Here is a 55,983-nt window from a genome sequence, read left to right as displayed (position 1 = left end):
TTACTTCAAGGTGTGTACAAAATGGGCACCCGGCCGCCGTTCGGCGCTTTACAGCCCAGCTGGAAGGTGCCTACGGTGCGCTCGCACCCATCCGCCCGGTCGACGCCGACCACGGCTGAAGGAGGTCAGGTGTTCCGCAACCACAGACGCAGTACCCGCGCCACCGTCACGGTGCTCGCGGCGGCGGCCTTGCTCGCGGTTCCCGCGTTCGCCGCCAGTAGCAGCGCCGCCATCGATCTGGGCGTCGCGCCCTGGGTGGACACCCATCGCCCGGTGCCGGCGCGGGTGGAGGCGCTGCTTCATGCGATGACGCTGCCCGAGAAGGTCGGCCAGATGGACCAGCAGCTGGTCAGCACGCTGACCGACGCGAATGGCACGACGTGCGGGAACAACGGTTTCAACCTGCCCAATCCCGAGTGCATGCGGAAAATCCTGGTCGACGCCCACGTCGGCTCGATTCTCGCGGGCGGTACCGAGAATCCGGTCGACACCACGGGCAAGGGCGGCGTGGGCAACACCGGCTACGACTGGGCCACCGAGTACAACATCATCCAGCAGTTCGCGATCAAGAACTCGCGCCTGCACCTCCCGGTGGTGTTCGGCGTCGACGCGGTGCACGGCTTCGGCCACCCGTGGCAGGCGCCACTGTTCCCGCAGTCCATCGGCATGGGCGCCACCTGGGACCCCGCGCTCGCCCAGGCCGGTGGCAAGGCGACCGCGGACGCCCTGCGCGCCACCGGCTGGAACTGGAACTTCGCACCGGTCCAGGACATCGCGCGCGACAACCGCTGGGGCCGCACCTACGAGACGTGGGCCGAGCAACCGGTCCTGTCGGCCGCGATGGGCGCCGCGAACATCAAGGGTATGCAGGCGCCCGGCAAGCGCGGTGAGCTGAACGTCAGCGCGACGGTCAAGCACTTCGCCGGCTACTCGCAGTCGATCAACGGCCACGACCGGGCCGAGGCGCTGCTCCCCATGAACTACCTCCAGACGACGATCCTGCCGCCGTACGCGGCCGGGATCGACGCGGGCGCCGGGACGGTGATGGTCAACTCCGGTTCGATCAACGGCGTTCCCGCCACCTCGTCGCACTACCTGCTGACCGATGTCCTGCGCGACCAGATGCACTTCCAGGGTGTCGTGATCAGCGACTACCAGGACGTCACCGCGTTGCAGACCGCCTATCACATCGCGGCGGATCTCCCGGGTGCCATCGCCGCCGCCGTGAACGCGGGCGTCGACATGAGCATGCAGGTCTCCGACCCGGCCGGGTGGCAGGCCGCGATCCTGCAGGCCGTCGACACCGGCAAGATCTCGCGCGCGCGGATCGACCAGGCCGTGCGCCGCATCCTCACGCTGAAGTTCCAGCTCGGCCTGTTCGACCAGCCGTGCGTGGCCGACCCGGCGAAACCGTGCGTCGACGCGAACGCCGCCAACGCCGCCGTCACCGCGGGCCGCGATCAGACGGCGAAGGCGGCACGGGAGTCGATCACCTTGCTGCGCAACGAGAACAACGCGCTGCCGTTGCCGGCGGGCGCGAAGGTCGTGGTGACCGGCCCGAGTGCGGACTCGATGACCAACCAGCTCGGCGGCTGGAGCGTGAGCTGGCAGGGCGTGGCGGGTGCCGGGCACGTGTGCTGCATGGGCCCCGAGAACCAGATTCCGCCGGGCACCACCGTGCTGGGCGGCATCCGGGCCGCGAACCCGGCCGCGGTCTACGCGCCGGACCAGGCCAGCGCCGTCGCGGCCGCGGCGGACACCAGTGCCTATGTGGCGGTGGTGGGGGAGAAGGCCTACGCGGAAGGGCTGGGCGACAACCCGGCTCCAGCACTGGCGCCCGACCAGCAGGCTCTCATCTCGGCACTGGAGGCGACCGGCAAACCGGTGATCGTCGTGGTCGTCGCGGGCCGGCCGGTCGGGCTGGGCCCGGCCGAGCAGGCGAACGCGGTGCTGATGGCCTACCAGGGCAGCACGGAAACCGGCACGGCGGTGGCGGATGTGTTGTTCGGCAAGACGAACCCGGCGGGCAAGCTGCCGATCAGCTGGCCGTCCGACGCGCCGGCCGTCGGCGGTGACTTCGCCGGCACGGCCCCGTCCCCGCTGGGGGACCAGCCGAAGTTCTTCGACCAGCTGCCCAGCACCGCGTCCGGTCAGGGCAACGCCTACAACCCGCAATTCCCGTTTGGTTACGGCCTGTCGTACACGACGTTCACCCACACGAACCTGGCGGTGACACCGAAGGTCGCGCGGGGCGGCACGGCCACCGCGACGTTCACCGTCACCAACACGGGAACCCGCGCCGGCACCGACATCGTGCCGGTGTACGTGGCACAGCCGGTGAGCCCGGTGGTCGTCCCGCCGCAACGGCTGGTCGGCTTCGCACGGGTGACGCTCGACCCGGGCCGGTCACAGGTCGTGCGCGTGTCCTTCCCGGCGGCCACGCTGGCCGAAAGCGCGCCGGACATCAACGCGTCCGGTCCGCCCGCCGTGGTACCGGGCAGTTATGTGCTGCAGCTGGACAAGAACGGCACGACGCCGTACGCGGTGGACGTGTCGGCGCCGTTCCTGATCCAGTAGCACGGGATCGGTTGCGGGGCGACGCCGGCGCGTCGCCCCGCAATGCCGGCCCAGGCTCTGTTCGGTGGCCGGTCAGGACCGGATGAACTCCAGCAGGTCGGCGTTGATCGTGTCGGCTTGGGTCGTGGGCATGCCGTGGGGGAAGCCCGCGTACGTTTTCAGCGTGCTGTCGCGCAGCAGCTCGGCCGACAAGGGCGCCGAGTCGGCGTAGGGAACGATCTGGTCGTCGTCGCCGTGCATGACCAGCGCCGGGACGGTGATCTTCTTGAGGTCTTCGGTGAAGTCGGTCCGGGAAAACGCGACGACGCCGTCGTAGTGGGCCTTGGCGCCGCCCATCATGCCCTGGCGCCACCAGTTCTGGATGATGGCTTCGGAGGGCTCGGCGCCGGGCCGGTTGAAGCCGTAGAACGGGCCGGACGGCAGCGCCCGGTAGAACTCGGAGCGGTTCTTCGCGAGCTGGGCCTGGAGGTCGTCGAAGACGCTCTGGGGCAGGCCGCCGGGGTTGGCGTCGGTCTGCAGCATCAGCGGCGGGACGGCGCTGATGAGCACCGCCTTGGCGGCTCGCGATTCGCCGTGCCGGGCTAGGTAGTGCACGACCTCCCCACCGCCGGTCGAGTGTCCGATGTGGACGGCGTCGTGCAGGTCGAGGTGCGCGGTCAGCGCGGCCAGGTCGTCGGCGTAGTGGTCCATGTCGTGGCCGTCGCCGACCTGGGCGGAGCGGCCGTGGCCCCGGCGGTCGTGGGCGATGACGCGGTAGCCGTGCCGCAGGAAGAACAGCAGCTGGGTGTCCCAGTCGTCCGACGACAGCGGCCAGCCGTGGCTGAAGACGATCGGCTGCCCGGTGCCCCAGTCCTTGTAGAAGATCTCGGTACCGTCATCGGTGGTGATCGTCGGCATGCGTGGCCTCCGTCGTTCGGATGAGATCAGCGGGTTCGCCCTGATCGAACCGGCACCGGACGAGCCTATCGGCGTGGACGACGGCGAACCACGGCTGCGCGTCCCCGGGATGCCTGGGGCGGACGGTTCCGGCGATCGGATGACACTCGGCGAGAAACTCGACGAGCGCCGCGCCGAGCTGCGCGACGCGCTCCCGATCGGCCGGGTGGTCGGTCCCGCCGACGTCGCCGCGCCGGCCGTCCACCTGATGACCAACACGGCGCTGACCGGCGCGACCTACGACATCGACGGCGGCCAGCAGTTCGTCTGGTGAGAGGCGACCGGGGCCGCGGACCGGTTACTCGCGTGTGTCGAGGACGACGCGGAAACGCGCGTTGCCGGACATCATCCGTTCGTAGGCCTTCGGTGCTTCGGACAGCGGCATGATCTCGTTGCGGCTGCGGATTCCGCGGTCATGCGCCCACCGCAGGCTGTCCTCGTTCTCGATGGCCGAACCGGTGAGGGCGCCGACGACCGAGTGGGTGCCGAAGATCAGGTCCGGCGTGCGGATCTCGATCGGGTCGGATGCGGCCCCGACGACGAGCAGCTGCCCGCGGGTGCCGAGCCCGGCCACGAGCGGGGACATCGACGCGCCGCTGGACGCCGTCGCGATGATCGCCGCCGCGCCGCCGAGCCGCGCGAGCTCCCGGCCGGGATCGACGGCGTTGCTGTCGATGTACTCGTCGGCCCCGAGCTCGGCGGCCAGCTCGGCCTTTCCGGTGCCGCGGGCGATCGCCGCGACGCGGTAGCCGAGCGTCTTCGCGTACTGGACGCCGAGGTGGCCGAGGCCACCGATGCCCTGGACGGCGACCAGCGAACCGGGCCGCGCGTCGGCGGTGAGCAGTGCGCGGTACACGGTGAGCCCGGCGCACAGCAGGGGAGCGACGTCGAGGGGCTGCGCGCCGTCGGGGATGCGGACGAGCCCGGTGGCGCGGGCGTAGGCCACTTCGGCGTAGCCGCCGTCGGTCGTGGTGCCGGTCCAGGGCTGGTCGGTGCAGTTGACGAAGTCGCCGCGACGGCAGTTGTCGCACTGGCCGCAGTGGCCGTTGAGGTAGCCGACGCCGACGTGGTCGCCGACCGTCCAGGCCGTCACGCCTGGGCCGACGGCGTCGACCACACCGACGATCTCGTGGCCGGGCACGACCGGCAGCGACGGGTCGGCGCGCAGCCCTTCGACGGCGAGGGTGTCGCTGTGGCAGACCCCGCAGGCCTCGACGCGCAGCCGGACTTCACCCGGCAGCGGGTCGCGGAGCTCGCGTTCGACCAGGGCGAATCGGCGGGTCCCGGTCACTTCGAATGCACGGTAGGACATCACTGGGCTCCCAAGGGGTTCATCTGGCGATCGAGATCGCGCAGGACGTGCAGGAAGGCTTCGGAGAAGGTGGGGAACGGCTGGACGACGTCCAGCAGCACGGCCAGCGGGACGCGGGCGCGGATGGCGAGCGTGGCCTGTTGGAGCCACTCGCCGGCCTCGGGGCCGACGGCGTAGGCGCCGGTGAGCCGTTCGCCGTCGGAGACGACCGTGAGGAAGCCGGGGCGGGTGTCGTAGGCGCGGGTGTAGGTCGCCGTGCGGGGCACGCCGGAGAGCTGCACCGTCGCGGTGAACGCGCCTTCGGCGGCGCCGACGGCCGCGGCCTGCGGGTCGGTGAAGACCACCCGCGGAATGGCGTCGTAGTTCACCTTCGCGGGCCGCCCGAGGATGTTCGCGGCCACCACCCGGCCCTGGTACTCGCCGACGTGGGTCAGGTTCCACTGCCCGGTGACGTCGCCGACCGCCCACAGCGCGTCGCCGGCGGCCATGCGGTCGTCGACGGGGATGCCGTGCGGGTTCGGCTCGACGCCGACGCTCTCGAGACCGATGCCGTCGACGCGCGGACGCCGTCCGGTGGCGACGAGGAGCCGCTCGGCGCGCAGCTGCGTGCCGTCGGGGAAGTCGAGGACGTACTCGTCGCCGTCGAGCCGCGCCGCGCTCGCGTGCTGCCCGAGGTGCAGCGCGACGCCGTCGGCGCGCAGGGCGTCTCCGAGCGCTTCACCGAGCGCGCGGGGCTCGCGGGGAAGCACCCGGTCGGCGCCGTCGACGAGCGCGACCTCGGCGCAGAGCCGGCTGAACGCCTGGGACAGCTCCACCCCGGTGGGCCCGGCCCCGAGGACGAGGAGCCGGCGCGGGATCTCGGTGGCGCCGGTCGCTTCGCGGTTCGTCCATAGCCCGGGCAGCTCGCGCAGGCCGGGCACCGGCGGGATCACCGGGGCGGAACCGGTCGCGACGACGACGTGGCCGGCGGTGTACTCCGTGCCGCCGACGGCGACGGTGTGCGGACCGGCCAGCCGGCCTTCGCCGCGCAGGACCGTGATGCCCGCGCTGTCGGCCCACGCCTGCTGGCCCTTGTCGTCGTAGGACGAGACCATGAAGTCGCGCCACGCGAGCGCGGCGGAGGCGTCCGGCCGGCCGGTGACCGCCTCGCGGGCACCCGGGACGTCACGGGCGGCGGCCAGCGCTTCGCCGGGCCGCAGCAGGGTCTTCGACGGGATGCACGCCCAGTAGGAGCATTCGCCGCCGAGCAGCTCCCGCTCGACGACGGCGACCCGCAGGCCGCCCGCGGCGATCGCGGCCGCGGTGTGTTCACCCGGGGCGCCACCGCCGAGGACGATGGCGTCGAAATCGCGTCGATCCATGATTCCTTCTTTCGGGGGATCCGGTGCGCGGGTCGCCCCGCGCACCGACGGATGGGCTCACGCGTCCTGGTGGTCGGTCATGTACTGGGCGTACCAGACCGGCCATTCCCCGTCGTACTGCCCGGTCTCCTTCTCGTGCTCTCCGTGCGCGGCCGCGGCCTCGCGCAGCGCCTTCTCGAGCTGCTGCGCCGAGCCGTACGCCACGCCGGTCACGCGTCCGGGGAAGCGCGCGGTGATCTCCTGCAGCAGCCAGGTGTTGCCGTCCGGGTCGCTGAACGACGCGAACGAGGAGTACGTGCCGCGGTCCGGGTGCACACCCGGCGCGAAGGCACCGGTGTCGTCACGGTGGAAGACGTCGCTGACGTCGACGCCGAGCCCGGCGAGCTCCTTGCGGGCCGCTTCGATGTCGTCGACGACGAGGTAGGTGCCGTGGACCGACCCGGGGATGGCGTCGGTGATGCCGGTGCCGAAGTGGACCGACGCCGGCGACCCCGGCGGGGTCAGCTGCACGACCCGCGAGGCGCCGAACACGAGGTCGGCGTCTTCGCGCCAGCCGAGGGTCTTGTAGAAGTGCTTGGTCCGGTCGACGTCGGTGACGGGCAGAACCACGACTTCGAGCTTCATGTCCATGATGGGACTCCTTCCGAGAGTGGCGGCGGGTTTTGCCGCTGCCACCACACTCGTCTTCCGGCGGTCCGTTCGCCCCCGTGAGACACCCTGGTCCGGCACGGGCCAGGACCCCGGCGACCGCGCTAGGGTTCCGGATGATGTCTGTGCGGGAGCCGGACCTGGTCGGCCGCGGCGACGAGCTCGCCGCGCTCGACGGCGTGCTCGCCGCGGCGCGGGCGGGACACAGCCGGGTACTGGTGCTGCGCGGCGAGGCGGGGATCGGCAAGACCGTGCTCCTGGACCACGCCGCGGCACGGGCGGGCGGCTGCCGGATCGCGCGGACGGCAGGCGTCGAGTCGGAACGGGAGCTGCCCTACGCCGGACTGCAGCAGCTCTGCGCCCCCTTCCTCGACCGGATCGAGCACCTGCCCGCCCCGCAGCGGACCGCGCTCGGCACGGCGTTCGGGTTGACCGCGGGCGACCCGCCGGACCGGTTCCTGGTCGGCCTGGCCGTGCTGACCCTGCTCGGCGGAGTCGCCGAGGACCGGCCCCTGCTGTGCCTGGTCGACGACGCGCAGTGGCTCGACCGGGTGTCCGCGCAGACCCTCGCGTTCGTCGCGCGGCGGCTGCTGGCCGAGCCGATCGCCCTGGTCGCCGCCGTGCGTGAACCCGCGGAGCAGTTCGACCTGGACGGGCTGCCGGAGCTGACTGTCCGCGGCCTCGGCGAAACGGCGGCCAACGCCCTGCTGGACTCGGCGCTCAAGGGCCCGCTGGACGCCCGGGTGCGCGACCGGATCGTCGCCGAAACGCACGGCAACCCCCTGGCCCTGGTCGAACTGCCCCGGTTCTGGACCACCGCCGAGCAGACCGACGGGCTCCTCCGGCCCGACGGCAATGCGCTGGCCGACCGGCTCGAGCGCTGCTTCCTCCAGCAGGTGGCCCCGCTGCCGGCCCACACCCGGAAGCTGTTGCTGGTCGCGGCCGCGGAACCGCTGGGGGACGCGACCCTGCTCTGGCGCGCGGCCGGCGAGCTCGGACTGGGCGCCGACCCGGCCGCTGCCGCCGAGGCGACCGGGCTGATCGAGTTCGGGCCGCGGATCCGCTTCCGGCACCCGCTGGTGCGCTCGGCCGTCTACCGTTCCGCCGAGGCCCGTGAGCGGCGGGAGGTGCACCGGGTGCTGGCCGAGGTGACCGACGCCCGCGTCGACCCGGACCGGCGCGCTTGGCACCGCGCGCAGGCGACCGTCGCCCCGGACGAGGACGTCGCGGCCGAGCTGGAGCGCTCCGCCGGCCGGGCCCAGGCCCGTGGGGGTCTCGTCGCCGCCGCGGCGTTGCTGGAACAGGCCGCCACGCTCACCCCCGATCCGGCCCTGCGGGCCCGCCGCGAGCTCGCGGCGGCCCGGGCCAAACGCGGCGCGGGCGCACTCGAAGCGGCGCTGAGCCTGCTGAGCGCGGCCGCGGCCGGGCCGCCGGACCCCGCGCGGGATGCCGAGGTCGAACGGCTGCGCGGACAGATCGCGTTCGACCAGCGGCGGGGTGGTGCCGCGGCGGAGCTGCTCCTGCGCGCGGCGGGTCGCCTCGACGGTGACCAGGCCCGTGAGACGTACTTGGAGGCCCTGGGGGCCGCGGTGTGGGCGGGATCCGGTGTCGTCGAAGCCGCGAAGCGGGCGCGGGCGGCGCCCGTGGCCCAGGTACCACCGACCGCCGTCGACCTCGTGCTCGACGCGCTCACCACCCGGCTCACCGACGGCTACGCGACCGCGGCCCCGCTGATGACCGAGGCGGTGGCCGCCGTCCGGGCCCTGGACACCGGCGGCGAGCACACCGGGCGCGTGCTGTGGCTGCTGGGCAACCGCGCCGGCGGCACCCTGGCGACCGAGGTGCTGGACTACGCCGCCGGCCGCGCGCTCGCCGAGCGTCAGGTCCGGCTGGCGCGCGACACCGGCGCGCTCGTCCAGCTGCAATTCGCCCTCAACTTCCTGGCCAACCACGAGCTGGCGGCCGGCGAGCTGACCGCGGCACAGGCGCTCGTCGACGAGGACCGCCTGCTCGCCGAGGTCACCGGGGGTCGTCCGGTGGGGTACAGCGCGATCCTGCTGGCCGCCCTGCGTGGCCGGGACGCCACAGCCACTTCGGAGATCGCGACCGCGGCGGCGGAAGCGGCCGAGCGGGGCCAGGGCCGGGTCGTGCGGTTCGCCGACTACGCGAACGCCGTGCTCGGCAACGGCCTCGGCCGCCACGACGTCGCCCGCGACGCGGCGCGCCGGGTGTTCGAGCACGACACCGTCGGCCACCAGGCCCTGGCGACCGCCGAACTGGCGGAGGCCGCATCGCGCACCGGGGACGACGACCTCGTCGCCGCCGCGCTGGACCGGATGTCCGAACGGGCCCGGGCCACCCCGATCCCGTGGACCCGGGCGCTCGAAGCCCGGCTGCGGGCGCTGGCCGGCGATACCCCGGACGAGTGCTACGCCGCATCGATCGCGCTGCTCGCCGGGACGCCGCTGCGGGTCGAGCTGGCCCGGGGCCACTTGCTGTTCGGTGAATGGCTCCGGCGCGAGGGTCGTCGTGTCGACGCCCGTGAGCACCTGCGCACCGCCCACGCCATGACGTCCGCGATGGGCCTCGAAGCCTTCGCGGACCGTGCCCGCCGGGAGCTGCTGGCGACGGGCGAGACGGCGCGCAAACGCACCGCCGGGAACACCGGGACCACCGAGGAGCTGACCCCTCAGGAGTTCCAGATCGCCCGCCTCGCGCGCGAAGGCCTGTCCAACCCCGAAATCGGTACCCGGCTTTTCCTCAGCCCGCGCACCGTGGAATGGCACCTGCGCAAGGTCTTCGGCAAGCTCGGGATCAGCTCACGGCGCCAGCTGCGCGAGGCCGGCGATCAGATAGGCGCTCGATAGCGGGAACCGCGTTCGCGCCCGGTACCTGGACGCCCGCACGCCACGCTCCCTACCGTTCACCGGAACCACAGAGCCGCGGAACCATGCCGGAGGTTGTCACGATGCGAGGGTTCGACGGCCGGATCGCGGTGGTCACGGGTGCCGGCTCGGGAATCGGCCGGGCGAGCGCGCTCCGGCTCGCGGGCGACGGGGCACACGTCGTCGTCAACGACATCTCGGCGGAGGCCGCGGAAGAGACCTTGGCCGAACTGGCCGCCGCCGGTGGCTCGGCGGAGGTCGCGGTGGGTGACGTGCTGGCCGAGGGCTTCATCGACGAGTTGTTCGACAAGGTCGTCGCCCAGCACGGTCGGGTCGACATCGTGCACAACAACGTGGGTTTCGGGCGCCGGGCCGCCATTGTGGACGTCGCCGACGAGACCTGGGCGCGCGGCATCGACGGCAACCTCGGCGCCACCTTCCGGGGCGTGCGGGCGGCGCTGCGGGTGATGGCTCCCCGCCGCCGGGGCTCGGTGATCAACACCTCGTCCCTCGCCGGGCTGGCGAAGGTGCCGGGTGTGACGCCTTACTACGGCGTCGCGAAAGCCGGCGTCATCCAGCTCACCCGCGAGGCCGCGGTCGAAGCCGGGGAGTTCGGCGTCCGGGTCAACGCCGTCGTGCCGGGATCGGTCCGCACCCCGTCGCTGGAGGCCTTCTTCGGTTCGGATTTCGACGCCTACGTCCAGCAACTGCCGCTTCGGCGGATGGTCGAGCCCGGCGACATCGCCAATCTGGTGGCCTTCCTCGCTTCCGACGACGCCGCCGCCATCACCGGCGTCGCCATCCCGGTCGACTGTGGCCAGAGCGCGGTCATGTACCAGCCGACGGTCGGCTGAACGGCCATGCGAACCGGCCTGTACTTCGACATGCGCAATCCCGTGGCCTGGCGCCGGGACCCGGTTCGGCTCTACGGCGAATTCCTCGAGCTGTGCGAGGAAGCCGAGCGGCTGGGGCTCGACTCGGTGTGGGTGACCGAACACCACGGCTTCGACGACGACTACCTGCCGACCCCGCTGACACTGCTCGCCGCGGCCGCCGCGCGGACCACCCGGATCCGGCTGGGGACCGGCGTCGTGGTCGCGCCCCTGCACCGGGCGGCCGAGATCGCCGAGCAGGCCGCGGTCGTCGACCTCCTCAGCGGCGGCCGGCTGGACCTCGGGCTCGGGGCCGGGTATCGCCCGGCCGAATTCGAGCTGTACGGCGCTTCCCTGCGCGCCCGGTACGCCGAGAACGACGCGCGGGCCAGGGAAGTGCGTGAGCTGTGGCGGTCGGGTGCGGTGACGCCGAAGCCGGCGCAGCCGCGGCTGCCGATCTGGATGGGGTACCTCGGCCCGAAGGGTGCGCGGCGGGCCGGGCTGCTGGGGGAGTGCCTGCTCTCGGCGGACGCCCGGCTCTGGGAGCCCTACCGTGCGGCGCTGGTGGAGGGCGGTCACGATCCGGCCGGCGGCCGGATGGCCGGTGGCGTCCAGGCTTGGGTGACCGACGATCCCGATGGGGACTGGCCGGTCGTCTCCCGGCACCTGGCCGCCCAGGTCGACTCCTACGCCCGGCACGCCCGCCAGGGCACTGAGCTGCCACCCCCGCGTCCGGTCGATCCCGACCGGCTCCGGGCCGGGGAACCGCGGACGTCGCTGAACTACTTCTTCTACGGCACCGCGGAAGACGTGGCGGCCCGGATCCTGGACTACACCGCGGGTGCGCCGGTCGACGGGGTGTACCTCTGGGCGGGCCTGGCGGGCATGAGCCGGGACCTGGTCGCCCGGCACATCAACACCATTGCGACCCGGCTCGCGCCACTGCTGCGCGAGGCCGGCTGACAAGAACTCGGTTCCCGTCGCGATGACCCCGTCGGGCCCGGCCGGCGGGCTACCGTCGGGACATGGCGGAGTACGAGACGGGCGGGGAATCCTTGGCCGGACGCGTCGCGCTCGTCACCGGCGCGGGCCGGGGGCTCGGCCGGGCGCACGCCATGGCGCTCGCCGCGGCGGGTGCGGCGGTGGTCGTCAACGACATCTCCGTTTCGGTCGACGGGACCACCGCCGAGGAATACGACCTGGCCACGCGGACGGTCGCGGAAATCGTTGCCGCGGGCGGCAAAGCCTTCGCCGATCGCTCCGACGTCTCCTGCTTCCGCGGAGCCGCGACGGCGGTGCGGTGCGCACTCGAGAACTTCGGTGGACTGGACATCGTGGTCAACAACGCGGGAATCTTCACCGGCACCGGGGTGGGAGAACTGTCGCAAGAGGAATTGGAGCGCTGCCTCGCGGTCAACGTGATCGGGAGCGCCGGGACGGTCCGCGCGGCCTTCGAGCACATGCGCGGCCGGCGCTACGGCCGGGTGGTCAACACCATCTCCGAGGCGGGCCTGCGGACAGGCTGCCACGCGGGTGCGGCGTACGCGGCGGCGAAGGCGGCGCTGTGGGGTCTGACGATGGCCCTGTCCGACGAGGCGGCGCCGTACGGCATCACGGTGAACGCGGTGTCTCCCGGCGCCCGGACCCGGATGTCGGGGGCGCACCTCGACCGCGACGGCAGCGATCTCGACCTGGCGCCCGAACACGTGTCCCGCGTCGTGCTGGCCCTCGTCGCCGAGGCGGCGGCCGACGTGACCGGGCGTGTCGTGCACGCGGCGGGCGGCGAGGTCCGCGAGTACCGGCTTCGCCGTGAAGCCGACAGCCCGCTCGTGCGACGGGTGAACGGACAGGAGGACCACGGATGCCGGAGCTGACGCGGGCAAGGTTGGCAGGCAAGGTCGTGCTGGTGACCGGGGCCGGGCAGGGCGTCGGGCGAGGCACCGCGCTGGCGCTGGCCCGCGAGGGCGCCTGCGTCGCGCTGGCCGGGCGCACGGTCGCGAAGTGCGAGGCGGTGGCGGCCGAGATCGACGCCTTCGGCGGCTCCTCGATCGCGCTCGCCTGCGACGTCACCGATCGCGCTCAGCTCGAGGCCGTGATCGCCGAGACGGCCGCCCGCTTCGGCGGTCTCGACGCGCTCGTCAACAACGCCCAGACGTCGGTCCAGCGATTGCTCGCCGAGACGACGCCCGAGGACGTGGACGTGTGCTGGCGCAGCGGGCCACTGGCCACGTTGCACGCGATGCAGGCGGCACTCCCGCTGTTGCGGGTCCGGGGCGGCTCGATCGTGAACTTCGGGTCCAGCACCGCCATCGACGGCAACGTGACCTTCGGTGCGTACGCGATGGCCAAGGAGGCGATCCGCGGGTTGTCCCGGGTCGCCGCCCGCGAGTGGGGCCGCTACGGCATCCGGGTGAACGTGGTCGTGCCCAACGCGCTCTCGCCCGCCGCCGAGCAGTTCAGCAAGGACGAGCCCGAGCGGTTCCGGAAGCTGACCAGGACCATGCCGCTGGGCCGCATGGGCGACCCGGAGACCGACATCGGGCGGGCGGTCGTCGCCCTGGTGAGCGACGACCTCGCGTACCTGACCGGTGACACGCTGATGCTGACCGGAGGCGCCTGATGGCCGGGACGTCCGAGCAGCGGCTGGCCCGCATCGAGGCGCAGCTCGACATCGGCCAGCTGCCGATCCGCTACGCCCTGGCCGTGGACCAGCGGGACCTCGACGCCTGGGTGGCGCTGTTCGTGCCCGACGTCGACATGGGCCGCCGGGGTGCCGGGCGGCAGGCGCTGCGTGACTACATCGAGCCGCAGCTGCGCTGGTTCTACCGCTCGGTGCACCTGCTGGCCGGTCACCGGATCGAACTCGGCCCGGGGGAGGAGCCGGTCACGGCGACCGGCCAGGTGTACTGCCGGGCCGAGCACGAGGTCGGCGACCGGTGGATCGTGATGGCGATCCGCTACGACGACACCTACCGGCTGGTGGACGGCGACTGGCTGTTCGAACGACGTCGTGAGCGCCACTGGTACGCCGCGGACCTGGCCGAGCACCCGCAGGCCGTGGGGTTCGACAGCTGGGGCACCGGTGGTCCGCCCGCGCTGCCGGCCGCCGACCCGGCCTGGAACCGGTTCTGGGCGCCGGACGGCCATCCTTTGTCACGGTGAGTCAGGGGAGGGCACGCAGGGTGCGTTCTTCCCGGGTGTCGGAGGAGGCCGGGCGCAGGGCCCGGAGCACGAAGTCCGACGCGGTGTCCAGGGCCTGGTCCTCGGTCATGGCGAGCTGGCCGTCCAGACCGTCGGCGAGCAGTCCGCGCATCAGGTGACCCACCATCGCGGCGTCGGCGACCGGGTCGCCGGCCCGGAACACCCGATCCGCCATGCCGCCGCGGATCACCTCCGCGAGCCGCCTGCCCGGCACGCCGTAGAGCCGGTGCACCTCTTCGGGGAGTTCTTCGAGCAGTCCCGTGTCGAGGAAGAGCCGGGCGCGCTCCGCGAGCTCCCGCCGGTAGATCGTCCGGATGTTGAACTTCAACCAGGCCCGCAACCGGCCCTCGGCCGAGTCCGCTTCGGCGATCCGCGCCGCGAGCAGGCGGTCCCCCCGGGCGGTCTCGTCGGCCAGCAGGGCGAGCAGGAGGTGGGCCTTGCTGGGAAACGACCGGTAGAAGGTGCTCGCGGACGTGTTGGACGCGGTCAGCACCTGGCGTATCTTCAGCGAACGGAAGTGCGACCGCTCGAGCACGGCCCACGCCGCGCGCAGGATGCGCGCGGTTTCGGCGTCCCCGGGCGAGTCCGCATCGGACGGTACCGAGGTCATCACCGGCACGTGGGGACCTTCGACGACGGCAAGCTGCGACATCGCACCTCCGCTCAGGACGTCTCTAATAGTTAAATAAATTACACTATGGCGGCGCGACTTCCAAGCGTCGCGGACGGCACTTGATCTCCACGAAGAGACCGATGTCGTCGACCGTCAACGGGTCGAATGGCGGGAACGCCGTTCCCTGGGCCTCCCGGATCGTGGAGGTTACGGTCGTGACCTAAATCTCTTAATCTTCTAACTCTTTGGTCAAGGGCGATCGATGGAGGTACTCACCGTGGCCGACACGCAGCCCACAGTGCTGGAACCGGCGGTGGCAGCCGGCGACGCGCGCCGCTACCTGGAGCCCGAGCTCGAAACGGCGTCCCGCGCGGAACTGGAGGCGTTCCAGCAGCGACGCGTTCTCGAACTGGTGCCCGAGGCCTACGCGCAATCAGCCTTCTACCGCGAGCTGTGGTCCGCCGCCGGGGTCGACCCCGGCGAGATCCGCTCGCTGGCCGACTTCCGCCGGCTGGTGCCGACGTTCACCAAGAAGGACGTCCAGGCCTATCGGGAACGCACCGGCGACCCGTTCGGCGGGATGCTGTTCGGGCCACCGTCCGGGCTGTCGTCGATCATGTCCACCTCCGGGACGACCAGCGATCCCGAGCTGATCCCGGAGATCTGGGACGCCTACCCGCCGCTGCAGCTGTGTTCGGCGCGCGACCTGTGGGAGATCGGGCTGCGACCGGGCGACAAGGTCCTCGTGTCGGCCGGCTCGTTCCGGGGCTTCTACGACACCTTCTACCACGGCATGGGCCTGGTGCCGATCTTCGTGGACACCTGGATCGGCAAGGGCGAGGAGATCGTCCAGGCCCTGCTGCGGTTCCGGCCCGCCTACCTGCAGCTGATGATGCCGACCGTGCTCGAGCTCGAACGGCTGGAGCACACCTACGACATCCGGGACGCGCTGTCGTCCCTCAAGGGCGCCTCGTTCGCCGGGCAGCCGCTCGGCCGGGCGCTCGCCGAAAAGGTGCGCGACGACTGGGGCGTCGAGATGTTCACCTACAGCAGCGCGGGTGACACCGGGACGTGCTGGGAGTGCCGCGAACACGACGGCTACCACCTCTGGGAGGACCTCGTCCTGGCCGAAAGTCTCGACCCGGCCTCCGGCGAAGCGACCGGCGAGGGCACGGTCGGCGAGCTGGTGGCCACCGACCTGGACAACCGCGCGGCACCGCTGATCCGGTACCGCAGCGGCGATCTCGTCCGGATCGACCGGCAGCCGTGCGGCTGCGGGCGGACCCACGCCCGGCAGTGGGTGGTGGGCCGGTGCGGCGAGGAGACGACGGTCGCCGGCGTCCCGGTCGTGCTCGGTGAGGTCTGGGCCGCCGTCGAATCCCAGCCCGAGACGAAGGACGGCATGTTCCAGATCATCCGTGAATCGGCCATTGTGGACAGGTTGCGGCTGAGGGTCGGCTACGAACCGGCCCGCACCGCCGACGTCACCGAACTGCGGGCCCGGTTGCGGCACGCCGTGCTGGACCGGGTCGGCGTCGAGCCCGACCTCGACCTCGTCACCGTCGACGACCTCCTGTCCCGCAGTTCCAGCGTGGCCAAGTTCCCCCGGGTGGTGAAGGCATGAGCAGGGTCAGCATGGCCGCGGCGTTGCGGGGCCCGGTGTCCCCGCTGTTCGGCATCGGGCTGTACCTCGACGGTGACCGGCAGGTCCCGTTCGACATCGGCTGGGCCGAATTCGACCGTGACGTGCGGTGGGCGGCCCAGGTCCTGGACGTCTGGGACATCGGCGAAGCCGACCACGTGCTCATCAGCACGCCCAACTTCGAGGGGCCGTGGGCGAGTCCGGTGGTGCGTGCCCTGCGTGACCGCCGGGTCGTCCACAGCAACGCCGAACCGTACGGCTGGGACGTGCGGCGGTCCGCGACCTTCCTCCGGTTGCTCCCGTTCCGGGCGTACCTCGGCATGTCCGGGGAGACCGCCGTGGGGCTGCTGAAAGAGCCGGACTGCGCCGGGTCACTGGCCGCGCTGGCCCCGATCTGGGCCCGGCCGGAGGCGATCCACCCGTTGCGCGACGCGGGCCTGGACCCGGCCGTCTTCGCGATGCTGGGCCCCGCGCTCGGCCTCGAGTGCCCGCACCGATCGGGTGCCCACGTCGATCCGGCCGAGTGGCGGCTGGCGGAGGGCCCCGACGGGGTCACCCTGAGCACCGCGGGCGACCGCGCCCACGTCGTGCGGGACCTCGTGGTCGGCCGGACCGCCGCGCTCGACCACACGCCGTGCCCCTGCGGACTTCCCGGACCCCGCATCCGGGTCGTCGACCCCCCGCCGTTGCGGCCGGCCGGGTAATCCCCGGCCCTACCCGAACACGAACACACCGCGCGCTTGCGTGCCGGTGCCGCCGCCGTACCCAGAATCCGAGGAAAACCATGAACCCGAAGAGAATTCGCGCCCTGAAACGGTTCCGCTGGGCGGCCGGCCTGGCGGCCGTCGCGCTCGCGAGCACCGCGTGCGGGGCCAGCGGGTCGGCGTCGACCGACACCCACGGCCTGACCGGGACGCCGATCAAGATCGGCGTGCTGGCCAACGTCAGCGGCCCCACCGGGGCGTCCGAAGCGTCGGCCACGAAGGTGTTCCAGGCCTGGGCCACGCACACCAACAAGGCCGGCGGCCTCGCCGGGCACCCGGTGCAGGTGGTCGTCAAGGACACCAAGGAGGACGCACCGACCGCGGCGGCCGCCGCCCGGTCGCTGATCTCCGACAAGTCCGTCGTCGCCGTGGTGGCGGCGAGCACCAGTACCGACCCCGCGGTGGGGGCCATCCTCGCCGACTCCGGGCTGCCGGTCACCGGCGGCATCGGCTACAACCCGACGGTGTGGGGCAAGCTGAAGAACTGGTTCGGCATCACCACCACCTTCCCGCAGGTGGTCAACATGCAGATCGCCTCGGCGAAGCCGGTCGGCGGCAACGCCATCTCGGTGGTCGCGTGCGCGGAGGAGCCCGCCTGCGTGGCGGCCGTGCCGCTGTTCGAGGCGGCGGCCAAGGCCGCGGGCAACACCTACTCGGGCACGATGCAGGTCGCGGCCGCCGCCCCGAACTACACCGCGCAGTGCCTGGACCTGGTCAACCGCAAGGTCGACTTCGTCCAGCTGTCGATCTCGCCCGCGGTGGGCGTGCGGGTCGTCAAGGACTGCCAGGCGCAGGGCTACACGGGCTACTTCGGGTCGTCGGCGTCGGCGATTTCCCCGACGCTGTACCACGCGCCGAACATCAAGCTGGCCGGCGCGCTCAACGCGTTCCCGTGGTGGGCCGACACGGCACCGGTCAAGGCCTACCGGGCGGCGATGTCCGAGGAGGGCGTGGCGGACAGCGATTCCGGGCAGCCCGCGTCGACCGCGCTGTGGGCCAGCGGCGAGCTGTTCAAGAAGGCGCTGACCCCGGCGGCGGGCCAGGCGACGGACACCGTCACCCGGCAGGCCGTGCTGGCCGCCTACGGCAAGGTCAAGGGCGAGACGCTGGACGGCCTGCTGCCGCAGCCGATCACCTTCACGGCCGACCAGCCCGCCCCGCCGGTGAACTGCTACTGGCTGTACCAGTACCAGAACGGCGCGTTCGCCGGCTCCGCCCAGCCCACCTGCCCCAGCTAGGAAGGCGCCACCGTGCTGCAGCTGCTGCCCTTCGTCGTCGCCGGGATCGCCGCCGGGGCGATCTACGGCCTGGCCGGGACGGGCCTGGTGCTGACCTACAAGTCATCGGGCATCTTCAACTTCGGCCACGGCGCGATCGCCACTGTCGCGGCCTACGTGTTCTACGCGCTGCACACCGAGTTCGGTCTGCATTGGACGGTCGCCCTGATCGTCAGCGTGGGGCTCGTGGGCCCGGTGATCGGGTTGCTGATGGAGCGCATCGCGGCCCGGCTGGCGCCGCAGCGGATCGCCCTGCAGATCGTCGGCACGGTCGGCATCATCCTGGCGGTGCAGGGCCTGGCCACCCTGCGGTACGGAGCGAACACCATCCAGGTCGAGCCGTGGCTGCCGGCCGGGCAGGCGAGCTTCCGCCTGTTCGGCGCGGTGGTCGCGTGGGGCCAGGTCACCATCGTGGCCATCGCGGTGGTCGCGGTCGCGGCGCTGTACGCGATGTTCCGGTTCGCCCGGATCGGCCTGGCCATGCGAGCCGTCGTCGACGACCCGGACCTGCTGGCGATGCAGGCCACCGACCCCCGGCGCGTCCGGCGGATCGCGTGGATCATCGGATCGACATTCACGGCTTTGTCCGGGGTGCTGGTCATGCCACTGATCGGCTTGGACGCCGTCGGCCTGACCTTCCTCGTGGTGCAGGCGTTCGGCGCGGCCGCGGTCGGCGCGTTCGGCAACATCCCGCTGACGTTCGCCGGTGGCCTGGTGATCGGCGTCGCCTCGGCCGTTTCCCAGCACTACGTCCTCGACGTGCCGTGGCTGAGCGGGCTGCCGTCCGCGTTGCCGTTCCTCGTGCTCTTCGTGACGTTGCTGGTGCTGCCCAAGCGCAAGCTGGTCCGGCCGTCCACAGTGGAGAGACGGCCACCGCCGTCCTACCGCGCGCCCGGCCGGGTGCGGCTGGCCACCGGCGTGCTCGTCGTGGTGGTGCTGCTCTTGCTGCCGCAGCTCGTCGGCCCGGACAATCTCCCGTTCTGGATCGCCGCGCTGGTCAGCGCGATCATGCTGCTCTCGCTCGGCCTGCTGGTGCGCACCTCGGGCCAGGTTTCGCTGTGCCACGCGGCGTTCGCGGCGATCGGTGCGGTGGCGTTCTCCCAGTTCGCCGTCGACCTCGGCCTGCCGTGGGTGGTCGCCCTCGTGCTGGGCGGGCTGGTCGTGGTGCCGGTGGGCGCGCTGGTCGCGTTGCCCGCGATCCGGCTCTCGGGCCTGTTCCTGGCCCTGGCGACGTTCGGGTTCGGCATTCTCGTGCAGCAACTGCTCTACCACGAGCAGTACATGTTCACGTCGCTGTCCCAGGGCCGCACGATGCCGCGGCCGGACTTCGCGCCGGACGACGGCGGCTACTACTACGTCGTGCTGGCCGTGCTGGTGGTGGTCGCGGTGCTGCTGGTGCTGATCCAGCGGGGCCGGCTCGGCCGGCTGCTGCAGGGGATGGCGGACTCGCCGACGGCCGTCACGTCGATGGGCCTGAGCACCACCGTGTCCAAGGTGATCGTCTTCTGCGTGTCGGCGTTCCTGGCCGGGATCGCCGGGGCACTGCTCGGCGTCGCCCGGATGTTCGCGGTCGGGTCGGACGCGTTCTTCCAGCCCTTCGCTTCCCTGCAACTGCTCGCCCAGCTGAGCCTGGCGACCCTGGCCGAGCCGTGGTACGCGTTGATCGCGCTGACGAACGTGATCCCCGGCTATGTCCCGGGTGACGGGGTCACGGAGGTCCTCGGGATCGTCTTCGGCGTGTCCGCGGTTCTCGTCGCCGTGCGGGGCGGCGGTCCACCGATGCCGCACCGGTTGCGCGTCCTGCTCGACCGCCTCGGCGGCCGGCGGCGGGCGCCCGTCGTGGCCGAAGTGCCGCCGCGCCGGGTCGCCGCCGGAAGCGGCGTTTCCGTGCGCGGCCTGTCGGTGTCCTTCGGCGGCCTGACCGCTGTGGAGAACCTCAGCTTCGACGCGCCGCTCGGCCGGATCACCGGGCTGATCGGCCCCAACGGCGCGGGAAAGACCACCACGTTCAACGTCTGCAGCGGCCTGAACCGGCGGTTCGGCGGTCAGGTGCTGCTGCACGACCGCGACATCACCCGGATGCCGCCCGCGCAGCGCGGCCGCAGCGGCATCGGCCGGACGTTCCAGCGCATGGAACTCTGCGAAACGCTCACCGTGGCGCAGAACGTGCTGCTGGGACGGGAATGCGCGCAAGCGGGTTCCGGTGTCCTCGCGCAGCTCGCGGCGCGCCCGGCGGAGTGGAAGGCGGCCGAAGCCGCGGCGTGGTCGGCGATGGAGCTGTGCGGGATCACGCACCTGGCCGACGAACAGGCCGGCGCGCTGTCGACCGGGCAGCGCCGTCTCGTCGAGCTGGCCCGCTGCCTGGCCGGGCCGTTCGACGTGCTGCTGCTCGACGAGCCGTCGTCCGGCCTGGATCACGAAGAGACCGGCCGCTTCGGGGAAATCCTCCAGCGGGTGGTCGAGGAGCGCGGCGTCGGCGTGCTGCTCGTCGAGCACGACATCGCCCTGGTGATGGGGATCTGCACCGACATCTACGTCCTCGACTTCGGCCGCCTGCTCTTCCACGGAACCCCGGCCGAGGTCGCGGCCAGCCCGGTCGTGCAGGCCGCCTATCTCGGGTCGGACGAATCCCTGGCCGAATCGGAGGTCCGATGACCAGCACCCTCGACGCCCCGTCGATCGCGCCGCCGGCCCTCGAGGTCGACGGCGTGTCGGCGGGCTACGGGCAGACCACCGTCCTGCGCGAGGTCTCCTTGGTGGTGCCTGCCGGCTCGGTCGTCGCCCTGCTCGGCTCGAACGGCGCGGGCAAGACCACGGTGCTGCGCGCGGTGTCCGGCCTGCTTCCGGTGCGCTCGGGCACGATCCGGATCGCGGGCCGCGACGTCACGGGTGAGCGTGCCCCGCGGCGGTTCGCGCGCGGGCTCTGTCACGTCCCGGAGGGCCGGGGCGTCTTCCGCGGGCTGACCGTCCGGGAGAACCTCGTCCTCCAGGGCGCCGCCGGGCGGGAGGACGACGCCGTCGAGCGGGCGGTGGCCGCTTTCCCGATCCTCGGAGAACGGCTGAGCCAGCAGGCGGGCACCCTCAGCGGCGGGCAGCAGCAGATGCTGGCGATGGCGGCCGCGTACGTCCGGAGCCCGGATCTGGTGCTGGTCGACGAGGCGTCGCTGGGGCTCGCGCCGATCATCGTCGACGAGATCTTCGGGTTCCTTCAGCAGCGTGCTGCCGAGGGCACGGCCTTGCTGATCGTCGACCAGTTCGCCCGGCGAGCGCTCGCGATGGCCGGGCACGCGTACATCCTGCGCCGCGGCCGGATCGTGCACGGCGGACCGGCCGCGGACCTGCTGAACGCCGAACTGTTCGACTCCTACCTCGGCGGGCAGGCGGGCTGACCTGGCTCAGGCGCCCGGCAGGGGATCGGCTGGGAGGCCGTAGCGCGACGTTCCGGCGCCGGCGGCTGCACACCTGGCTTGTGAGCAGGGCCGCAAGCTGCTATTCGGACTCCTGCGCCTTTGTGGACGATCGCCGAGGCCCCCGTGATGCCGATTTCGCAGGTCGCGGCACGACGCGCAAAGGTTGCCGTTTTCGGGGACCCTTCGGGCAGGGGTAAAACGTTTCGGGGCGCTTGACGTCGTCCGGTCCCGGCTGGCACGGTCGGCCTGGCGAGAGTGTCTCACCGGCCGGGTCGGCAGTGGTGATGATTTCGGCACTCTCGGTAACTGGGGTTGATTTACGGGGGAAGGCGGAAGACTGGATGGCGGAGGGAAGCCGCGTGTGTCCCGCCGAGACGGGGGCGCCGTGACGACGGCATGCGCGCTCGTCCGACCGGGGGCCGGCCGAGCTGCGTAGGTCGAGCGGCACGGAAACGGCTTTCTTCGGCGGAGAAGAAATGATCCGCGTAATCCTTCCAGGTGCTGAACCCACCCTGTCCGAGCCGCGTCACATCCACTGACTTCGCGGGCGCACGCATTCCGGCTGTCCCCCTCGGGGGAGCGTCTTCAGCGAGGAAGTGTTCATGCGGTGGCGCCCGAACCGCAGTGGGGTCCTCTGCGGCAGCAGAAAATCGAAAGAAAGCGACTTTCGCAGTGAATATGAGAACCAGAGTTCTTGCCATTGTCACGTTCGCGCTGTCGGCGGTCGTGGCTGTGGCCGCGCCGGCGCCGGCCGCCACGGCCCAGACCGTGGAGGTCGCCGCTCCGGCTGGTAGCGGGCTTGCGCCCTATGTCGCCGTCATCAAGCCCGTCAGCGCGGAGCGGCTCGGGAACAGCTGGCACGAGGGGTGCCCGGTCGGTCCCGATCAGCTGCGGCTGATCAACCTGAGCTTCCTCGGCTTCGACGGCGCGGTGCACCGCGGCGAGCTGGTCGTCAGCGCCGATCGCGCCACCGAGGTCGCCCGCGTCTTCGCCGACCTGTACTTCGGGCGGTTCCCCATCGAGCGGATGGAGACCGTCGAGAAGTACAACTCCGACGACGACGCCTCGATGGCGGCGAACAACACCTCGGCGTTCAACTGCCGGGCGATCACCGGCGGCACGGCGTGGTCCAACCACTCCTACGGCCGCGCCATCGACATCAACACCGTGCAGAACCCCTACATCTCCGGCAGCGGCACGGTCTACCCGCCCAACGGGGCGCCTTACGTCGACCGCACGCAGAACGTGCCGGGCATGATCCACGCGGGCGACGTCACCGAGCGGGCCTTCACCACCCGCGGCTGGACCTGGGGCGGCTCCTGGGACACCCCGATCGACTACCAGCACTTCGAGAAGCCCTGACGCCGGCCGGAAAAGCCTGAATCAAATACAGCTCGCCCGAATTTCCCTGTGCGAGTATGAGAATGGGAGTCATACGATGCGTAACAAGATCGCGGCTTTGGTCGCAACGACTGCTTTCGTCGCCGGCGGGACACTCATGACCGCGACGTCGGCATCGGCGACCGTGGACCCGCCCGGCGGCAGCTGGGACCACACGTGGAAAACCACGGACGCCGACAAGGGTGGCACTGTCTACGTTGAAGAGAACGGCGACGTCGTGTCCGTCTGCGACTCGGCGGCCGACGGACTCGCTGCCCGGGCCAGTATCGCCGTCCAGGACAGTTCGGGCGCCTACCCCGAACGTTACTTGCTCGTCGCCTCCGGTGGATTGGGATCTTGCGCCACGGCCAGGGCTTCTGATGGCGGCAAGCACGACCTCCCGGAACACGTGAACATCGGCGTCACGGTCTACCTGGGTACGAACTTCCAGCACGCGAGCACCCACTACTACCTCAACGATCACTAGGGTTCTTGCGTCCTGGCCACTCGTTGCGGTGGCCCTGTTCGGACGGCCCGGTCGATGGATCCCGACCGGGCCGTCCGGGCTGGTTCCCCGGCAGGGGGTCGGGCTCGGCGGGCATCGCCGGGTCCCACGGCTCGAACAGCGACGGCCGCTTCTCGAGGAAGCTTTCGACGCCTTCCTTGAAGTCGGGGTGGCCGCGCAGGTGCCCCATCCAGAACCGGATCGCCGTCACCCGGGACTCCTCCATCGAGGTCTCCCAGCTCGCGTAGACCTGCCGCTTGATGGTCCCCATCGCCACCGGCGAACTGTTCGCCGCCAACGACTTGGCGTAGTCCAGGGTCTTCGGCATCAGCTCGGCAGGGGCGAAGACCCGATCCGCCAGCCCCAACGCGACGGCCTCTTCGCCGAGCACGACCCGGCCCGAGAGCAGCAGGTCCAGCGCGCGCGAAGTGCCGATCAGCCGGGGGAGCGTCCAGGCCAGCCCGTGCTCGGCCATGATCCCGCGCTGGACGAACGCCGTCGTCAGCTTCGCCGTGGCGGAGACGAACCGGAGGTCGCAGTTGAGCGCGGCGATCAGGCCGATCCCGGCGCAGGCCCCGTTGACAGCGGCGATCACGGGCTTGGCGATCCTCGTCGGCGTGGTCATCGGCTGCCGCAGGTGGGGGTTGGTCGAGATGCCGGTGGCCACCTGGTCGGCCAGCGCGGCCGTGTCCATGCCCGGGCAGAAACTGCGGCCCGCGCCGGTGACCACGACGACCCGGACGTCCGGGTCGCGCTCGGCCTCGCGCAGCAAGTCGTAGTACCGGTTCTCCAGCTCGACCGACCACGCGTTGTGCCGTTCCGGCCGGTTCAAGGTCAGGACGGCGACGCCGTCGGCCACGGTCCGGGTGACGATTTCGCTCATCGGGGGCTCCTGTCCGGTCGGGGTTCACGCGGCATGCCCAGTGCCGACTCGGCCAGGATGTTGCGCTGCACTTCCGACGTGCCGGCGTAGATCGTGCCGGACACCGCGTGCAGCCACACCGTGGCCCAGGACGCCGTCGAGTTGGGGGCGCCGGGGTCGTCGGTGCGGTAGTGGCGCAGCGGGCCGCGGCCGGTCGGCACCATCGACTCGGGCCCGAGGATGTCCATGGCCAGCTCGGTGACCGCCCGGTGGTGCTCGCTCCAGTACAGCTTCGACACCGACGCTTCGGTGCCCGTCGGCTCGCCGCGCAGCCAGCGCGTCAGGACGCGGTTGCCGAGGTGCCGCATGATCTCGGCGCGGCTGTAGCAGCGGGCCAGCCGCTGCCGGACGACCGGGTCGCCGTCGACGCCGCGTTCGCGCGCCAGCTCGATGAGCCGGTCGATCTCGGCCCGGAACATGATCGGGTTGGTCGCCGCTTCGTCGCCGCGTTCGAGGCCCAGCAGGCTCATGGCGACAGCCCAGCCTTCGCCGACCTCGCCGACGACGTTCGCTTCGGCGGTGCGTACGCCGGTGAAGAAGACTTCGTTGAACCCGGTGTCGCCGGTGATCATGGTGATCGGGCGGATGTCCACTCCGGACTGGTCCAGCGGGACCAGCAGCATCGTGATGCCGCGGTGGCGGCCGGCGGCGGGGTCGGTGCGGGCGAGCAGGAAGATCCAGTCGGCACTCTGGGCCTGTGACGTCCACACTTTCTGCCCGTCGACGACCCACTCGCCGTCCACCAGCGCGGCACGGGTACGCAGGGCCGCCAGGTCGGAGCCGGCGCCGGGCTCGGAGAAGCCTTGGCACCACCTGTCCTCGCCGCTGATGATGCGGGGGAGGAAGTACCGCTTCTGCTCGTCGGTGCCGTACCGGAGCAGCAGGTTGCCGATCATCTTGATGCCGAAGACGTCCTGGGACCCACTCGCCGGGAGTCCCGCCTTCGCCAGCTCCTCGACGAGGACCACCTGCCGCAGCCGGTCCATCCCGCCGCCGCCGTACTCGACCGGCCACGCGGGGGCCAGATAGCCGTGCTCGGCGAGCACCCGGCGCCACTGCTCGACGAATGCCTTCGCCTCGTCGGTGTCGAGTGCGCCAAGACCGTGCCAGTCCGGTGGAACGTTGGCGGCGATGAACGCCCGCACCTCGTCCCGGAACTGCTGCACCTCGGGTGGGTAGCTCAGGTCCACGCTGGCCTCCGTCAACGAGTGGGCTGGGTGAGGGCTCGGCGCAGGACCTTGCCGTTCGGGTTTCGGGGCAGGGCGGGCACGAACTCCCACAGCTCGGGCACCTTGAACCCGGCGAGCGTCGTCCGGGCGAAGGCGCGCAGCTCGCCGGGATCCGGCGGGGCCGAGAGGTCGCGGGGGACGACGAACGCCTTCACGGCCTCGCCGACCCGTTCGTCGGGCACACCGACCACGGCGGCCTCTTCGACGTCGTCGTGGCGGGTGAGGGTCTGCTCTACCTCGAGGGGGTAGACGTTCTCCCCGCCGCGGATGATCATGTCGCCCTTGCGGCCGGCCAGGAACACGTACCCGCGCTCGTCGACGCGGCCGAGGTCGCCCGTGCGCAGCCACCCGTCGGCTCCCGGGGCGAACAGGTGCGCACCGCGCGCCCACACCTCGCCGACACCCTCTTCGTCCGGCTCGTGCACCGTCAGCTCGACTTCGTCGACGGGCGTCCCGACGGACTTCAGCAGTTCTTCGTCGCCGTCCGCCGCCCGCTCGTGGTCTTCGGGGGACAGGCAGGTGAGGGGTGCGCCCTCGGTCTGCCCGAAGAGGTTCACGAAGGCGGCTCCGGGCATCGCGGCCAGTGCCCGGCGCAGCGTGCCGGGGTGGATCGGGGACGCGCCGTACTGCAGCAGCCGCAAGGTGGGGAGCGCGAAGGCGTCCGCTCGCAGCAGCATCTCGATCATCGACGGCACCGCCTGCGCGTGGGTGACGCCGAGGCGGCCCAGGCTCTGCCAGGCGTCCACGGTGAACCGGGGGAACGTCACGATCCGGGCGCCGGTGGCCAGCGCCACCGCGAAGGCACCGAGCCCGCCGATGTGGTGGAACGGCGAGCTCGCGCTGTAGACGCTGCCGGCGTCGAGCCGGGTCAGCCGGGCGTTGACGACCGCGCGGGCGCCCATCCGGTCCTGGCGGACGTCGACCCGCCGTGGCCGCCCGGTGGTGCCGGACGTGTGCAGTACGAACGCGGTGGCGTCCGCGGCGGCGGACAGGGGCGGCGGCGTCGCCGGGGCCAGTTCTCCGACCGGCACCAGCTCCCGTCCGCATACCTCGGCCAAAGCCCGGCCAAGGTCGAGGGAACCGGGTTCGCACAGGACGACCGGGGAGTCGAGATCGCCGACGCAGTCCGCGAGTTCGGCCACCGTGAGCCGCGGGGACAGGGGAGCGACCGGTCGCCGGGTCACGGCACCGGCGACGACGACCGCCATGGCCTCGGGCCGGGTCGTTATCAGCGCCGGGACGACGGTGCCGGGCGGGCAGCCGGCCCGGTCGAGCAGGGCCGCCGCGCCGCCGATCCGCCGGGTGAACTCGGCGCCGGTCCAGCCGGCGCCGGGATCGTCCCCCGGGACGACCAGGACCCGGTCGCGGCCGGCCTCGATGGCCTCGGCCACGAGGTCGATCCACAACGGCGTGCGATCTGTCATCCCTGTCCTCCGCGCTCAAGTCGCTCTATTATCTATATCAGTTAACTGATAGGAGGCCAAGTGAACCGCTCGCTGACCGACCCGCTCGCCTGGCTGTCGGAGCTGGAACGCCTGGAGGGGGACGTCTTCGTCGCGTCGCCGTCGGGTCGCTCCGCCCGGATGTTCGGCGGCGAGGCCGCCGCGCGAGCCTTGGCGGCCGCGCAGGGCACGGTGTCCGCCGATCGGGCGGTGCACGTCGCGCAGGCGAGTTACCTGCGCCCCGGCAATCCCTCCGTGCCACTGTGGCTTCGCGTCGCCCGGCTGCGCGACGGCCGGGCGTTTTCCCAGCGCCGGGTGGACGTCGAGCAGGAGGGCAGGCTCATCTTCACGGCGATGTTCTCGTTCCACGCCGGATCGGGGGCGTTCGAGCACGGCGACCGGATGCCGGTGGTTCCGGCGCCCGAGGAACTCGGCGGCGTCGAAGGCTGGACCGAAGCGGCCGCCGTGTGGCCGCAGTGGCTCCTCGGCGATCCGTCGGTGGAGCTGCGACCGGTGCCGGCCGGCGCGGACCAGGCAGGCACCCGGGCGCTGTGGTACCGCGCCGCCGGCCCGGTGCCGGACGATCCCGCGATCCACGCGTGCCGGTGGCTATACGCCAGCGACCTGACCCTGGTCGCCTCGATCCGGCTGCCGCACGAACGCGGTTCGCGCAAGACATGGCTGATGACCTCCCTCAACCACACCGTCTGGTTCCATCGGCCGTTCGGGGTCGACGAATGGCATCTGGTGGTGCAGCGGTCGTCCCGTGCCTGCGACGGCCGTGGCCTCGCGTCCGGGAAGGTCTTCACCCGCGGCGGGGAGCTCGTGTCCAGTCTTGCGCAGGAGGGGCTCGCTTCGCCGATCCCGTCGGTGTATAAACAGTAAGATAGGTTAGATAATTAGAAGGGATGTCCGACGTGACAGACGACGGTGAAGCTCCGCTGCTGGCGGCCGGACTGACCTGGGACCGGATGGCGGTGGGCTCGGCCTTCCGGACCTCGGCACGCACCATCACCGAGACCGACCTGGTCAACTTCGTCGCGCTGGGCGGCTTCACCGAGCCGTTGTTCTACGACGCCGGGCACGCGAAGGCGGGCGGCTACTCGGGCCGGCTGGTCCCGGGCGGCCTGGTCTACGTGTTCGCCGAAGGGCTGGTACTGCAGACGAACGCGCTGCACGGCACCGGGCTGGCCCTGGTGCACGTGGATCTCGACATCGCGGAGCCCACCTACGTCGGCGACACGCTGCACGTCGTGGTGCGGACGATCGAGTCGCGCCCGTCCAGCAAGCCGGGGCGCGGGGTTGTCACCAGCCGCTGTTCGATCCGGAACCAGCGGGGTGAGGAAGTCGCGGTGTACCGGCCGGTCCGGCTCATCCGCGGCGCCGACTTCGCCGAGACGGGGGCGTGAAATGGCCGACGACGCCGTCCTGGTCACCGCCGACGGCCCGGTCCGGGTGCTGACCCTCAACCGGCCGGACACGCTCAACGCGTTCGACGCCGAACTGCACCACGCGCTGCCCCGGGTGCTGGCCGACCTGAGCCTGGACCGCGACGCGCGCGCGGTCGTGCTGACCGGCGCCGGTCGGGCGTTCAGCGCGGGCGGCGATCTGGAAACCTTCGAACGGCACGCGAACGACATCGAGGAACGCCGTCGGACGCTGCGCGTCGGGCGCCGCCTGTTCGACGAGCTGGTCGGCCTGCACCTGCCGGTCGTCGCGGCCGTCAACGGCCCGGCGGTCGGCCTGGGCGCGACCCTGGTCACCGCCTGCGACATGGTCTTCATCGCCGAGCACGCCTTCCTCGCCGACCCGCACGTCACGGTGGCGCTGGTCGCCGGGGACGGCGCCGCGGCGACCTGGCCCCTGAACACGGGCCTGTTGCGCGCCAAGGAGTTCCTGTTGACCGGCGACCGGGTGCCGGCCGCGACTGCCGTCGAGCTGGGGCTCGCCAACCGGGTCGTGCCCGCCGAGTCGCTGCTGGCCGACGCGCTCGCGTTCGCCCACCGGCTCGCCGCGCTGCCCCCGCAGGCGATCCAGGACACCAAGGCGGTGCTCAACCAATGGGTCCGCCAGGCGGCGGTCTCGGTGCTGGGCTACGGGCTGGCCGCCGAAAGCCAGTCGCACGACACCGCGGAGTTCCGCGCCGTCCCCGAGGCGTTCCGCGCGCGGTCCGCCCGCAAACCCTGAGCCTCGGAGGTCGGCCGTGCGGTTCGCGCTGGACAAGGAGCAGGGAGAGCTGCAGTCGGTCGTGCGGGAGTTCCTGGCGGACTTCTCGCCGGAACCGGTCGTGCGGCGGCTGATGGCCGCCGACGAGCTCCATGATCGTCCGATGTGGACGAAGATGTGCGGCGAGCTGGGCCTCGCCGGGCTGGCGGTGCCGGAGGAGTACGGCGGCGCCGGGTACACCTTCGTCGAACTCGGTGTCGTGCTGGAGGAGCTGGGCCGGGCGCTGGCGGTCACCCCGTTCCTCGCGTCCGTTGTGATGGCCACGACCCTGCTGCTGGCCACCGGCGACGAGGCGGCGAAGCGCGACTACCTGCCCGGGCTGGCCGACGGGCGGCTGATCGGCACCGTCGCGCTCGCCGAGGACGGCGGGAAGTGGACGAGCGAGAGCGTCGGGATGCGGGCTGCGCACACCGGCGAAGGCTGGGTGCTCGACGGCCACAAGTCGTTCGTCCTGGACCTGCTGAGCGCCGACCTCGTGCTGGTGGTCGCGCGGGCCGAGGCCGGTCTCGGGGTCTTCGCCGTCGAGCCGGGAGCCGCGGGGCTGGATCGGCAGCCGCTGCCGGTGCTGGACCAGACGCGCAAGCAGGGGCGGTTGACCTGTATCGCCACCTCTGCCCGGCTGATCGGCACTCTCGACGACGGCTGGGCCGCCGTCGACCGGATGCTGGACCTGACGGCCATCGCGGTGAGCGCGGAGATGCTAGGCGGCGCGCAACGAACCCTCGACATGGCGGTGGCCTACGCCGGTGTGCGGGAACAGTTCGGCCGCCCGATCGGCTCCTTCCAGGCGATCAAGCACAAGTGCGCCACGATGCTGGTGGAGATCGAGGCGGCCCGGTCGGCGGTCTACTACGCGCTGTGGGCCGCCGCGACGGACGCGCCCGACCTGGCCGCGACGGCCAGCCTCACCAAAGCGTTCTGCTCCGATGCCTACCTGCTGACGGCGGGGGAGAACATCCAGATCCACGGCGGCATCGGCTACACCTGGGAACACCCGGCCCACCTGTACTTCAAGCGGGCGAAGAACAGCGCCCTGTTCCTCGGCGGCCCGGACTTCCACCGCGAACAACTCGCCCAGCGCATCGGAATCCAAGCCGACAACGAAGTCCGGAGGAACCCATGACACTCGACGCAGAGCCCGAGGGCCGGTTGTACATCGACGGGGAGTTCCGCGAAGCGGCGGGAGGCGGGCGGTTCGAAGTCCTGAACCCGGCCGACGAGTCGCTCGTCGGCATGGCCGCCGACGGCGGGCCCGACGACGTCGCCGCCGCGGTCACCGCCGCCCGGCGTGCCGCCGACGAGACCTCGTGGGCCACCGAGCACGCGTTCCGCGCACGCGTCCTGCGCCAGTTACAAGAGGCGCTGCGCAAGGAAAGCGCCACGGCCGCGTCGATCCAGATCGCCGAAGCCGGTACCCCGATCTCGAACATCGCCGCGCACATCGACGTGATGATCGAGGACATGTCCTTCTTCAACGACCTGGTCGAGCGGTTCCCGTGGGAGCGCGACTCCGGCCCGCACCAGGGTGTCGGACCGCTGAGCAACCGCCGGGTCCGGTACGAGCCGTACGGTGTCGTCGGCGCGATCACGCCGTGGAACGCGCCGTTCATGACCGACATCTGGAAGATCCAGCACGCGCTGGCCACCGGCAACACCGTCGTGCTCAAGACGGCTCCGGACACGCCGCTGACCGGCGCCTTCATCGCCAGGATCGCGCACGAGCAGACGGACCTGCCGCCCGGCGTGCTGAACGTGCTCAGCTCGCGCGACAAGGCGGTGGCGGGTGAGGCGCTGACCGGTGATCCGCGGGTGGACATGTACCACTTCACCGGCTCGCCGGCGGTGGGGCAGCGGATCTACGAGCGCGGCGCCGCCGGCATCCGCAAGGTCTGCCTGGAGCTCGGCGGCAAGTCCGCCAACATCATCCTCGACGACGCCGACCTGGCCGTCGCCCTCCCGATGACCATCGGCATGTGCATGTCCAACAGCGGGCAGGGCTGCGCGCTCGCGACCCGGCTGGTCGTCCACGCCTCGCGGTACGACGAGGTGCTCGACGCGCTGACCGCCGCCATCAAGGGGCTGCCGTGGGGCGACCCGACGGACCCGGTCAATTTCGTCGGCCCGATCATCAACGCGGCTCAACTCGCGCGGATGACGGGACTGGTGGACCGGGCACGCGACGCGGGCGCGCGGGTGCTCGCCGGCGGCCGCCGCGGCGACTCGCCGACCGGTGGCCGGGGTTTCTGGTACGAGCCGACCCTGGTCGCCGACGTCGACGAGAACGCCGAGCTCGCGCAGACCGAGGTCTTCGGTCCCGTGCTGACCGTGGTGCGCTACGACGGAGATGACGACGAAGCGGTGCGGGTCGCCAACAACTCCCGGTACGGGCTCTCCTCCTACATCCAGACCCGGGACCCCGAGCGGGCCTTGCGGCTGGCGAACCGCATGAAGGCGGGCACCGTCAATATCGGCCCGTCGTTCTACCTCTCGCCGGACACGCCGTTCGGGGGCTACGGCATCAGCGGCGTCGGCCGCGAGCACGGTGAGGACGGCTTCCGCGAGTACCTCCAGGCCAAAACCATCGCGACCCCGGCCTGACCGGAAATGCTTCCCGGTGTCCTGCCCAGTCGCTCGACGGGCAGGACACCGGGAGTTCAAGCCGGTTCGGCGCCGATCACGCCTTCGTCCCGGAGTTTCGCGATCTCGTCGTCGGCCAGCCCCCAGTCGCGCAGGGCGGACACCGAACCCTCGCCCGGGCGCGGCGGCGGGCCCGCGATCGCGCCCGGCGTGCGCTCCAGGCGTGGCGCCGGGGCCGGCTGCACCACGTCGAACGCCGTCGTGAACACCTCCCGGGCCCGGTTGTGCGGGTGGGCTGGTGCCTCGGTCAGGCTCAGCACCGGCGTGACACAGGCGTCGGTGCCGTCGAACACCTTCTCCCACTCGTCCCGGGTCCGTGAACGCAGGACGTCGGCGATGATCTCGCGCAGCGCTTCCCGCTGGGCCGGGTCGTCGCGATCGGGGACCGCTCGCGGATCGAGACCCAGCAGTTCCAGGAACTCGGTGTAGAACTGCGGCTCCGCGGCGGCGACCGCGACAAACCGGCCGTCCGCGGTTTCGTGGACGTCGTAGTGCGGGGAGCCGCCGTCGGAGAAGTTGACCCCGACCTCGTCCACCCAGCGGTCCTGGGCGAGGAAGCCGTGCAGCATCGCGGTGAGCGAGGCCACCCCGTCGATCATCGCCGCGTCGATCACCTGGCCGAGGCCCGAACGGGACGTTTCGAGCAGCGCGCAGACGACGCCGAAGGCCAGCATCATCCCGCCACCGCCGAAGTCGGCGACCAGCCCGGGCGGGGTCGCCGGAGGTTGCCCGCGCCGCGCGAACAGCCGCAGGGCCCCTGACAGGGCGAGGTAGTTGAGGTCGTGACCGGCGGCCGGGGCCAGCGGGCCGTGCTGACCCCAGCCGGTCATCCGGCCGTAGACCAGGCGCGGGTTGCGGTGCAGGCACACGTCGGGGCCGAGGCCCAGCCGTTCCATGACGCCGGGCCGGAAGCCCTCGACGAGCACGTCCGCGCGTTCGGCCAGCCGCAGGACCGTTTCCGCGCCCCCGGGTGCCTTGAGGTCGACGACCACGGACCGCCGTCCGCGGTTGAGCACGGCCTTGGCCGGGTCGCCCTTGAGGGTGGACACCGGGCGGTCGACGCGCAGGACGTCCGCGCCCATGTCGGCCAGCATCATGGCGGTGTAGGGCGCCGGGCCGAGCCCGGCGAGCTCCAGCACCCGGATCCCGTCGAGCGGTCCGGGCATCAGCCGAGCCGCTCGATCAGCGTGCCGGTGCCGAGGCCGCCGCCGCAGCACATGGTGACCAGGGCCCGGCGGCCGCCGGTGCGCTCCAGTTCGTGGAGCGCCTTCGTGATCAGGATTCCGCCGGTGCCGCCGAGCGGGTGGCCGAGCGCGATCGCGCCGCCGTTGGGGTTGACGCGGTCGAGGTCCACGCCGGTGTCCCGCTGCCAGGCCAGCACCACCGAGGCGAAGGCCTCGTTGATCTCGACCAGATCGAGGTCGTCGAGGGTGAGCCCGGTGCGCATCAGCAGCTTGCGCGTGGCGGGGATCGGCCCGGTCAGCATCAGCTCCGGGTCACTGCCGACCAGCACGGAGTCCACGATCCGGGCCCGTGGCCGCAGCCCGAGTTGCTCGGCCCGTTCGGCGGTCATCATGAGGACCGCCGAGGCGCCGTCGGCGATCTGCGACGACGATCCCGCCGTGTGCCGCGCCGGGGTGCGGTCCGGCAGGTTGGGCTTGAGCGTGCCCAGGACCTCGAGACTGGTCGGGCGCGGGCACTCGTCGGTGTCGAACGTCGTCAGGCCCTGCTCGCCGGTCACCTTGACCGGGACGATCTGGCTGCGGAAGCGCCCCTCGGCGACGGCCTGGGCGGCGCGGTGCTGGGACAGCGTCGCGAAGGCGTCCAGTTCGCCGCGGTCGAGTTCCCAGCGTTCCGCGATCCGCTCGGCGGCCTCGAACTGCGTGGTCGCCTCCCAGTGCTCGGTGTACCGGCCACCGCGGCTGTCGCCGAGCGCGGCGATCGTGCTCGAGCCCATCGGCACCTGACTCATCGACTCGACCCCGCACGCGACGGCGATGTCGGACAGGCCGCCGGCGACGAGCCCGTGGGCGAGGGTGTGCGCCTGCTGCGCGGACCCGCACTGGACCGTCACGGTGCTCGCCGGGACTTCCAGCGGCAGTCCCGCGCCCAGCCAAGCGTTGCGGGCGACGTTGCCGCCCTGCTGGCCCACCTGGCCGACGCAGCCGCCGACGACCTGGCCCACCAGCGCGGGGTCCAGGCCGGTCCGGTCGAAGAGCGCGGCGAGCACGTCGCCCAGCAACTCGGGGGCGCGGTACCCGGACAGCGTTCCCCGTCGCTTGCCGACCGCCGACCGGACCGCCTCGACGATGACGACTTCGGTCACGGGTACCTCCTGAGTTCGGCGAGTATCAGGTAGATTGTAGCAATCAGATTAACTATCTAACTGATAAGCTTCGACGTGACCGTGCCGACTCCGGGAGACAGAAGATGATCCAGACGCGCTTCACCGAAGTCTTCGGCATCCGGCACCCGATCGTGCAGGGCGGGATGCAGTGGGTCGGCATCGCGCCGCTCGTCGCCGCCGTCGCGAACGCCGGCGCCCTCGGGCTGATCACCGCGCTGACCCAGCCCAGCCCCGAGGAACTGGTCCGCGAGATCGGCCGCTGCCGGGACCTGACCGACCAGCCGTTCGGCGTCAACCTGACGATCCTGCCGAGCATCAAGCCGCCGCCCTACGCCGAGTACCGCGCGGCCATCGTCGAGTCCGGGGTGCCGATCGTGGAGACCGCCGGGTCCAACCCGGAACCGCACCTGCCGCACTTCCACGAGGCCGGGATCAAGGTGCTGCACAAGTGCACCAGCGTGCGGCACGCGGTCAAGGCGCAGTCGGTCGGCGTCGACGGCGTCAGCATCGACGGCTTCGAGTGCGCCGGGCACCCCGGCGAGGACGACATCCCCGGCCTGGTGCTGATCCCGGCCACCGTCCGCCGCCTCGCCATCCCGGTGATCGCCTCGGGCGGCTTCGCCGACGGTCGTGGGCTGGTTGCCGCGCTCGCCCTCGGCGCGGACGGCGTCAACATGGGCACCCGCTTCCTGTGCACCGTCGAGGCGCCGGTGCACGAGCGGGTCAAACAGGCCATTGTGGACGGCGACGAGCGGAACACCGAACTGATCTTCCGCCCGTTGCGCAACACCGCACGGGTGGCGCGCAACAAGGTCAGCGTCGACGTCGTGCGGATGCTGGACGAAGGCGCGCAGTTCGCCGACATCCGCGACCTGGTCGCCGGAGTGCGCGGCCGTGAAGTGTTCCGGACCGGCGACCTGGACGCGGGGATCTGGACGGCGGGCTGTGCCCAAGGGCTCATCGACGATATTCCCACCGTGGGCGAGCTGGTCGGCCGGATCGTCGACGAGGCCGAGAAGCTGATGGAGGCGGGACTGCCCGCGTTGATCTCGCGATGACCGGGAACTTCCGGGTGTTCGCCATCCGCTACGCCCATCGCGACGACGTCGCGGCCGCCGAGGTCTTCCACCACGCCACGCCCGCCGACGAGCCGCGGGCGATGGCGTACTACCTCTGGCTGGTCACCGGACCGGCCGGGACGTTCCTGGTGGACACCGGCTTCGGCTGCGAGGTGGCCCGGAAACGCGACCGGGAAGATTGCCTGCGCGGGGACCCGCTCGACGCGGTGCGCGCGCTGGGGGCCGACCCCGAACAGCTGACCGACGTGCTGCTCACGCACCTGCACTTCGACCACTGCGGCGAGCTCGGCCGGTTCCCCCAGGCCCGGTTCTGGGTGCAGCGGCGGGAACTGGCGTTCTGGACCGGCCCCGGGGCGAGCCGTCCGTCGTTCCGCCGGGTCGTGATGAGCGAGGACATCACCGACGTGGTCGCGTTGAACCTCGACGGCCGGGTGCGCTGGGTCGACGGGGACGTCACCGTCGCGCCGGGCCTGTCACTGCACCTGGTCGGCGGACACACCGCCGGGATGCAGGTGGTGCGGGTGGAGACCGCGCACGGCGTGGTCGTGCTCGCGTCCGATGCCGCCCACTACTACGTCAACCTCGAAACCGACCGGCCCTATTCGGCCCTGGACTCGGTGAGCGGCGCGCACGCCGCGTTCGACCGGCTGCGCGAGCTGGCCGGGCCGGGCGGTCACATCGTGCCCGGCCACGATCCCGCGGTCCTGCGGCGCTACCCGGTGGCCGGGCCGTACTTCGACGACGTGGCAGTCGAACTGACCCCTATCGAGCCTGAGGAGCAGCCATGATCAGTACCGCGGTGATCGGCCTGGGCACCATGGGCGGGGCGGTGGCGGAACGGCTGCTTTCCTGCGGCTTTCCCACGCTCGTCCACGACATCGATCCGGCGGCCGTCGCCCGGCTCGTCGAGCTGGGGGCCACGGCGTGCGACCCGGCCGGCGCCGGAGCGGCGGACGTGATCGTCACCAGCCTGCCCAACGACCGGATCGTCCGCGACGCCGTGATCGGCAGCGGCGTCCTGAAAAGCTGGGCGGGCCGCGTCCTGGTCGAGCTGAGCACGACCCTGCCCGACACGGTCAAGGCGGTCGCCGACGCGGCCCGGCCGCACGAGGTCGCGGTCGTCGACTGCCCGGTCAGCGGCGGCCCGGGCGAAGCCCTCTCCGGCAAGCTCGTCCAGCTCGTCGGGGCCTCCGACGACGCCTTGGAGCGTGCCCGGCCGGTGCTGGAGGCCCTCGGCTCGATCGAGCACGTCGGCGCGGTCGGCCACGGCAAGACGGTGAAGCTGCTCAACAACCTGATGGCCATGGGCAGCATCGTGGTCGCCGCGGAGGCGTTCACCCTCGGCGTGCGCCTCGGTTTGGACCGGCACGAGCTGTTCGACGTGCTGAGCCGCTCGGGGGGTCGCTCGTTCCACTTCCTCAAGCGCTGGCCGTACGCGCTGGCCGACGACTACCACGCCCGGTTCGCCGTGGCGCTGGGGGAGAAGGACATCCGGCTCGGGCTGGAACTGGCCCACGACAGTGACTACGTGATGCCGGCGGCGAGCATCGTGCACCAGATCTTCGAGATGGCCCGCGCCAAAGGCCTCGGGAACGAGGATGTCGTCGCCGTGCTCAAGGTGTACCAGGAGTGGGCAGGGCTGTAGGTCGGACGTCTAATGTGGACAGACGGTCGTGATCTACCTGATCGTGTGATGGTGGTCGAACACGCGTTCGCGTAGCTTGGAGGTATGGCCGAGACCGAGCAGACCGCAGCGTGGCAGCTCTCCGACGGAGAGCTCGCCTCGATGCTTTGTGCCACCGAGAAACGCCTGCGGATCGCGTATGCACGGAACCTGGAGCTGGTGGCCGAGGCCGACCGGCGCGGCCTCGGTCCGTCGAACGGCTGCCGGGACACCGCGGCGTTCCTGGTGGGGAACCTGCGGGTGTCATGGCAGGAGGCCCGTGCCCGGGTGGCGATCGCCACTTCCGGTCTTCCACTGGTGCGGGCAGCGCTCGCCGCGGGAGAGATCGCCGCCGAACATGCCGCGGAGATCGTCGCGGTACTGGCTCAGGCCCCGGGCACGCTCGAGACGCCGCAGCTTGCCGAGGACGAGGCGACCCTGGTAGCCCTGGCCCGGCAAGCGATTCCGTCGACCGTGCGCAAAGCCGGACAACGCCTGCTTGCCTACTGGGATCTGGAGCGCAAGGAACCGAAGGACCGCGAGGAGGAGCTGGCGCGGCCGAAGCGGGAGTTCCGTTACCACTGGACGCGTGACGGGCGCCTGCGGTTCTCCGGCGAGTTCGACTCCGAAACCGGGCGCCTCGCCGAGGATCTCTTCGTGCCACTGGCGAAACCGGAGCCGAAGGACGAGCACGGCGAACCGGACGCCCGCACCACCGCCGAACGCCAGGGCGACGCCGTCGCGGCGATCTTCGAACTGGCCGCACGAGCCGAGGACCTGCCGTTGCGGGCCGGCGAACGCGCCGTCGCGACCGTGACGGTCCAGCTGGAAGATCTGCGGCGCGAGGCAGGGTCGGTGCCGCTGGACAACGGCGACACGATGACCACGTCACAGCTGCGGCGGCTGCTGTGCGACGCCAAGATCTACCCGGCGGTGCTGGGTGGCGAAGGTCAAGTCCTCGACCTCGGCCGTGCCGCACGCACCGCGACTTCGGCGCAGCGACGGGCGTTGGCGATCCGGGACAAGGGATGCACCCGGCCCGGCTGCGACCGCGGTCCGAAGTGGACAACGCCACACCACATCATTTTCTGGGCGACGCAGGGCGGCAAGACGAACCTCAACGATCTCGCGCTCGTCTGCGAACGGTGCCACCACCTGATCCACCACGGCGGCTGGGACATCCGGCTCGACCGCGGAGTGGTCTACTGGATTCCGCCCGCCTGGCTGGATCCGCAGCGAAGACCCTTACGCAACAAAGCCCACGACCCGCCACGCTTCCAGGCTGCGGCATGATCAGCTCCGGCTCACGTACTTGAGCCGCTGGAAGCCGCGCAGGCCCTCCGCCCCGCCCTCGGTGCCGACGCCGCTGAGGTGGAAGCCACCGAACGGGGTTTCCGGCAGAGAGGGCCGCCAGCTGTTGACCGCCACTGACCCGGCTTCCAGCTCACGCGTGATGTGCGCCGCCGCGCGTGAGTCGGCAGTCCACGCGTACGACGCCAAGCCGTACGGCAGCCGGTTCGCTTCCGCCAGTGCCTCGTCCAGGTCGTCGAACGGGGTCACGGTCTTCAGCGGGCCGAACGGCTCGACCGTGCCGGCGAGGGAATGCGGCGGCACCGACGTCAGCACGGCCGGGGCGAAGAACCACCCGGTGTCGCCGATCCGCTCGCCGCCGGTCTCCACGACGGCGCCGCGAGCGCGCGCGTCGGCCGTCATTTCGGTCAGCGCCCGCAGCCGCCGTTCGGTCGCGACCGGTCCCATCTGGACACCGTCGGCCCGGCCGTCGCCGACCTTGCGGCCGCGGACCGCGTCGACGAACGCGGACAGGAACCGGTCGTACACGGCGGCGTGGACGAGGAACCGGGTGGGGGAGGTACACACCTGGCCGGAGTTGCGGTAGCACGCCGGCACGGCCGACCGCGCGACCGACTCGACGTCGGCGTCGGCGAGCACCAGGACCGGCGCATGCCCGCCGAGCTCCATGGTCATCCGGGTCATCGATGGGGCGCCCAGCGTCCGCAGTTCGGCGCCGACCGCGGTGGAGCCGGTGAAGGTGACCGCCTGCACGGTCGGCGAGGTCACCAGGTGGCGCCCGATCATCGGCGGGTCGCCGAACACCACGTTGAGCACGCCGCCGGGGAGCCCGGCTTCCGCCAGCGCCGCGGCCATCATCAGCGCCGCCGTCGGGGTTTCCTCGGCCGGTTTGAGGATCATCGAGCACCCAGCGGCCAGCGCGCCGCCGATCTTGCGCGACGGCGTCACCGCCGGCGCGTTCCACGGCGCGAACGCCGCGACCACGCCGACCGGTTCGAGCACGGTGTGCTGCACGGTGTCCGGATCACGCGCCGGGATGACCAGGCCGTACGAGCGGCGGGCCTCTTCGGCCGCCCATTCGAGGTGCTCGGCGGCCAGCAGGACCTCCGCGCGCGACTCGGCCAGGGGCTTGCCCAGCTCGAGGGTGATGACCATGGCCAGGTCGCCGGCCCGGTCGCGGATCAGCCGGGCGCCGTCGCGCAGCACCCGGCTCCGCTCGAGCGGGGAGGTCCGGCGCCAGCCGGGGAACGCCCGGCGCGCGGCGTCCAGGGCCTCGTCGAGGTCCGCGGCGGTGGCGACCGGTAGGTCGGCGAGGGTTTCGCCGGTTGCCGGGTTCTCGACCGGGCGGGTTTCCGTCCCGGATCCCCGGGTCCAGCGGCCGTCGATGAGCATCCGGGGTTCGGGGTGGGGGATCACGCTGCGTCTCCGTTCGTCGACCCGTCGCGCAACCGGACCACGGCGTCGAGCGCGACGACGCCTTCGCCGTCCGGGCGGACGAGCACGGGGTTGATCTCGGCTTCGACGACGTCGCCGCGCATGGCCAGTTCCGACACCGCCATGACCAGCCGGGCCAGCGCGCCGAGGTCACCGCGTGGGGCGCCACGATGGCCCCGCAGTGCCGCGATGCCCTTCACCTCGCCGAGCAGGCGATGCGCGGTGTCGAGGTCCACCGGGGCCGGACGCAGGCTGCGGTCGGCGTAGATCTCGGTGAGCACCCCGCCCGCGGCAACCAGCACGAGCGGCCCGACATCCGGGTCGACGCGGTAGCCCACGAGCACCTCGCCGAGGCCTGCCTCCATCGACTGCACCAGCACCGCGGAAATCTCGACCCCGGCTCGCGCGGCGACGTCGGCGCGAATCCGTGCCGACGCCTCGCGGACCCCTGCGGCAGTGTCCACCGCCAGCACCACGCCACCGACGTCGCTCTTGTGCCCGAGCGCGGCGGACAACGCCTTGACCGCGACCGGGAACCGCAGGCCGTCCGCGTCCGGGCTGTCCACCGGGAGCACCCGATGGGGTGCGGCCTCGATTCCCACTTCGGCCAGCACGGCGTACGACTCGGCCTCGTCGAGCGGTCGGACCGGCCCGGTCCCGCGGGGCGCGGGCGGTGACACGCTGCGGGGGGCCTGGCGGGCGAGCGCCGCGGCGGTCGCGTCGGCGCAGGATTCGGGCGTTCGGAAGGCAGGGACACCGGCCGCGGCGAGCATCGCGAGGGCCTCCGGTGCGTGGGGCACCAGGAACGCGGCCAGGCCGGGACGGTCGGCGCGGTCGACGATCGGGCGCACCGCGACCTCGGGCTCGAACCGGGCCGAGGACCCGACCACGGCGACGACGAGGTCGAACTCACCGCAGGACAGCAGCACATCCAAGGCGGCGGACATCACTGCGTACCGGGTGCCCGCCAGCGTGAGGTCGACGATCACCCCCGGCGCGGCGGGCGCTCCGGCGTCGGCGAGCCGGGCCAGCGTGGCCGGCGTGGGCCCGGCGACGTCGATGCCCAGCACGCCCAGCTGGTCGACGACCATCGCGGCGCCCCCGCCGGTGGTCGTCACCACGCCGACGCGAGCGCCGCCCGACACCGGTGTCCGTGCGAGCAGCGGCAGTCCTTCGAGCAGGCCGTCGAGGGTGTGGGCGCGGGCGATGCCGCAGTCGGCGAGGAAGGCCGCGGCGACGTCGTCCTCGCCCGCGAGGGAGCCGGTGTGGGACACGGCCAGCTCGGCCGCGGCGCGGGAGCGGCCCAGTTTGTAGGCCAGCACCGGCTTTCCGTGGGCCGCGGCCGCCCGGGCGAAGGTGCGCAGGCCGTCGGCGTGGCGGAGGTTTTCCAGGAACAGCAGGAACCCGGTGACGTCCGGGTCGGCCACGGCCGTGCCGCAGATCTCGCCGATTCCGAGGTCGGCCTCGCCGCCGACCGACACCAGGTGGGAACACGCGGCGCCACGGGACAGCAAGGCGCCGATGAGGCTGCCGGAGTGCGAGGCGACGAAGATGCCGCCCTGCTTCAGGTCCGGATCGGCGAACGCCGCATTGGCGGTGAGCGTCAGGCCGGTGCGGGTGTTGACCAGGCCGAGGCTGCTCGGTCCGACGACGCGGGTGCCGGACTCCCGGGCGACGGCCACGAGCTCCCGCTGCCGGGCGGCGCCCTCGGGTCCGGCTTCGGCGAAGCCGCCGGACAGGACGGTCACCACGGGCACGCCCAGCCGGCCGCACTGCCGGACGGCGTCGACGGTGGCCGCCGCCGGGGTCATCAGGAACGCGTGCTCGGGCACCTCGGGCAGGGCGTCGAGCGAGGGGAAGGCCGGCTCGCCGTCGATCTCGGTGACCCGGGTGTTGACCGGGTAGACGGCGCCGGCGAACCCGCTGCGCCGCAGGAACCGCAGCGGCCGCGACGACGCCTTCGCGGGATCCGCCGAAGCGCCGACCAGCGCCACACTGCGCGGCGCGAACAGCGCGGCGGCGAGCTCGGCGGTCACTTCGGGGCCCGCTGGCTGAACCGGCGGCCCAGCACGCCCTCGGCGATCCGGTTGCGCAGGACCTCGAGGGAGCCACCGGCGATCATCCAGCCTCGCGTGCGGCGGAAACAGTACTCGACCAGAGTCTCGGTGCTGTAGCCCATCGCGCCCATCACCTGCATGGCCTGGTCGGCGGCCTGGAAGCCAGCCTGGTTGGCCGCCAGCTTGGCGACCGACGTCTCGTAGGCCGAGGGCAGACCGTCGGCCGCGTTGGCCGCGGCACGCTCCAGCAGCAGGTCCGCGCCGTCCAAAGCCACGGCCATGTCGGCGAACTTCCACTGGACGCCCTGGAAGTCGGCAAGGGTGCGGCCGAACTGCTCGCGCTGCAGCACGTGGTCGCGGGCGATGCCGAACGCCAGCCTGCCCAGGGCGAGCGAGCGCGCGGCATTGCCGAGCCGCTCGACGTTGAACCCGCTGATCTGCTTCTTGAAGCCGCCGGGACCCAGCAGCACGTTTTCCGCGGGGATGCGGCAGTTGTCGAAGTACAGCGGGGCCCACTGCTCGCCGCTCATGTACTCCGACGGCTTGCCGATCTCCAGGCCGGGGGTGCCGCGTTCGACCAGCACCGAGCCGATCCCGCCGACGCCGGGTCCGAAGCGGACGTAGACGAGGAACACGTTCGCCTCGACGCTGTGGGTGGACCAGATCTTGGTGCCGTTGACGACGTACCCGTCGCCGTCCGGCTCGGCGCTCGTGGTCAGGTCGGTGACCGCCGAACCGGCCTCCGGCTCGCTCATCGCCAGGCCCAGCAGCGTCTTGCCGGCCAGGAACCCGGGCAGGAAGCGAGCTTTCTGGTCGTCGTCGGCGTACTCCGCGAAGGTCCGCAACGCCCCGAAGTTGCCGGCCTGCACGACGTCGGCGCTCTTCGGGCAGACGAGGCCGACTTCCCGGATGGCCGTCACCGCGTCGAGCAGGGTGGCGCCCTGGCCACCGTCGCGTTCCGGCACGGTGAGCCCGAGGAGGCCCTGCCGCGCCAGCAGTTCCGCGATGTCCCACGGGTACCCGGGGTCGTGCGCCCGTTCGAGGGCGCCCGCCGCCAGCCGGTCATGGGCGAACGCGCGGACCGACTCGGCGAACGCCGTCCGGTCCTCGGTGCTGGTGGTCATCGGGACTTTCCTTCCTGCTCGTCCGACAGCTCGGACATGACGGCGGCGATGTCGTCGAACGCCCACACAGCGGCGGCCACCTCGGCCGCGCGCCCGGCGCCCAGGACCGGATCGGCGAGCAGCCGGAACTTCGCCGTGAGTTCTTCGTCGTCCAGCGGCCGGCTCGGTTCGCCGCGCGGCTGGGCGACCTCACGGCTCAGCGACGGCCGCCCGGCGCGGTGCACGGTGACGCGGGCCGGGCGCTCGCCGGGGTAGCGGGCGTCGAACTCGGCGCCGGCGACGACCTCGACCCGGGCCGCCAGGGCGGCGACCGCCGGTGACGCCCGGTGGGCCTCGTCGAACTGCGGCAGGCCGACCTCTCCGTCGAGCAGGGTCACCGCCACGGCGAAGGGCAGGCTCATCTGGGCGTCGATGAAGCTGCCGAACGTCGTGTGCGCGTGGGCCGCGGCGACCGAGTAGGTCTCGACGCGCACCGCCGTCGCCGCGGCGAGGTCGTGTTCCGCCTGCAGCTCCAGCAGCGCGTCGATCGCGCCGTGCAGGTGCCGGCAACACGGGTGGACCTTGACGTAGGTGTCCCGCAGCGCCCACTGCTCGCCGAGCCCGTCGAGCAGGTCGGCGGGGCGCCACGCGCCGCGGGCGAACGCGGGGAAGTAGCCGTTGGTGCCTTCGAGCACCGTCGCCGGGCCGCTGACGCCCAGCCGGGCGAAGTGAGCGGACAGCAGGCCGTCGCGGGCCGCCTTGCCGGCGTGCAGCCGCTTGACCTCGGCGCCGCTGCCCAGGAACTCGAACAGCCCGCCCGAGTGGGAGCCCGCGACCCCCAGTGCCGAGACGACGTCGGCCCGGTCGAGGCCGAGCACCACCGACACCCCGGCCGCGGCGCCCAGCACCCCGGCCAGCGCGGTGTTGTGGAACCCGGCCTCCCGGGTCGCCGGGTGGGCGGCGCGGGCCAGCCGGCAGGTCACCTCCACGGCGGTCGCGACGGCCCGCAGCACGGTGTCCGCCGGGGCGCCGGTGCTCTCGGCCGCCGCCAGGACGGCCGGGATCGTCGGCGCGCTCGGGTGCACCGAGCCCGGGGTGTAGCCGTCGTCGATGTCCAGCGCGTGCGCCGCGGTGCCGTTGGCCAGCGCCGCCCCGGCGGCCGACGCGCGACCCCCGCCGACGACCCGCGCGTGCTCGCCCGGGTACATCTCGGCGACGAGGTCGCGGACCGCGGCCGCCACCGGCGTCGCCGAGCCGGCGATCGTGGCCGCGAGGCAGTCCAGGACGAGCCTTCTGGCCTGATGGGCGACCGCGGCGTCCAGTGTGGCCCGCTGCATGCCGTGGACCCACTCGGCCAGCTGCGCCGTCGCACCGGAACCGTCATGCACTCGGAGACCGCCCTCGACTGGAAGACTAATAGTCAATTCATCTAACTATATCCGAGAGGGTGGCCGACCGGAAGGGTGGCTACTGAGGACGGACGCGCACGAGTCCTTCCTGGACCGCGCTGGCCACGTGCCGTCCGTCGCGGTCGAAGAAGTGCCCGCGCGCCAGCCCGCGGCCGCCGCCGGCGGTCGGGGAGTCCTGGTCGAACAGCAGCCAGTCGTCCACCCGGAACGGGCGGTGGAACCAGATCGCGTGATCCAGGCTGGCCATGGCGACTCGGCCGTCGTCCGCGCCGAACGCCTCCAGCCGGTGGGCGTAGGTGACGCCGCTGAGCAGGGTCAGGTCGCTGGCGTAGGTCAGCAGGCAGGCGTGCAGCAGCGGGTCGTCGCCGAGGTCGTCGGCCGCCCGCAGCCAGACCTGGGTGGTGCGTGCCGGATCCGTCCCGGCCCGCCAGCCGTCCTCGCCGACCCGGCGCAGGTCGAACGGGAGGATGTTGCGCGGGGTGTCCCGGCCGGCCAGCAGGAACGCTTCGCGTGGGGTGGGTAGTGATTCCGGCGGCGGGGCGGCCGGCATCGTCTCCTGGTGGGCGAGGCCCGGTTCGTCGCCGTGGAAACTCGCCGACATCGTGAAGATCGTTTCGCCGTGCTGCAGCGCGTCCACCCGGCGGGTGGTGAACGACCGGCCGTCCCGGATGCGGTGGACGCGGTAGACGATGGGGGTCGCGGGCCGGCCGGGCCGCACGAAATAGCCGTGCAGGCTGTGCACCGGCCGGTCCCGTGCGACCGTTCGGCCCGCGGCCACCAGCGCCTGCCCGGCGACCTGGCCGCCGAACACCCGCTGGGTGGCCTTCCGTGGGCTCCGCCCGCGGAAGAGGTCCACCTCGAGGTGCTCCAGGTCCAGGATTTCGCCGACCAGCTCCAGCAGTGCGGCCCGCGCGGGATCGTGCACGGGCCGGGTGGGCGCGCCCGTCACGGGAGCGAGCCGGTGTGCTCGCGGGCGAGCCGCAGCCCTTCGGTGCGGCTGGGCGCGATCACCTCCCAGCGCTCGCACGAGCACGCGCACACGTAGGTGCCGTCGTCCCGCGGGATCACGGACTGGGCCACGCAATGGCCGGTTTTCTCGGCCACCTCGTGCAGGAACTCCGTGGGGGAGTCATACAGAACGGTGTCGTCACTCACGTCGCCGCGCTCCCCGGTCAGGCCGCGGCCGGCAGCGGCGGCACGTCGGGGAACAGCTCGGTGAAGGCGCCGACGGTGATGCGGTGCCGGACCTTCGGGTCCACGCCGTCGAACAGGTGGTGCAGCGTGTCCTGCGTGTGCCCGTAGGTGCCTTCCATGTGCGGGTAGTCGCTGCCCCACATGACGTTCCGGTACCCCATCGCGGTGCACGCGGCGATGGCGGACTCGTCGTGCTGGAACGAGGCGTACACCTGCGAGTAGATGATCTCCTTCGGCGACCGCTTGAGCTTGGGCCGCACCGCCATCGCGTGCTGGCGGTACCCCTCCTCCATCCGGTCGGCGACGAACGGCACCCAGGTGGCGCCGCCCTCGGACACCAGGACCCGCAGGTCCGGGTGGCGATCGAGCGCGCCGGAGGCGACCAGCTTCATCACGGCGCGCTGACCGCCGAAGGTCGTCTCGGTGTAGTTCAGCACCGCGCCGCCCGGGCCCCGGTAGACCACTCCGGACGCGCCGCCCTTGGACAGGTCGATGGGGTCGGTGCCGATGTGGAACGCGAGCACCATGTTCGCCCGCTCGGCAGCCGTCCAGAACGGCTCCCACGCGTCCTGGTTGTAGTCCTTCTGCAGCGGGTGCGGCGCGACCGGGAGGTAGACCGCGCGGTAGCCCATTTCGGCGACGCGCTCCAGCTCCGCCACCGCGTCGCCGATGTCCAGGGTGGACACCTGAGCGGTGGTGACCAGCCGCGGCGAGAAGTCCTCGATCGCGTCCCAGGCCCAGTCGTTGCTGACCCGGAGCGCCTCCCGCAGGACCTCGGGCGTGCGGAACGACGAGCTCCACATGCCCAGCGACGGGAAGACCAGTTCCGCCCAGACGCCCTCGTTGTCCAGGTCGACCATGCGCTTGGCGAGGTCACGGGCGCCCGGCGCCCGGTGCGTCGCCTCGAGGAACTCCTTGTTGCGGCCGGTCGGCAGCTTGCGGCGGAAGGACATGCCGTCGATGTGCACGGTCTCCCACTCGCCGTCCGGGTCCTTCTCGGCGCGCGGGACGAGCTCGGCCAGCCGCGCCGGCAGATTCTCTCGCCAGAGTTCTTCGGGCTCGAGGAAGTGCGAGTCACCGGAGTTCGCCCAGATCTTCTCCATCGGAAATCCTTCTTCCCAGGGTCCACGGCACCCGGCAGTGGCTCCCGACGGGTGAAAATGACGTTTTCAGTAGAGTCCTTGAACGCCAGGCTGTCAACACCCGGGGGCTGTCGATCTGTGGCTTCAGGAGATGGCGGGTGCCTGCGCGCCGAGGGCGCGCAGCGCGAAGCCGGTCAGCAACTCGGCCGTCTCGTTCGGGGTGGCCGGGGCGGTCCCGGCGATCTGCTCGTCGAAGGCATGCTGGATCGCGGCGCGGATCCAGCCGGCGTCCGAGGTCGGCTGGGCCAGCGGAAACGTGCCGTCGGCTCGGCCGCGTTCGAGGATGTGGACCAGTTCGCCCTGCACGAGCGCGTGGTAGCGCTGACGCTCGGTGAGGTACCCCTTCGCGCGCGCGATCTCCTCGGAGGACATGACCAGGACGCGCTGGCGCCGGCGCGGATCGGCGGTGATCCGCAGCATGGCCTGCACGAAGGACAGGAGGGCGGCGGCGGGAGGCTCGGCGGCCGCGGCGCGGCGCAGGCGGGCGGCCACCCGGTCGGAGTCCTGCCGGAACAGGGCGAGCAGCAGTTCGTCCTTCGAGTCGAAGAGGCGGTAGAACGCGCGGGTGGACAGCCCGGCGGACCGCAGCACCTCGTTCACCGACAGGCTGGTGCCGCCCGTGGCCGCCAGGGCGCGGTACGCGGCGTCGATGATCCGATCGCGTTCCGACGACTGATCCACGCCGCCCCTCCCTTGTCGAACTCTCGTCACAGCCTAGAGCAGGCGTGCGCCGGCCGCCGTCGACCTTGACAGTGGTCGTTATAGTTTAATTAGCTAACTGAATGACCCGACGGCAACGGCTGACCAGGCCGGGACGAGGAGTCGGCCCAGATGCGCCGGACCATATTCAGCGAGGAACACGAGCTGTTCCGCCGCTCCGCCAGGACGTACTTCGAGAAGGAGTGCGTGCCGTTCGTCGACGAGTGGGAGGCCGACGGCAAGGTCAGCCGCGAGGCCTGGCTGAAGGCCGGCGAGCAGGGCCTGCTCGGCTGGGAGGTGCCCGAGGAGTACGGCGGCTCCGGGGTCGGCGACTTCCGGTTCAACGCGATCCTCACCGAGGAGTACTGGGCGAGCGGCGCGGTGGGCATCGGGCTCGGCCTGCAGAACGACATCATGGCGCCCTACCTGATCAACTTGACGACGCCGGAGCAGCGGCGGCGGTGGCTGCCGGGGTTCTGCTCGGGGGAGATCATCACCGCCATCGCGATGTCGGAGCCGGGCGCCGGGTCCGACGTGCGCGGCCTGCGCACGACCGCCCGCCGCGACGGCGACCACTACGTGATCAACGGGACGAAGACGTTCATCTCGAACGGGCTCCTCGCCGACCTCGTCATGGTCGCGTGCAAGACCGACCCCGCGGCCGGGCACCGCGGCATCAGCCTGATCGCGGTGGAGTCCGGGACCCCCGGTTTCTCCCGTGGCCGCAAGCTGGACAAGATCGGGCAGCGCTCGGCCGACACCGCCGAGCTGATCTTCACCGACGTCCGGGTGCCGGTCGAAAACCTCGTCGGCGAGGAGAACCGCGGGTTCTACCACCTGATGCAGAACCTGCCGAAGGAGCGGCTCGGCATCGCCGTGCACGCCGTCGCGAGCGCGCGGCGGGCCTACGAGATCACCCTCGCGTACGCCGGCGACCGGGAGGCGTTCGGCCAGCCGATCGGGAAGTTCCAGGTCAACCGGCACGCGCTCGCCGAGATGCGGACCAAGATCGACGTCATGGGCACCTACCTCGACCAGTGCATCCTGGCGGCGAACGCGGGTGAGCTGACCGCGGAGGAGGCCGCCGGCGCGAAGTGGTGGACCACCGAGACACAGTGGGAGATCCTCGACCGCTGCCTCCAGCTGCACGGCGGATACGGCTACGTCAACGAGTACGAGATCGCCCGGTTGTGGCGGGACGCCCGGGTGCAACGGCTGTACGGCGGGACCACGGAGATCATGAAGGACCTGATCGGCCGGTCACTGGGCATGTAACCCGAGCGGCACGGCCACCTTGCCGGGGATGGGGGCAAGGTGGCCGTGGGGCTCAGTCCACCAGCACCGAAAGCGCGTTGTCCCGCAGGAACTTCTTGCGGTTCTCGTCGCCGAGTCCGCTCAGCCGGTCGTAGAAGTCGGCCGGCTCGGCCAGTCCTTCGGCGTGCGGCCAGTCCGAGCCCATCACGAGCGAATCCGCGGTACCCAGCCGGTCGACGAGACCCACGATGTCGTCCTCGGGGTAGGGCACCACCTTGACGTGCTTGTGGAAGATCCGGCTCGGGCGCTCCGGCAGCTGGCCGCCGAGCCAGATGCCGTTGCGGCCCATGCCGCGGCTCTTGTCCATGTGCTTCAGGAAGTGTGGCACCCACTCGGCCCCGAACTCGCTCACCACGAGCTGGATGTCCGGGAACCGGCCGAAGAGGTTGTCGAAGATCAGCGCCGACAGCGTGTCGGTGATCGGCCGCTCGCCGTAGGTGTTCTGCCACTGCCAGGCCGAGAACTGGAACGGCGGCACGAGCCCCCAGCCCCACTGCGACGCCACATTGGACTGGTAGTGGAACTCGGAGATGTGGAAGGCCACGCGCGCCTTGGCCTCGTTGATCCGCGACCAGATCGGGTCGAAGTACGGGTCGCCGGGGGAGCGGCCGTAGGCCGGCCCGGCGGGCAGCAGGACGAACCGGGCGCCGGCGGCGAGCACCGTGTCCAGCTCGGCCACGGCCCGGTCGAGGTCGCGCAGCGACAGCATCGCCGGCGCGTAGATCCGGTCCTTGTAGTTGAAGCCCCAGTCCTCGTCGATCCAGCGGTTGAACGAATGGAGGTTGTCGTAGAGCGGGTCGATCCCGTCCAGGTACGCCTCGGCCATCAGCGCCCAGCCGCCCGGGTACATGAGCCCGCGTTCGATCTGCTGCTCGTCCATCTTGGCCAGCCGGGCGTCGTGCCGGAGGTACTCGTCCTTGATGTCCTCGAAGAAGCGCTCGGAATCGGACTGCTCGCCCTGCGACCGCTGCCGCAGCATCTCGGCCAGTGAACCCGGCACGTACGCCTTGTCGAGGTCGTTCTCGAGCGCGTTGACGATCTTGTGGTTGGCGAGCAGGACCTTCTTGCCGGACGCCAGCCGCACCGTCTGGATCGCGGAGTCCTTCTTGGCCTCCGGCATGAACCGCGTGAAGCAGTCCTCGGTCTCGTAGGAATGGGTGTCGAAGTCGATCATCTGGTAGGGCAGCTTGTCGGCCATCGTCGGTCTCCTTGTCTTCTCGGTCAGCAGGTTCAGCGGGTTCAGCGGGTGAGGTCGGCGCAGTGGGCGAACGCCCGCCGGGTCAGGTGGGCGATCGAGCCGCCGCTGTGGTGGCCGGCCCGAAGCGCGCTGGTGAGGCAGGACACCGCGATCGCCGCGGCCAGCGTCTGGCCCAGGTCCGGCCGGCCGGTGCCGGCTTCGCGCGCCAGCTGGGCCGCGACCTCGCGTTCCCAGCGCAGCCGGAGCCGGAGGCTGCGGGACTCCAGCGCCGGCGTGGTCATGACGAGGTGGGTCAGCCGCTGGCCGCTGGTGGCCGGACCGGCGACCGAGCCGTGGGCGAACCGGCACACCGGTTCCGCGAGCGCGGCCACCGTGCGCCGGCGGTCGCGCCGCTGGGCCACCAGGGCGACCAGTGCGCCCGCCGACGCGTCCTCCCCGCTGAAGAGCACGTCCTCCTTGGCCCGGAAGTACCGGAAGAACGTCGCGCTGGAGATCCCGGCCCGGACGGCGATCTGCTCCACGGTGGTGTGGTCGTAACCGTGCCGTTCGAACAGTTCGAGCGCGGCCGCCTCGACGTCGGCCGCGGTCCGCAGCCGGTTCCGCTCCCGCAGTGTCATGGCTGCGATGCTATGTCGGGCTGAGAGACTCTCACAAGAGCATCGGCTAAATTATCTAACTAATAGATATGGATAGATGAATGAACGACTGCTAGCATCGGCGGCATGACGACGCAGGTGGCCGTCGCGGACGGCCTGTTCACGTGGCCCTCCGCCGAACCCAGGCTGATCGCATCCCGCGGGGACGACGGTGTCCTGTCGTTCCCCGCCCGCCCCGGCGAGGAGCAGTACCTGCTCGGCCGGCGTGGCACGCTCTGGGCGTTCACGACCCAGCAGTTCCGGCCGCCTTCGCCGCCGTACGACGGCAATGACACCGACGAAACGTTCCAGCCGTACGCGCTGGGGTACGTCGAGCTGCCCGGCGAGCTGCTGGTGCAGGCGCGGTTCACCGAGTCCGATCCGGCGAAGCTGCGGATCGGGCAGCCGATGGAGCTGCGGATAGTCCCGTACACCACCCGGGAGGACGGCACCGAAGTGCTCACCTACGCATTCGAGCCGGTGGCGTCATGAGCACGCCGGACGTGGCGATCATCGGTGTCGGCCTGCATCCGTTCGGCAGGCACGGCGACAAGCAAGCGCTGCAGATGGGCGCCGAGGCCGCACGGGCGGCGCTGGCCGACGCCGGCACCGAGTGGCCCCGGGTCCAGGCGGCGTACGTCGGCAGCTACGAGGTGTCGAACCCCGACGCGATCGTCGGCCTGCTGGGGCTCACCGGCATCCCGGTGCGCGGCGTCTTCAACGGCTGCGCCACTGGGGGGACGTCACTGCAGGCGGCCGCGGCGGCCATCCGGCACGGCGAGGCCGACGTCGCGATGGCGATCGGGATGGACAAGCACCCGCGCGGCGCGTTCGCCGCCGACCCCGCGGTGGCCGGGCTGCCCGCCTGGTACGGCCGGACCGGCCTGTTCCTCACCACCCACTTCTTCGGCACGAAGATCGGCAAGTACCTGCACGACCACGGTGTGTCGGTCGAAAGCCTGGCCAAGATCGCCGCCAAGAACCTGCGCAACGGCTCGATCACCCCGCACGCCTGGCGCCAGAAGCCGCTGTCCGAGCGCGAAATCCTCGACGCTCCGGTGGTGAACCACCCCCTGACGCGGTACATGTACTGCGGGCCGGACGAAGGCGCCGCGGCCGTCGTGCTGTGCCGGGGTGACCTCGCCCGGGAGTTCACGTCGTCGCCGGTGTACGTGCGTGCCGCCGAGCTGCGGTCCCGGCGGTTCGGCGCCTTCGAGCTGCAGAGCCCGTCGCTGCCGCTGACCAGTACGCCGAGCCCCACGGTCGACGCGTCCCGGGCCGCCTACGAGGTCGCGGGCATCGGCCCGGACGACGTGCGGGTCGCCCAGCTGCAGGACACCGACGCCGGTTCCGAACTGATCCACCTGGCGGAGAACGGGTTCTGCGCCGACGGCGAGCAGGAACGCTGGCTCGCCGAGGGGGCCACCGAGATCGGCGGCAGGCTGCCGGTGAACACCGACGGCGGCCTCATCGCCCACGGCGAGCCGATCGGTGCCTCCGGCCTCCGCCAGATCTACGAAATCGTGCTCCAGCTGCAGGGCCGCGCCGGCGCCCGCCAGGTCGGCGGCGACCCGCGGGTCGGCTACACCCACCTCTACGGCGCGCCCGGCGCGTCCGCGGTGACGATCCTGTCCCGCTAGCTCCGCAGACGAAAGGTGACGGCAATGGATATCCGTGACGGGGTCGCCGTGGTGACCGGCGGAGCGTCCGGGCTCGGCCTGGCGACCACCCAGGCCCTCCTCGGCGCGGGCGCCCGCGTGGTGATCCTCGACCTGCCCGGCTCGGACGGCGAGCAGGTGGCCACCGGGCTCGGCGACGGCGTCCGGTTCGCCCCCGCCGACGTCCGGGATCCCGAGCAGGTCGCGGCCGCCCTCGACGTCGCGGACTCGCTCGGTGCGCTGCGCGTGGCGGTCAACTGCGCGGGCACCGGCAACGCCGTCCGGATCCTCGGCCGCACCGGGGTGTTCCCGCTGCCGGAGTTCACGAAGATCGTCGAGATCAACCTGATCGGCACCTTCAACGTGATCCGGCTGGCCGCCGAACGCATGGCGAAACAGGAACTCTCGGGCGAGGAGCGCGGCGTGGTGGTCAACACCGCGTCGGTGGCGGCCTTCGACGGGCAGATCGGCCAGGCGGCCTACTCCGCGTCGAAGGCCGGCGTCGCGGGCATGACCCTGCCGATCGCGCGAGACCTGGCCGGGCAGCAGATCCGGGTGGTCACCATCGCGCCGGGGCTGTTCGACACCCCGCCGATGGCGGCCGCGCCCGAGGAGTTGCGCGCTGCGCTGGGCAAGCAGGTGCCGCACCCGTCCCGGCTCGGCGATCCGGCCGAGTTCGCCGCCCTGGTCGCCCACGTCGTGGCCAACCCGATGCTCAACGGCGAAGTGATCCGGCTCGACGGCGCGATCCGGATGAGCCCGCGATGACCGCGGCGGACACCGCGGCGTTGCTCGTCCGGCTGGTGGTCGGGGCGACGATGGCCGCGCACGGGTACAACCACCTCTGGGGCGGCGGCGGGGTCGCCGGCACCGCCCGCTGGTTCGCCTCGCTCGGCATGCGCCCGGCCCGGCTGCACGCGGTGCTCAGCGGGGCCGGCGAGCTGGCCGCGGGCGCGGCGCTCGCCGCCGGCTTCCTGACGCCGCTCGCCGCGGCGTTCGTGGTCGGCACGATGGCGGTCGCCGGGGTCACCGCCCACCGGGCCAACGGGTTCTTCGTGTTCAAGGACGGCTACGAGTACGTCCTGATGATCGCGGTGATCTGCGCGGCGCTCGCGCTCACCGGGCCGGGCGGGTTCTCGCTGGACCACGCCCTCGGCTGGGACGGCGCGTTGTCGGGCGGGGCCGGGCTGGCGGTCGCCGCCGGCGGTGGCGTGCTCGGTGCCGCGGCGCTGCTCGCCGCGACCTGGCGGCCCGCGCGGATCGAAGCAGCAAAGTGACGAGCAAGGAGCAGGCATGCGTGACGCGGTGATCGTCGAAGCGGTGCGGACGCCGGTCGGCAAGCGGGGCGGCGGGTTGTCCGGAGTGCACCCGGTGGACCTCTCGGCGCACGTGCTGACCGCGCTCGCCGAGCGCAGCGGGCTCGATCCGGCCCTGGTCGACGACGTGGTGTGGGGCTGCGTCGGGCAGGCGGGCGAGCAGACCGCGGACATCGCGCGCACGTCGGTCCTGGCGGCGGGCTGGCCCGAGTCGGTGCCCGGCGTGACCGTCGATCGCCAGTGCGGTTCGTCGCAGCAGGCCGTGCACTTCGCCGCCGCGGGGGTCGTCTCCGGGCAGTACGACGTGGTCGTCGCCGGTGGCGTCGAGTCGATGTCCCGCGTGCCCATGGGCTCCTCGGCGATGGGGCAGGACCCGTACGGCCCGCGCTACCTCGCCCGGTACGACGGCGCGTACCCGAACCAGGGGATCGGCGCGGAGATGATCGCGCGGCAGTGGGGGCTCAGCCGGACCCGGCTGGACGAGTTCTCCCTCGGCAGTCACGAGAAGGCCGCGGCGGCCCAGGACGAGGGAAGGTTCGACGCGCAGATCGAGCCGGTCACCCTCGAAGACGGCACGGTCGTGGCCTTGGACGAGGGCATCCGCCGCGGCGGGACCCTCGAGTCCCTGGCCGGGCTGCGGACGGCGTTCGACGAGAACGGGACGATCACCGCGGGGAATTCCTCGCAGATCTCCGACGGATCGGCCGCCCTCCTGATCACGACGAGTGCCAAGGCGGCGGAGCTGGGACTGCGGCCGCTCGCCCGGGTGCACACGGCCGTGCTGGCCGCAGGGGACCCGGTGATCATGCTGACGGCGCCGATCGAGGCGACCCGGAAGGCGCTCGCGCGGAGCGGCCTGGCGATCGAGGAGATCGGCGCGTTCGAGGTGAACGAGGCGTTCGCGCCGGTGCCGCTCGCCTGGCTGGGCGACCTCGGCGCGGACGTCAAGGCGCTCAACCCGAACGGCGGGGCGATCGCGCTGGGGCACCCGCTGGGCGGATCCGGCGCGCGGCTGATGACGACGCTGGTGCACCACATACGGGACCACGGGATCCGCTACGGACTCCAGACGATGTGCGAGGGTGGCGGTCAGGCCAACGCCACCATCCTGGAACTGCTCGGCTGAGCCGGGGAAGAAGGCACGACATGGCTGACGAAGTCCTCCTGGAACGCGACGGCGCGACCCTGATCATCACGATGAACCGGCCGGCGGTGCGCAACGCGGCGAACGGCGCGCTCGCGCGCGGTGTCGCGGACGCACTGGACCGGCTCGACGAGGACCATTCCCTCGTCACCGCCGTGCTCACGGGCGCCGGCGGGAACTTCAGTTCCGGAATGGATCTGAAGGCGTTCCTCACCGGCGACACCCCGGACATCCCGGGCCGCGGGCTGCTGGGGCTCGCCGCCTGCCCGCCGGTCAAGCCGATCATCGCCGCCGTCGAGGGGTACGCGCTCGCCGGCGGCTGCGAGATCGCCCTGGCCTGCGATCTGATCGTAGCCGCGCGCGACGCCCGGTTCGGGCTGCCGGAGACGAAACGCGGGCTTGTCGCCGGGGGCGGCGGGCTCCTGCGCCTGCCCCAGCGGATCCCGCGGGGGATCGCCCTGGAGTACGCGCTCACCGGCGACCAGTTCGGGGCCGAGGAGGCGTCGCGGTGGGGCATGGTGAACCGGCTGACCGAGCCGGGCGGCGCGCTGGCCGCGGCGCGCGAACTGGCCGCGCGGATCGCGGCGAACGGCCCCCTGGCCGTGTGCGCGACCAAGCAGATCGTGGCGGAGGCGGGCGAGTGGCCGGCCACCGAGCAGTGGGAACGCCAGCGCGTGGTGACCGATCCGGTGTTCGCCTCGGCCGACGCCGTCGAGGGTGCCCGCGCGTTCGCCGAGAAGCGGCAGCCGGTCTGGAGCGGACGCTGAACCGCCCGGAGCGGCACTGGGTCGGCTCCGACTTCCAGGAGCCGCCGCGGACCGAAGGCGGGGTGGCGCTGTGCGGAGCCTGCCGCCTGACCGGCGTGTGCCGGCTGGGTGTCGAGCACGAACGGCTGGACGGCCCCGACACCGCCCTGTTCGACGTCCGCTGCCCGCGTGACCAGGAAGGCGGCCCCGACGTCGCCCACGGCGGCTGGACCGCCGCGGTGCTCGACGAGTGCCTCGGGCACATCGCCCTGCTGCAAGGTGTCCTCACGGTCACTGCCGAGCTGAGCGTCAGCTTCGTCAAGCCGGTGCCCGTCGAGCGGCCGATCGAGGTACGTGCCTGGGTGGAACGCCGGGCGGGCTCCCGCTGGTACATCCAGGGCGAGATGGTGCTGCTGCCCGGCCGGGCGCTGCTGGCCAAGGCGTCGGGCATCTGGGTGCGGCGGGACCCGGCGCACTTCGACCGTCACCAACGCTGGCTCGCCGAGCAGGACGCGCCCCGCGACACGAGCGAGTAGTCCGTGAATGGCACATTGAGAGACTTCAAGTCTCTCAATGTGCCATTCACGGACTCAGAGCTGCGCGGGCCGGCCGGTCGGGGCGGTGCCGTAGAGCTGGGGGAGGGCCTCGGTGAGTTCGTCGGCGGTGACCGCCTTCCCGGTGCTGCTCGGGTGGCT

The 55,983-nt window shown here is 71.9% G+C and carries 53 protein-coding genes (1 of these 53 running past the window's edge); 32 read left to right on the top strand and 21 right to left on the bottom strand.

Going from position 1 to position 55,983, the window contains the following annotated elements; genetic code table 11:
- The first annotated feature begins 129 nt into the window (after window positions 1-129).
- Complete coding sequence (locus tag A3CE_RS0106995) at window positions 130-2,577, top strand: glycoside hydrolase family 3 N-terminal domain-containing protein (RefSeq protein WP_020639360.1); 2,448 nt, start codon at window positions 130-132, stop codon at window positions 2,575-2,577.
- A gap of 72 nt (window positions 2,578-2,649) precedes the next feature.
- On the opposite strand, the gene A3CE_RS0106990 is transcribed toward A3CE_RS0106995, so the two are convergent.
- A complete protein-coding gene (locus A3CE_RS0106990) occupies window positions 2,650-3,474 on the bottom strand; it encodes an alpha/beta fold hydrolase (RefSeq protein WP_020639359.1) in 825 nt (274 codons plus the stop codon).
- A gap of 73 nt (window positions 3,475-3,547) precedes the next feature.
- Here A3CE_RS0106990 and A3CE_RS50290 point away from each other — a divergent pair, with 73 nt between their 5' ends.
- Window positions 3,548-3,787: a hypothetical protein gene (locus A3CE_RS50290; RefSeq protein WP_245589445.1), complete on the top strand. Its 240-nt coding sequence runs from the start codon at window positions 3,548-3,550 to the stop codon at window positions 3,785-3,787.
- Window positions 3,788-3,811: 24 nt separating this feature from the next.
- On the opposite strand, the gene A3CE_RS0106980 is transcribed toward A3CE_RS50290, so the two are convergent.
- From A3CE_RS0106980 to A3CE_RS0106970, 3 genes are read right to left on the bottom strand one after another with little or no spacing between them, the layout of a single operon-like run.
- The gene (locus A3CE_RS0106980; RefSeq protein ID WP_020639357.1) at window positions 3,812-4,825 is read right to left on the bottom strand and encodes an alcohol dehydrogenase catalytic domain-containing protein; all 1,014 of its coding nucleotides are present in this window, start codon (window positions 4,823-4,825) and stop codon (window positions 3,812-3,814) included.
- Window positions 4,825-6,186, bottom strand: a complete 1,362-nt coding sequence (locus A3CE_RS0106975) for a dihydrolipoyl dehydrogenase family protein (RefSeq protein ID WP_020639356.1) — start codon at window positions 6,184-6,186, stop codon at window positions 4,825-4,827. Before A3CE_RS0106975 ends, A3CE_RS0106980 begins: the two co-directional genes overlap by 1 nt.
- A gap of 57 nt (window positions 6,187-6,243) precedes the next feature.
- Window positions 6,244-6,816, bottom strand: a complete 573-nt coding sequence (locus tag A3CE_RS0106970) for a VOC family protein (RefSeq protein WP_020639355.1) — start codon at window positions 6,814-6,816, stop codon at window positions 6,244-6,246.
- Window positions 6,817-6,953: 137 nt separating this feature from the next.
- On the opposite strand from A3CE_RS0106970, the gene A3CE_RS0106965 reads away from it, so the two are divergent.
- The 6 genes from A3CE_RS0106965 to A3CE_RS0106940 all read left to right on the top strand — a co-directional run bounded on the left by A3CE_RS0106965 (window position 6,954) and on the right by A3CE_RS0106940 (window position 13,753).
- Complete coding sequence (locus A3CE_RS0106965) at window positions 6,954-9,701, top strand: helix-turn-helix transcriptional regulator (RefSeq protein WP_026468234.1); 2,748 nt, start codon at window positions 6,954-6,956, stop codon at window positions 9,699-9,701.
- A 101-nt stretch (window positions 9,702-9,802) separates the two neighbouring features.
- A complete protein-coding gene (locus A3CE_RS0106960) occupies window positions 9,803-10,573 on the top strand; it encodes an SDR family NAD(P)-dependent oxidoreductase (RefSeq protein ID WP_026468233.1) in 771 nt (256 codons plus the stop codon).
- A gap of 6 nt (window positions 10,574-10,579) precedes the next feature.
- The gene (locus A3CE_RS0106955) at window positions 10,580-11,554 is read left to right on the top strand and encodes an LLM class flavin-dependent oxidoreductase (protein ID WP_020639352.1); all 975 of its coding nucleotides are present in this window, start codon (window positions 10,580-10,582) and stop codon (window positions 11,552-11,554) included.
- 62 nt (window positions 11,555-11,616) lie between these two features.
- Complete coding sequence (locus A3CE_RS0106950) at window positions 11,617-12,465, top strand: SDR family NAD(P)-dependent oxidoreductase (protein WP_020639351.1); 849 nt, start codon at window positions 11,617-11,619, stop codon at window positions 12,463-12,465.
- A complete protein-coding gene (locus A3CE_RS0106945) occupies window positions 12,453-13,211 on the top strand; it encodes an SDR family NAD(P)-dependent oxidoreductase (protein WP_020639350.1) in 759 nt (252 codons plus the stop codon). Before A3CE_RS0106950 ends, A3CE_RS0106945 begins: the two co-directional genes overlap by 13 nt.
- The gene (locus A3CE_RS0106940; protein ID WP_020639349.1) at window positions 13,211-13,753 is read left to right on the top strand and encodes a nuclear transport factor 2 family protein; all 543 of its coding nucleotides are present in this window, start codon (window positions 13,211-13,213) and stop codon (window positions 13,751-13,753) included. Before A3CE_RS0106945 ends, A3CE_RS0106940 begins: the two co-directional genes overlap by 1 nt.
- A 1-nt stretch (window position 13,754) precedes the next feature.
- On the opposite strand, the gene A3CE_RS0106935 is transcribed toward A3CE_RS0106940, so the two are convergent.
- Window positions 13,755-14,444, bottom strand: a complete 690-nt coding sequence (locus tag A3CE_RS0106935; protein ID WP_020639348.1) for a TetR/AcrR family transcriptional regulator — start codon at window positions 14,442-14,444, stop codon at window positions 13,755-13,757.
- Window positions 14,445-14,667: 223 nt separating this feature from the next.
- Here A3CE_RS0106935 and A3CE_RS0106930 point away from each other — a divergent pair, with 223 nt between their 5' ends.
- From A3CE_RS0106930 to A3CE_RS0106900, 7 genes are all read left to right on the top strand, one after another.
- Complete coding sequence (locus A3CE_RS0106930; RefSeq protein ID WP_020639347.1) at window positions 14,668-16,029, top strand: phenylacetate--CoA ligase family protein; 1,362 nt, start codon at window positions 14,668-14,670, stop codon at window positions 16,027-16,029.
- Window positions 16,026-16,751, top strand: a complete 726-nt coding sequence (locus tag A3CE_RS0106925; RefSeq protein WP_245589444.1) for a hypothetical protein — start codon at window positions 16,026-16,028, stop codon at window positions 16,749-16,751. Before A3CE_RS0106930 ends, A3CE_RS0106925 begins: the two co-directional genes overlap by 4 nt.
- 80 nt (window positions 16,752-16,831) lie before the next feature.
- Window positions 16,832-18,049, top strand: coding sequence for an ABC transporter substrate-binding protein (locus tag A3CE_RS0106920; protein ID WP_020639345.1), 1,218 nt, complete (start codon window positions 16,832-16,834; stop codon window positions 18,047-18,049).
- A gap of 12 nt (window positions 18,050-18,061) precedes the next feature.
- A complete protein-coding gene (locus tag A3CE_RS0106915; RefSeq protein ID WP_020639344.1) occupies window positions 18,062-20,743 on the top strand; it encodes a branched-chain amino acid ABC transporter permease/ATP-binding protein in 2,682 nt (893 codons plus the stop codon).
- On the top strand, window positions 20,740-21,477 hold the full coding sequence (locus tag A3CE_RS0106910) for an ABC transporter ATP-binding protein (protein WP_020639343.1): 738 nt from the start codon (window positions 20,740-20,742) through the stop codon (window positions 21,475-21,477). Before A3CE_RS0106915 ends, A3CE_RS0106910 begins: the two co-directional genes overlap by 4 nt.
- A 699-nt stretch (window positions 21,478-22,176) precedes the next feature.
- Window positions 22,177-22,860 (top strand): M15 family metallopeptidase, encoded by a 684-nt coding sequence (locus tag A3CE_RS0106905; protein ID WP_185839787.1) that lies wholly within the window; start codon window positions 22,177-22,179, stop codon window positions 22,858-22,860.
- Between the two features lie 76 nt (window positions 22,861-22,936).
- Window positions 22,937-23,365, top strand: coding sequence for a hypothetical protein (locus A3CE_RS0106900; RefSeq protein WP_211231813.1), 429 nt, complete (start codon window positions 22,937-22,939; stop codon window positions 23,363-23,365).
- Here A3CE_RS0106900 and A3CE_RS50285 read toward each other — a convergent pair.
- Genes A3CE_RS50285 through A3CE_RS0106885 form a run of 3 tightly spaced genes read right to left on the bottom strand, consistent with a single transcriptional unit; the run spans window position 23,352 to window position 26,958 of the window.
- The gene (locus A3CE_RS50285; RefSeq protein WP_020639340.1) at window positions 23,352-24,266 is read right to left on the bottom strand and encodes an enoyl-CoA hydratase-related protein; all 915 of its coding nucleotides are present in this window, start codon (window positions 24,264-24,266) and stop codon (window positions 23,352-23,354) included. The genes A3CE_RS0106900 and A3CE_RS50285 overlap by 14 nt on opposite strands.
- Complete coding sequence (locus A3CE_RS0106890; RefSeq protein WP_020639339.1) at window positions 24,263-25,495, bottom strand: acyl-CoA dehydrogenase family protein; 1,233 nt, start codon at window positions 25,493-25,495, stop codon at window positions 24,263-24,265. The genes A3CE_RS50285 and A3CE_RS0106890 overlap by 4 nt, the downstream gene beginning before the upstream one ends.
- Window positions 25,496-25,506: 11 nt before the next feature.
- Window positions 25,507-26,958: a class I adenylate-forming enzyme family protein gene (locus A3CE_RS0106885; RefSeq protein WP_020639338.1), complete on the bottom strand. Its 1,452-nt coding sequence runs from the start codon at window positions 26,956-26,958 to the stop codon at window positions 25,507-25,509.
- A 60-nt stretch (window positions 26,959-27,018) separates the two neighbouring features.
- Here A3CE_RS0106885 and A3CE_RS0106880 point away from each other — a divergent pair, with 60 nt between their 5' ends.
- From A3CE_RS0106880 to A3CE_RS0106860, 5 genes are read left to right on the top strand one after another with little or no spacing between them, the layout of a single operon-like run.
- Window positions 27,019-27,861 (top strand): acyl-CoA thioesterase, encoded by an 843-nt coding sequence (locus A3CE_RS0106880; protein ID WP_020639337.1) that lies wholly within the window; start codon window positions 27,019-27,021, stop codon window positions 27,859-27,861.
- A gap of 23 nt (window positions 27,862-27,884) precedes the next feature.
- Window positions 27,885-28,385 carry a MaoC family dehydratase gene (locus A3CE_RS0106875; protein ID WP_020639336.1) on the top strand — a complete coding sequence of 167 codons (501 nt, stop codon included), beginning with the start codon at window positions 27,885-27,887 and terminating at the stop codon, window positions 28,383-28,385.
- Window position 28,386: 1 nt separating this feature from the next.
- Window positions 28,387-29,163, top strand: a complete 777-nt coding sequence (locus A3CE_RS0106870; protein ID WP_020639335.1) for an enoyl-CoA hydratase/isomerase family protein — start codon at window positions 28,387-28,389, stop codon at window positions 29,161-29,163.
- A gap of 16 nt (window positions 29,164-29,179) precedes the next feature.
- Window positions 29,180-30,325, top strand: coding sequence for an acyl-CoA dehydrogenase family protein (locus A3CE_RS0106865; protein WP_020639334.1), 1,146 nt, complete (start codon window positions 29,180-29,182; stop codon window positions 30,323-30,325).
- Window positions 30,322-31,800, top strand: a complete 1,479-nt coding sequence (locus tag A3CE_RS0106860; RefSeq protein WP_020639333.1) for an aldehyde dehydrogenase family protein — start codon at window positions 30,322-30,324, stop codon at window positions 31,798-31,800. The genes A3CE_RS0106865 and A3CE_RS0106860 overlap by 4 nt, the downstream gene beginning before the upstream one ends.
- Before the next feature lie 56 nt (window positions 31,801-31,856).
- Here A3CE_RS0106860 and A3CE_RS0106855 read toward each other — a convergent pair whose 3' ends face one another.
- Window positions 31,857-33,005 (bottom strand): CaiB/BaiF CoA transferase family protein, encoded by a 1,149-nt coding sequence (locus tag A3CE_RS0106855; protein WP_020639332.1) that lies wholly within the window; start codon window positions 33,003-33,005, stop codon window positions 31,857-31,859.
- Window positions 33,005-34,165: a thiolase family protein gene (locus tag A3CE_RS0106850; protein ID WP_020639331.1), complete on the bottom strand. Its 1,161-nt coding sequence runs from the start codon at window positions 34,163-34,165 to the stop codon at window positions 33,005-33,007. The genes A3CE_RS0106855 and A3CE_RS0106850 overlap by 1 nt, the downstream gene beginning before the upstream one ends.
- A gap of 104 nt (window positions 34,166-34,269) precedes the next feature.
- Here A3CE_RS0106850 and A3CE_RS0106845 point away from each other — a divergent pair, with 104 nt between their 5' ends.
- The 4 genes from A3CE_RS0106845 to A3CE_RS0106830 all read left to right on the top strand — a co-directional run bounded on the left by A3CE_RS0106845 (window position 34,270) and on the right by A3CE_RS0106830 (window position 38,221).
- On the top strand, window positions 34,270-35,244 hold the full coding sequence (locus tag A3CE_RS0106845; protein ID WP_020639330.1) for an NAD(P)H-dependent flavin oxidoreductase: 975 nt from the start codon (window positions 34,270-34,272) through the stop codon (window positions 35,242-35,244).
- Entirely contained in the window at window positions 35,241-36,053 is an 813-nt protein-coding gene (locus A3CE_RS0106840) for an N-acyl homoserine lactonase family protein (RefSeq protein ID WP_020639329.1), read from the top strand. The genes A3CE_RS0106845 and A3CE_RS0106840 overlap by 4 nt, the downstream gene beginning before the upstream one ends.
- Entirely contained in the window at window positions 36,050-36,910 is an 861-nt protein-coding gene (locus tag A3CE_RS0106835) for an NAD(P)-dependent oxidoreductase (protein ID WP_020639328.1), read from the top strand. Before A3CE_RS0106840 ends, A3CE_RS0106835 begins: the two co-directional genes overlap by 4 nt.
- Window positions 36,911-36,994: 84 nt before the next feature.
- Entirely contained in the window at window positions 36,995-38,221 is a 1,227-nt protein-coding gene (locus tag A3CE_RS0106830) for an HNH endonuclease signature motif containing protein (RefSeq protein WP_020639327.1), read from the top strand.
- Here A3CE_RS0106830 and A3CE_RS0106825 read toward each other — a convergent pair whose 3' ends face one another.
- The 8 genes from A3CE_RS0106825 to A3CE_RS0106790 all read right to left on the bottom strand — a co-directional run bounded on the left by A3CE_RS0106825 (window position 38,222) and on the right by A3CE_RS0106790 (window position 47,259).
- Window positions 38,222-39,655, bottom strand: a complete 1,434-nt coding sequence (locus A3CE_RS0106825) for an NAD-dependent succinate-semialdehyde dehydrogenase (protein ID WP_020639326.1) — start codon at window positions 39,653-39,655, stop codon at window positions 38,222-38,224.
- The gene (locus A3CE_RS0106820) at window positions 39,652-41,709 is read right to left on the bottom strand and encodes an acetate--CoA ligase family protein (protein ID WP_020639325.1); all 2,058 of its coding nucleotides are present in this window, start codon (window positions 41,707-41,709) and stop codon (window positions 39,652-39,654) included. The genes A3CE_RS0106825 and A3CE_RS0106820 overlap by 4 nt, the downstream gene beginning before the upstream one ends.
- Complete coding sequence (locus A3CE_RS0106815) at window positions 41,706-42,854, bottom strand: acyl-CoA dehydrogenase family protein (RefSeq protein ID WP_020639324.1); 1,149 nt, start codon at window positions 42,852-42,854, stop codon at window positions 41,706-41,708. The genes A3CE_RS0106820 and A3CE_RS0106815 overlap by 4 nt, the downstream gene beginning before the upstream one ends.
- Window positions 42,851-44,221 (bottom strand): MmgE/PrpD family protein, encoded by a 1,371-nt coding sequence (locus A3CE_RS0106810; protein ID WP_020639323.1) that lies wholly within the window; start codon window positions 44,219-44,221, stop codon window positions 42,851-42,853. The genes A3CE_RS0106815 and A3CE_RS0106810 overlap by 4 nt, the downstream gene beginning before the upstream one ends.
- A 79-nt stretch (window positions 44,222-44,300) precedes the next feature.
- Window positions 44,301-45,191, bottom strand: a complete 891-nt coding sequence (locus A3CE_RS0106805) for an acyl-CoA thioesterase (RefSeq protein ID WP_020639322.1) — start codon at window positions 45,189-45,191, stop codon at window positions 44,301-44,303.
- Complete coding sequence (locus A3CE_RS0106800; protein WP_020639321.1) at window positions 45,188-45,397, bottom strand: hypothetical protein; 210 nt, start codon at window positions 45,395-45,397, stop codon at window positions 45,188-45,190. Before A3CE_RS0106800 ends, A3CE_RS0106805 begins: the two co-directional genes overlap by 4 nt.
- A gap of 17 nt (window positions 45,398-45,414) precedes the next feature.
- A complete protein-coding gene (locus tag A3CE_RS0106795; protein WP_020639320.1) occupies window positions 45,415-46,539 on the bottom strand; it encodes an amidohydrolase family protein in 1,125 nt (374 codons plus the stop codon).
- A 123-nt stretch (window positions 46,540-46,662) separates the two neighbouring features.
- Window positions 46,663-47,259: a TetR/AcrR family transcriptional regulator gene (locus tag A3CE_RS0106790; protein WP_020639319.1), complete on the bottom strand. Its 597-nt coding sequence runs from the start codon at window positions 47,257-47,259 to the stop codon at window positions 46,663-46,665.
- Window positions 47,260-47,409: 150 nt separating this feature from the next.
- Here A3CE_RS0106790 and A3CE_RS0106785 point away from each other — a divergent pair, with 150 nt between their 5' ends.
- Complete coding sequence (locus A3CE_RS0106785; RefSeq protein WP_020639318.1) at window positions 47,410-48,552, top strand: acyl-CoA dehydrogenase family protein; 1,143 nt, start codon at window positions 47,410-47,412, stop codon at window positions 48,550-48,552.
- Window positions 48,553-48,604: 52 nt separating this feature from the next.
- Here the strand turns inward: A3CE_RS0106785 and A3CE_RS0106780 are convergent, their stop codons facing one another.
- Complete coding sequence (locus A3CE_RS0106780; protein ID WP_020639317.1) at window positions 48,605-49,789, bottom strand: amidohydrolase family protein; 1,185 nt, start codon at window positions 49,787-49,789, stop codon at window positions 48,605-48,607.
- Window positions 49,790-49,830: 41 nt separating this feature from the next.
- The gene (locus A3CE_RS0106775; RefSeq protein WP_020639316.1) at window positions 49,831-50,406 is read right to left on the bottom strand and encodes a TetR family transcriptional regulator; all 576 of its coding nucleotides are present in this window, start codon (window positions 50,404-50,406) and stop codon (window positions 49,831-49,833) included.
- A 105-nt stretch (window positions 50,407-50,511) separates the two neighbouring features.
- Here A3CE_RS0106775 and A3CE_RS0106770 point away from each other — a divergent pair, with 105 nt between their 5' ends.
- The 7 genes from A3CE_RS0106770 (at window position 50,512) to A3CE_RS0106740 (ending at window position 55,824) form a co-directional block, all read left to right on the top strand.
- The gene (locus A3CE_RS0106770; protein ID WP_020639315.1) at window positions 50,512-50,916 is read left to right on the top strand and encodes a Zn-ribbon domain-containing OB-fold protein; all 405 of its coding nucleotides are present in this window, start codon (window positions 50,512-50,514) and stop codon (window positions 50,914-50,916) included.
- The gene (locus A3CE_RS0106765; protein ID WP_020639314.1) at window positions 50,913-52,064 is read left to right on the top strand and encodes a thiolase family protein; all 1,152 of its coding nucleotides are present in this window, start codon (window positions 50,913-50,915) and stop codon (window positions 52,062-52,064) included. The genes A3CE_RS0106770 and A3CE_RS0106765 overlap by 4 nt, the downstream gene beginning before the upstream one ends.
- Window positions 52,065-52,088: 24 nt before the next feature.
- Entirely contained in the window at window positions 52,089-52,850 is a 762-nt protein-coding gene (locus tag A3CE_RS0106760) for a 3-hydroxyacyl-CoA dehydrogenase (RefSeq protein WP_020639313.1), read from the top strand.
- Window positions 52,847-53,359 (top strand): DoxX family protein, encoded by a 513-nt coding sequence (locus A3CE_RS0106755; RefSeq protein WP_020639312.1) that lies wholly within the window; start codon window positions 52,847-52,849, stop codon window positions 53,357-53,359. Before A3CE_RS0106760 ends, A3CE_RS0106755 begins: the two co-directional genes overlap by 4 nt.
- A 16-nt stretch (window positions 53,360-53,375) precedes the next feature.
- Window positions 53,376-54,524 carry a thiolase family protein gene (locus A3CE_RS0106750; protein ID WP_020639311.1) on the top strand — a complete coding sequence of 383 codons (1,149 nt, stop codon included), beginning with the start codon at window positions 53,376-53,378 and terminating at the stop codon, window positions 54,522-54,524.
- Between the two features lie 20 nt (window positions 54,525-54,544).
- Window positions 54,545-55,309: a crotonase/enoyl-CoA hydratase family protein gene (locus A3CE_RS0106745; RefSeq protein WP_020639310.1), complete on the top strand. Its 765-nt coding sequence runs from the start codon at window positions 54,545-54,547 to the stop codon at window positions 55,307-55,309.
- Window positions 55,310-55,371: 62 nt separating this feature from the next.
- Window positions 55,372-55,824, top strand: coding sequence for a PaaI family thioesterase (locus A3CE_RS0106740; protein ID WP_020639309.1), 453 nt, complete (start codon window positions 55,372-55,374; stop codon window positions 55,822-55,824).
- A 54-nt stretch (window positions 55,825-55,878) separates the two neighbouring features.
- Here the strand turns inward: A3CE_RS0106740 and A3CE_RS0106735 are convergent, their stop codons facing one another.
- On the bottom strand, window positions 55,879-55,983 hold the 3' portion of the coding sequence (locus A3CE_RS0106735) for an SDR family NAD(P)-dependent oxidoreductase (RefSeq protein ID WP_020639308.1). Its footprint extends 801 nt past the window's final position; only the last 105 of its 906 coding nucleotides appear in the window; the start codon falls outside the window, past its right edge; the stop codon is at window positions 55,879-55,881.

It is taken from the genome of Amycolatopsis balhimycina FH 1894, from assembly GCF_000384295.1.
GTDB lineage: Bacteria > Actinomycetota > Actinomycetes > Mycobacteriales > Pseudonocardiaceae > Amycolatopsis > Amycolatopsis balhimycina.
The sequence above is the reverse complement of the archived record's forward strand: the minus strand, read 5'-3'. Positions and strand labels throughout refer to the sequence as shown.

Coding starts and splice junctions, on each gene's coding strand:
- A3CE_RS0106765 (WP_020639314.1), top strand. CDS start 50,913: ATGAGCACGCCGGACGTGGCGATCATCGGTGTCGGCCTGCATCCGTTC.
- A3CE_RS0106885 (WP_020639338.1), bottom strand. CDS start 26,958: ATGACAGATCGCACGCCGTTGTGGATCGACCTCGTGGCCGAGGCCATC.
- A3CE_RS0106830 (WP_020639327.1), top strand. CDS start 36,995: ATGGCCGAGACCGAGCAGACCGCAGCGTGGCAGCTCTCCGACGGAGAG.
- A3CE_RS0106855 (WP_020639332.1), bottom strand. CDS start 33,005: ATGCCCGGACCGCTCGACGGGATCCGGGTGCTGGAGCTCGCCGGGCTC.
- A3CE_RS0106910 (WP_020639343.1), top strand. CDS start 20,740: ATGACCAGCACCCTCGACGCCCCGTCGATCGCGCCGCCGGCCCTCGAG.
- A3CE_RS0106795 (WP_020639320.1), bottom strand. CDS start 46,539: ATGGAGAAGATCTGGGCGAACTCCGGTGACTCGCACTTCCTCGAGCCC.
- A3CE_RS0106845 (WP_020639330.1), top strand. CDS start 34,270: ATGATCCAGACGCGCTTCACCGAAGTCTTCGGCATCCGGCACCCGATC.
- A3CE_RS0106970 (WP_020639355.1), bottom strand. CDS start 6,816: ATGGACATGAAGCTCGAAGTCGTGGTTCTGCCCGTCACCGACGTCGAC.
- A3CE_RS0106875 (WP_020639336.1), top strand. CDS start 27,885: ATGTCCGACGTGACAGACGACGGTGAAGCTCCGCTGCTGGCGGCCGGA.
- A3CE_RS0106840 (WP_020639329.1), top strand. CDS start 35,241: ATGACCGGGAACTTCCGGGTGTTCGCCATCCGCTACGCCCATCGCGAC.
- A3CE_RS0106950 (WP_020639351.1), top strand. CDS start 11,617: ATGGCGGAGTACGAGACGGGCGGGGAATCCTTGGCCGGACGCGTCGCG.
- A3CE_RS0106785 (WP_020639318.1), top strand. CDS start 47,410: ATGCGCCGGACCATATTCAGCGAGGAACACGAGCTGTTCCGCCGCTCC.
- A3CE_RS0106900 (WP_211231813.1), top strand. CDS start 22,937: ATGCGTAACAAGATCGCGGCTTTGGTCGCAACGACTGCTTTCGTCGCC.
- A3CE_RS0106835 (WP_020639328.1), top strand. CDS start 36,050: ATGATCAGTACCGCGGTGATCGGCCTGGGCACCATGGGCGGGGCGGTG.
- A3CE_RS0106960 (WP_026468233.1), top strand. CDS start 9,803: ATGCGAGGGTTCGACGGCCGGATCGCGGTGGTCACGGGTGCCGGCTCG.
- A3CE_RS0106975 (WP_020639356.1), bottom strand. CDS start 6,186: ATGGATCGACGCGATTTCGACGCCATCGTCCTCGGCGGTGGCGCCCCG.
- A3CE_RS0106780 (WP_020639317.1), bottom strand. CDS start 49,789: ATGGCCGACAAGCTGCCCTACCAGATGATCGACTTCGACACCCATTCC.
- A3CE_RS0106980 (WP_020639357.1), bottom strand. CDS start 4,825: ATGTCCTACCGTGCATTCGAAGTGACCGGGACCCGCCGATTCGCCCTG.
- A3CE_RS0106750 (WP_020639311.1), top strand. CDS start 53,376: ATGCGTGACGCGGTGATCGTCGAAGCGGTGCGGACGCCGGTCGGCAAG.
- A3CE_RS0106990 (WP_020639359.1), bottom strand. CDS start 3,474: ATGCCGACGATCACCACCGATGACGGTACCGAGATCTTCTACAAGGAC.
- A3CE_RS0106870 (WP_020639335.1), top strand. CDS start 28,387: ATGGCCGACGACGCCGTCCTGGTCACCGCCGACGGCCCGGTCCGGGTG.
- A3CE_RS0106815 (WP_020639324.1), bottom strand. CDS start 42,854: ATGACCACCAGCACCGAGGACCGGACGGCGTTCGCCGAGTCGGTCCGC.
- A3CE_RS0106770 (WP_020639315.1), top strand. CDS start 50,512: ATGACGACGCAGGTGGCCGTCGCGGACGGCCTGTTCACGTGGCCCTCC.
- A3CE_RS0106905 (WP_185839787.1), top strand. CDS start 22,177: ATGAGAACCAGAGTTCTTGCCATTGTCACGTTCGCGCTGTCGGCGGTC.
- A3CE_RS0106940 (WP_020639349.1), top strand. CDS start 13,211: ATGGCCGGGACGTCCGAGCAGCGGCTGGCCCGCATCGAGGCGCAGCTC.
- A3CE_RS0106945 (WP_020639350.1), top strand. CDS start 12,453: ATGCCGGAGCTGACGCGGGCAAGGTTGGCAGGCAAGGTCGTGCTGGTG.
- A3CE_RS0106955 (WP_020639352.1), top strand. CDS start 10,580: ATGCGAACCGGCCTGTACTTCGACATGCGCAATCCCGTGGCCTGGCGC.
- A3CE_RS0106965 (WP_026468234.1), top strand. CDS start 6,954: ATGTCTGTGCGGGAGCCGGACCTGGTCGGCCGCGGCGACGAGCTCGCC.
- A3CE_RS0106745 (WP_020639310.1), top strand. CDS start 54,545: ATGGCTGACGAAGTCCTCCTGGAACGCGACGGCGCGACCCTGATCATC.
- A3CE_RS0106760 (WP_020639313.1), top strand. CDS start 52,089: ATGGATATCCGTGACGGGGTCGCCGTGGTGACCGGCGGAGCGTCCGGG.
- A3CE_RS0106930 (WP_020639347.1), top strand. CDS start 14,668: ATGGAGGTACTCACCGTGGCCGACACGCAGCCCACAGTGCTGGAACCG.
- A3CE_RS0106935 (WP_020639348.1), bottom strand. CDS start 14,444: ATGTCGCAGCTTGCCGTCGTCGAAGGTCCCCACGTGCCGGTGATGACC.
- A3CE_RS0106925 (WP_245589444.1), top strand. CDS start 16,026: ATGAGCAGGGTCAGCATGGCCGCGGCGTTGCGGGGCCCGGTGTCCCCG.
- A3CE_RS50285 (WP_020639340.1), bottom strand. CDS start 24,266: ATGAGCGAAATCGTCACCCGGACCGTGGCCGACGGCGTCGCCGTCCTG.
- A3CE_RS0106920 (WP_020639345.1), top strand. CDS start 16,832: ATGAACCCGAAGAGAATTCGCGCCCTGAAACGGTTCCGCTGGGCGGCC.
- A3CE_RS0106755 (WP_020639312.1), top strand. CDS start 52,847: ATGACCGCGGCGGACACCGCGGCGTTGCTCGTCCGGCTGGTGGTCGGG.
- A3CE_RS0106860 (WP_020639333.1), top strand. CDS start 30,322: ATGACACTCGACGCAGAGCCCGAGGGCCGGTTGTACATCGACGGGGAG.
- A3CE_RS0106775 (WP_020639316.1), bottom strand. CDS start 50,406: ATGACACTGCGGGAGCGGAACCGGCTGCGGACCGCGGCCGACGTCGAG.